We start from the raw sequence: 56,261 nt of genomic DNA on the forward strand, positions 1-56,261 counted from the left end.
TAACCGCAGGTGATGTCGGTGAACACGGTGATCACGTGTTTCTCTTTCGGCGCCTTGTAGACGATCATCTGATCTTTCAGCGCGTCCATCTTGCTGCCCAGCAGTTGGTTGGTCACGTTGACCGGCTCTTTGCCGCTGACGTCGAACAGCGGGCCCTGCAGGATATGCTTGCCGTCTTCGGAGGCGTACAGCACGCCGCTGTCGGTCAGCACGGTTTTCAGTCCATTGACCGGTGAAGGCTGCACGTCCGCCTGCTGGATGCCCAGGCTGGCGAGCGCTTTTTTGATCGCCGCGTCATCGGCATGGGCGGCGCTGGTCACCGAAGCCACCAGCAGTGAGAGCAGCATTAAACCTTTTTTCATTGTTCCAATCCTTTCGAACCCGCCGCTCAGGCGCGCGGGTGATGCTGTTGATGTAGCTGTTTCAGTCGTTCGGTCGCTACATGAGTATAAATTTGCGTGGTCGAGAGATCGCTGTGCCCTAACAACATCTGTACGACACGGAGATCGGCCCCATGGTTCAGCAAATGGGTGGCGAACGCGTGCCGCAACACGTGCGGCGACAGACGCTCGCTGTCGATGCCCGCAAGGATGGCATAGTGTTTGATGCGATGCCAGAACGTCTGTCGGGTCATTTGCTGGCAACGGGTGCTGGGGAACAGCACATCCAGCGTCTGGCCGTTGACCAGCCACGGGCGGCCGTGCTCCAGATAATTTTCAATCCAGTAGACCGCCTCTTCGCCCAGCGGCACCAGCCGCTCCTTGTTGCCCTTGCCGATCACCCGCACCACGCCCTGCCGCAGGCTGACGTCGCTGATGCTCAGCCCCACAAGTTCGGAAACCCGCAGCCCGGTGGCGTACAACACTTCGAGCATCGCCTTGTCGCGCAGCTCCAGCGGCTGATCGACGCAGGGCGCCTGCAGCAGCGCATCGACCTGCGCCTCGCTCAGATCCTTCGGCAAACGCTGCGGCAGCTTGGGAGACGCCAGCTGCGCGGTGGGATCGTCGGCGCGCAGCTTTTCGCGGTACAGGTACTGAAACAGGCGGCGCATGGCGCTCAGCAAACGCGCGGAGCTGGTGGCCTTGTAGCCGCCGTCCACCCGCTCGGCGAGAAAAGCCTGCAGATCCAACGCCTGCGCCTGCAGCAAGGCGGTGTTTTGCTGGCCAAGCCAGGTGCCCAGCGCCTGCAAATCCAGCCGGTAGGAGGCCAGCGTATTTTCCGCCAGATTGCGCTCAAGCCACAGCGCATCCAGGAATTGTTCAATCAGCGCATGGTCTTGCTGTTGCACGCGGTCCTCTCTTTGTTGCATTTCCACCCGCGCCATTATGCCTTAAGCCGACGCAAATCAGGTATACTCGCTGCAATTCTCTAAACGGCAACGTAACGGTTTACACATGAAGATTGGTCTGTTTTACGGCTCCAGCACCTGCTACACCGAGATGGCGGCAGAAAAAATCCGTGAGATTCTGGGTGAAGACCTGGTCGACCTGCACAACCTGAAAGACGTCTCTCCCAAGCTGATGGAGGACTATTCCATACTGATCCTCGGCATCCCGACCTGGGATTTCGGCGAACTGCAGGAAGACTGGGAAGCGATCTGGCCGCAGCTGCCGGCGCTGGATCTGAAAGGCAAAATCGTCGCCATGTACGGCATGGGCGATCAGCTCGGGTACGGTGAGTGGTTCCTTGACGCGCTGGGCATGCTGCACGATCACATCGCGCCGCTGGGCGTGCAGTTCATCGGCTTCTGGCCAACCGAGGGCTTCGAGTTCACCAGCCCCAAACCGCTGAGCGCCGACGGCAAACACTTCGTCGGCCTGGCGCTCGATGAGGTCAATCAATACGATCTGAGCGAAGAGCGCCTGCAGCAATGGTGCGAACAGATCCTGCTGGAAATGGAGCCGCTGCTGTAGCCGCTATCGGGCGCTCAACGCGCCCGATTTCCCCCGCTTATTTCCACAGACGGAAGCGTGGTTCGTCTTCGCCGGCCGGCGTCTCCTTTGCCAGACGCGCCGGATCGGCCACCTGATACCAGTCCAACTTGCGCGTCAACAGCATAATGCCCGCCAGAATGGCGAACAGCAGCCCCGCCCCCAGCACCAACGCATTGTCCTCCGACTGCAGCAGCAAATAGAGCACGCCGTACAACAGCAATAGGCTCGCGGCGAACAGCGCACCGCGCAGCTTGCCGCGCAGCACGGCGCTCAGGTAGAAGCCGATCAGTCCGCTGCAGGCGATGCTGGCCGCCAGGTAAGCGAGAGCGAATCCCAGGTGTTCGGAGAAGGCCAGCAGAATCAGGTAGAACAACACCAGCGCCGCGCCGACCAGCAGGTATTGAATCGGGTGCACCCGCAGCCCGGTCAGGGTTTCGAACAGGAAAAACGCCATAAACGTCAGCCCGATAAACAGCAGCGCGTATTTGACCGCGCGCTCGGTCAACTGATAGTGATCGACCGGTTCGACCAGGCTGGCGCTGAAGGCCGGCAGCTTGTCCTCGTCGATAATGCCATCGTCGTAATGGAACGCACTGTTGATGTTGTTGGCGAACCAGGTGCTGCGCCAGCGAGCGCTAAACCCTTGCTCCGTCACCTTGCGTTCGTCCGGCAGGAAGTTGCCGAGGAAATTCGGGTGCGGCCAGTTGCTTTGCAGCTGCAGCTCGCTGCTGCGCCCCAGCGGCACCAGTGACAGGCTGCTGGTGCCCGCCAGCGTCAGGGTGAAGTCGGCGCTCAGCCCCGCTTTTTGTTGCAGCGCCGCCAGCGTCAGCGGTGCGTGGATCCCCTGGCGCAACGATCCCACGCCGGTGCCCGGCTCAAACGCCACCGGCTGCGGCGTTGCCAGCGGGGAAATGCTCTTGATGCCGCGAGAATCGCTCAGCGCCACCAGCAGGAACGGCTGGCCGACGGTCACTTTGGCGCGTTGCAAATCCGCCAGCTCCGGCTGGCCGAAACGCACCTTGAAGTTCAGCGGCCCCTGGTAAACCTGCGTCTGATAAATGCCCAACTTGCGCACTTCCACATTCGGCGCCCCCTGCACCTGAAGCGACTCCGGCAGCAAATAGCGGTGATGCTGCACCCGCTGCACCACCGTTTGCCCTTTCTCGTCTTTTTTTTCTTCTTGTTCGACATAAGGAATGACAATCAACGGGCCGAGCACGCGCTGCGCCCCGCTGGTGCTTTCGCTCACCTGCCCGACCACGCTTTGCCGATAGCCGCTGCGTTCGTCGATCACGCTCATCAGTTGGGCGATGGGGATCAACATCACCACCATCAATCCCAGCAGCGTGGTTATTTTCCAGAAAAGTACCGATTTCATCATGCTCGCTCCTCGTAGGTAATGAGGCCACGATAAAACCCGCAGGTGAAATCAGAATGTGGTTATGTGAAGGGAAGGTGAAGTCACAGCGATAACCTGAACGTCGCTTCCACCCCGTGCGGCCGGCGGTTGCGCAGGTGAATGCCGCCATGATGCAGACGGGCGACCTCCTGCACGAAGTTCAGCCCCAGCCCGCTGCTTTTTGGTCGTTCGGCGCGCGGCAACGAATAAAAGCGCTCGAACACCTTATCGAACGCATAGTCAGGAATGCCGCTGCCGTCGTCGCAAACGCTGATGCAGTAATGCTGTTCCCGCCGTTCGCCTCGCACGCTGACGCAACCGCCCGGCGGGGTAAAGTCGATCGCGTTGTCCAGCAGGTTGGTCAGCGCCTGGCTGATCAGCAACGCATCGCCGTTCAGCGTCACCTCCGCCAGCGCCTCCAGCCGCAACCTGACGCCGCGCTGCGTCGCCTGCGCCTCTTTGCCCGCCACCGTCTGGTCGATCAACGCCGCGATCGCGATGGGCGCCGTCTCCATTTCTGGCCGGCTCTCCAGCCGCGCCTGCACCAGCAGTTTATCCACCAGTTGTTGGATGCGCGCGCTTTGCTGTTCAATGTTGGTGAGAAAACGCCGAGCGGTTTCCGGCGGCGGCAGCTCCTGCAACAGCTCCGCCGCGCCCCTGATCGCCGCCAGCGGGCTTTTCAGCTCATGCGTCAGGGCATGCGCATATTGTTCGATATAGGCTTTGCCTTCCAGCTTCAGGCGCATGCTCTCCAGCGCCTGCGCCAGCTGGGTCAGTTCCCGGCCGCCCACTTTGGGCAATGGCGCATTTTCGCCCTGCGCCACCCCATCGGCATAACGCACCAGCCGGCCTATCGACCGGTTGATCCACCAGACGAACACCGCCCCGATCAGCAGCGCGATCCCCAGCAGCAACGCGCCGGCCCAAAGAATGCGCCGTTCGCTGCGCTTGATCACCGGCGCCATGGTGCTGTTGGGTTTACCCACGGTGAGCACGCCGATAATGCGCCCTTGTTCTATCACCGGCGCGGCCACATACATCACCGAACTGTTTTCATCCTGCGGGTCGCTGCGGGTGCTGCGGGCGCCGTACTGGCCGCGCAGCGTCCGATAAACATCATTCCAACGCGAATAATCCTGCCCCTGCGCGCGGCCGGCGGAATCGAAGATGACCCGGCCCTGGGCATCGGTAAGATAGACGTGGTATTCACTGCGGTCCTTGCGGATGCCGGAAATGTTGGCGCCGATCGGCCGCTGATTCAGCTGCGTAAACGCCTGCGCCAGTTGGCCATGCGCCGCATCGCCGCGCTGCATGTCCTGACGGGCGATCTGCGCCAGCAGGTTGGCGGTGTCCACCAGCGTGCCTTCGGTAGCGCGCCGCACGCCGGGCTTCACTTCCTGGACGAAAATGCTCAGCACGAAGTACCCGGCCACCGCTACGATCAGAAAGTACCCCAGCAGCAGGCGCAGGCCAATTTTCATGGCTGGCGGCTCACGCTGTAGCCCAATCCGCGGTGGGTGTGGATCGGCGGTTCACCGGGTTCAACCGCACGCAGCTTGGCGCGCAGCGTTTTGATGTGGGTATCGACGGTGCGATCCAGGCTTTCTTCCGCCTGCGCCCAAACGCTTTCCATCAGTTGCTGCCGCGAGAACACCCGTCCAGGCGCCAACAGCAGCGTCTTCAGCAGCAGGTATTCGTAACGGGTCAGCGGCAGCGGCCGCTGATGGTAGGAGATGGTGGCCGCGTCTTCGTCGAGCGCGAAAGCGCCGAAATGGTAGGGCGCGCTCTGCTGCAGGCGCTGCTGCTTGTGCAGGCGACGCAAAATGGTGCGCACCCGCGCGCTGACCTCGCGAGGAGAGAACGGCTTGGCGACATAGTCGTCAGCGCCGATCTCCAGCCCGATCAGGCGATCCACTTCATCACTGCGGGCGGTGAGAAACAGAATCGGCAGGTCGGCCGCCTGAGCCAGCAGGCGGCGACACAATTCAAAGCCGTTGATATCCGGCAAACCGACATCGAGGATAGCGAGCGCGGGCGCGCCTTGCGCCAGCGCCTGCAACGCCGGTTCCGCGCGTTCGAACCAGCGCACCGCGAAGCCTTCGCTCTCCAGCGTGTAAACCAGCGTATCGGCAATGCTGGGTTCATCCTCCACCAACCAGAGTACGGGTTTCATCAGGGATCCTCGCCGTCACCCGCCGGCGGATACAGCAACAGCTGCCGCAGGTGGCGCCACTCCTCTTTGCTCATGCAGTCGGAAGCCAGCCACAGCCGGCGGCGCTTTTTGCCCTCCATCGGCAGCAGCGTCAGCAGCATGCCGTAACCCGGCATCCACGGTTTTTTCGCCAGCCGCCACTCGCGGCCGTGCCAGCTGAAGCGCCGGTCCGCCAGCAGCCGCAGCTCGCCCTGCGCCGCGGCGATGCGCTTCTGGCTGCGAATGCACTGAAACACCACCAGCGTCAGCAGCACCAGCCAGAGCGGGCCAAAACCTTCCGGCCAGGGCGAAATCAGGATCAGCAGGATCAACACGCCGTGGGTCAACAGTGAAAACAGCTGGGTGCGCCAGGAAATGCGGATATCACATCGCCACTGGGCCACGGTCTTTATTTCGCGTTTGGATCAGGGTCACCATTCTCTGCAGCTCGCCGTCCTGCGGCGCGCCATGATTCATCAGCCAGTTGAACAAATCGGGATCGTCGCACTCCAGCAGGCGGATAAACAGCGCCTTGTCCGCGTCATTCAGGCTGTCGTATTCGTACTCGAAGAACGGCATGATGGAGATGTCCAGCTCGCGCATGCCACGGCGGCAAGCCCAGTGAATTCGTGCTTTGTTGTTAATATCCATGTTGTTATGACTCACCTCTTTTCAGCGCGGCAGCGCCAGCGCAGGGTTCAAATGACACACTGTATGGCAACGCCGTCGCAATATAATTCCATCAGCCGGGGATCTGTCTGCAAGGGTGCCCTGGCCGCAAGCCTATAGAGTAACAATTTGACATACACGCCGGGAAGGCGCTTTGCTGCGGAAAGCGTAATAAAGCGCAAAATGCCAAAAAAAGCGCACCCCGGCGCCGCGGCGCGAATAACAGTTTGCAAAGCCCGCCGCCTCTTTTACCATGGGTTCAATACCCTTCAGGTAAGCTAAACGTTGAGCAGGAACTTACTATGGCGCATAACATTCCATTCCCACCCCGTCAGCCCTCCGCTTCCACCCATCTGCCCCTCACGCTGATCTCGCTGGAAGATTGGGCGCTGGTGACGCTGAACGGGCCGGACACGGTGAAATATCTCCAGGGCCAGGTGACGGCGGACATCGACGCGCTGGCGGCCGATCAACACGTGCTGTGCGCCCACTGCGACGCCAAGGGCAAAATGTGGAGCAACCTGCGTCTGTTCCACCGTAGCGAAGGCTTCGCCTATCTGGAACGCCGCAGCGTGCTGGACAGCCAGCTGGCGGAAATCAAAAAATACGCGGTGTTCTCCAAAGTCACCATCGCCGCCGATAACGACGCGGTGCTGCTGGGCGTCGCCGGTTTCCAGGCGCGCGCCGCGCTGGCGGATCTGTTCGCCACGCTGCCGAGCGCCGAGCACCCGGTAGTGCAGGACGGCGAGACCACGATCCTGCACTTCAATGCGCCGGCGGAACGTTTTCTGCTGGTGACCCGCCCCGCCGTGGCCGAACAGCTGATCGGCAAACTGCATGACCAGGCGGAACTGAATGACAGCAGCCAGTGGCTGGCGCTGGAGATCGAGGCCGGTTATCCGGTTATCGACGCCGCCAACAGCGCGCAGCTGATCCCGCAGGCCACCAACCTGCAGGCGCTGGAAGGCATCAGCTTCAGCAAAGGCTGCTATACCGGTCAGGAGATGGTGGCGCGCGCCAAATTCCGCGGCGCCAACAAGCGTGCGCTCTACTGGCTGGAAGGTAAGGCGGCCCGCGCCCCGCAGGCGGCGGAAGACCTGGAGCTGCAGCTGGGTGAAAACTGGCGCCGCACCGGCACCGTGCTGGCGTCGAGCCAACTGGCCGACGGCAGGCTGTGGGTGCAGGTGGTGATGAACAACGATTTGGACGCCGACAGCAAGCTGCGGGTGCGCGAGGATGCCGCCAGCCAGCTGGCGATCAAACCGCTGCCGTATTCGCTGGCCGAAGAGAAATAATCCGTCGGCCGCAGGCGCCCTGCCTGCGGCCGTCTTCGTTACTCGTCCAACTCCCCGTCGCGCTGCACCAGATAAATCAGCACCAGAATGATGGTGACGAAGAAGCGAAACGCATCGGGCACGCCGTTCCACTGTTTCGACATCCACATGCCAAACCACTCGCCCCCAATCGACATAAAGCCGACCTGCCAGGTGAGGAAGCCCAGCGTCAGCCCCACTACCGCCAGCTTTTTCCTGCCGTTGAAAGCTTTAGCGGGCAGTTTCAGGCCGCACAGCAAGCGCAGGCCGCCGATCCAGCACAGCAGCGCGGTCAGGCTCTCCAGCGCAATGATGAAGATATAGCCGGCGTGATGCAGCCACGGCGTTTGTATCGAACGGTAGCCGATGGTGGCGTCGGGGAAAATGGTGTCCATCATAAAGACGTGGCGCACGAAGGCGAAGTTGGAGCCGTAATCGGTGATATTGCCGAAGGCCACCAGCGAAGCGAACAAAGCGATAGCGCAGACCAGCAGCGCTTTGGATAAGCGAACGATCATTGTGATGAGTCCTGAACAAAGTTAAGAGAAAGAGTATGCGGGCTCAGAAATGAAAGAACGGGCTTGCTGGATACCCGAAAGAAGCAAGCGCCTATTTTTTAAAACAAAAGAGGCGCCCGTTCAATACGCATTCAGACGTAGCGATAACGTTTAGACGTAGAGGTAGATCGCCATGAAATGGCAGGCGCTGCCGCCGAGCACGAAGGCGTGCCAGATGGCGTGGCCAAAGCGAATGCGCTTGGAGGCGTAGAAAATCACGCCGAGGGTATAGACCACCCCGCCGATCGCCAGCAGCGTGACGCCGCCGGCCTCCAGCCGCGTAACCAGCTGATAAATCACGATCAGCGACAGCCAGCCCATCGTCAGGTAGGTTACCAGCGACAGGGCTTCAAAGCGGTGGGCGAAGGCCAGCTTGAACAGCACGCCCAGCAGCGCCAATCCCCAGATTACCGCCATCAGGCCCTTCGCCAACGGCGAATCCAGCCCCACCAGCAGAAACGGGGTGTAAGTCCCGGCAATCAGGAGATAAATGGCGCAGTGGTCAAATTTTTTCAGCCAATGCTTGGCCTTCTGATGCGGGATCGCATGGTACAGCGTGGAAGCGAGAAACAGCAGGATCATGCTGCCGCCGTACAGGCTGTAACTGGTGATGGCCGTCGCATCGGCGCCGGTATTCACCGCCTGCACCAGCAGCAACACCAGGCCGACGATACCGAACACCAGCCCGATGCCGTGGCTGATGCTGTTGGCGATCTCTTCCGCCCACGGATAAGCCGAGGCGACAATCTTATTGTTCCCGGCTTTCACTACGTCCGTTTTCCCCATAACGCGCAACCCCTCAAAATGCCCTGCTTTGTGCGAAATTAACGCAAAGCAGCTTAACTGAGAATAATTCCAGTGTACACGTGTACGCTAAAATAAAAATGTGAACGCGTGTAACCATCGAAATCGCCCGCCCGGTGGTCTACAATCGTCAGGCTTCAACCCACCCACCTTGAGGTTTACACCATGTCATCCGCTGTACCCGCGTTAGATTTCGGCTCAATGACCCAGGTCATCCAGTTCCTGATGGAAATCGATAAGTTGAAAGGCGTGCAACGCCGCACCAAAGTGCTGGGCACCCAGCGCCAGGAAAACTCCGCCGAACACAGTTGGCACTTCGCCATCGCCGCCATGAGCCTGGCGCCCTACGCCGGTGATGACGTAGACATTCAGCGCGTGATCCAGATGGCGCTGCTGCATGACATTGTGGAAATCGACGCCGGCGACGTGCTGGTCTACGATCTGGCGGCCCGCGCGGCGATCCACGATCAGGAAGTGGCAGCGGCGCGCCGCCTGTTCGGCATGTTGCCGGAGGCTCAGCGCGAGTATTTCACCGCTTTATGGCAGGAATATGAAGATGGCGAAAGCGCCGATGCACGCTTCGCCTTGCTGCTGGATCGCACCATGCCGATGCTGATGAACCTGCACAATGAAGGCCAGAGCTGGGTAGAGAACGGCATCAGCCTGGAGCAGGTGCTGGCGCGCAATGCATCGATCGCCGACGTGCACCCCGAGCTGTGGCACCACATGGAGCAACACCTGCGGGATGCGCAGCGCAAAGGCTGGTTGAAGTAATAGTATATGCTGCAGTGAATACACTGCAGCCTGTTTATTTCACCCGACGGCGGCTCCATACTTGCTTTTAGACGTCATCGCAGCGGTCAGTTCAAGCAAACCCAGCCCCGGCACGGGATATGTGTCTCATACTTGCTTAACCCCAGGTTCTCTCCTTTACTTACCTTTTTCGCATCCATTTCTTTGGGGAAAGTCATGAGCTCACTTCTCGTTCAACGCGATGTCGCCGCATTATTTTATGCCGTCATAGGAAAAAAAGCCGACATTAAAGATATCGATTATTTTTCAAAAAAATTGGCACAAGAAAACCTCTCCCTTGCTGCATTAACAAATAAATTAATCAATTCTGAATTAGGTCAATCACGCCTGTCGCAATTAAATAACAGTGAAAAAATACAGTTTATTTACCATAATCTTCATGGTGCCGACGCATCGGAGGAAATACTCGCTTACCTTCTCAGCCAATTGGAAAAAAGTGGCGATCTCGGAAGCCTTGCGGCTTACATGAACAACGAACTTTTGCACTACTCCGGGCAAGAAGTCATTTTAAAAGAACAACAAGCCGCGTTGATTGAAACCGTCAATCAAACGCTATTCCCCTCTTTTAACGGCTCAGTATCAGACGGAGCCGAATGGGTGCAGGGTTTTTATTATGCAGTGAAATCAACGATGACATCCGATGGTATAAACTATTGGGGCAACGTGATAAATAAGCACCCTGAACAGTTAAATCTGATTGCACAAAAATTTGTCGATGGTAAAAAAGCGTTGTCGAACCTTAGCGACAATGATTTCGTCATCAAAATTCATGAAAATATTTTTGGATCAGCCCCCGATAACAACCAACTACAAAAATATACTGCCGGGTTAACTATCAATACGGAAAACCGTGGCGATGTTATAGTACGAATGATTAATGACATCCGCAATGATGACACCAGCGAACATGCTGATGCCAAAGCAATTTTTTTGGCTCACACGCATGTTTATGCTGCCGGAGAGTTACCGGCACCGGAGTATCAAGAGGCCATAACTGCAATATACTTGAGCATTGCCGGTTATTATATTGATGCCAATGCATTGGATACCTACAGTAAGCAATTAGCCGCAGGGCGCTCTGAGAGTGATATCCTCGCCATGTTCGCTAAGCAGCCTGCATTCGCCAAAGCCGTCTCATATCAGATAATATTCAGTAATTTATGGGGAAGACCCATGACGACAGCCGAGTCTGTCGCAATTATGAACGAAAGTGGCAATGATGCACTGAAGGCAACACTGGCGGTATTGGCGCACTTTCGTGCTAATGAGAGTATTATTTCAGGCAATGGCGGAGCTCCGGGCAGTTATGCGGTCCAACAATTCGAAAAAAAGATCGGAGCCAATTTAAACTATGTCAAACAGGGGGTACTGACAAAAAGTGATGAAAACGGAGCATTAACGGGAACAATAAATAATCATGGCGTCGAACATGTTATTTCCAATGCTGAGTTACTCATGCTGAATGACATTACGTTGAACGTCATGAAATCAGGCACTGTCGACATTAGTCAATTGAATGGGTGGCATACCCTTACCATTGACGGTACTGAGAATATTTTGCTGAAGTTGTTCACGCAAGCGCTCAATAATATTAATATATTCCTGAAAAACCCGAATGTCACCTTGGCAAACCCTATTACTGGGAACAATCAAAACGTTATCATCACGGCAGATGCGGATATGGCGCATGCCACCGGTGAGCTTCGATTCAATTTTGCAAAAAATATCAATGTACAGTGGCAAGGCAATAGCATCAATGACGGCGCCAATAGCGTTAGCAATACTTTCAAAATTAAGGGGTATGACCAAGGTTCGGTATTAACGGCTAACCTCATCATCAAGAATGTGTATCTCACCACAAGTAGCGATGGTACGCTTTCCGGCACGATTGCCACCAATGTAGGTAACTTTACGCTTTTCCCCCAGATCGATTTGGCGGGCTATCGCGGTACGGGTTCTATCTACCTTGACGGACAATTAGTCGGCAACGAGGGCAAGCACGTATTTGATATCGGCCTCTTGGCCGATCCCTCTATCGCTAACATACACAACAAGGATTATAAGCATATCACCGACCTGAAAGCCCCCGAGCTTTGGGATCCTGCGTGGGGAATGCCAAACGGCTTTACGGGTTCATACGGTTTTGCGCTGTCTGGCTTTGCCGATAACGTTACGGTGATTAATGTGCCGGTAGACTCATTTATGGATGCCCCTTTTAGCCAACGTGCTCTGGAAATCACCGGTAATGCCGGTGAAAACAGCCATATTACCTTCGAGTACGCCCCCGATTACCGTTATAAAAATTTTTCACCCGTGATGACAATTAGTTTTGATGCGAAAAATATAGCTCACGCTGATGCCGGCACTTTATCGTTCAAAACCGATACGGTCTATATTGACTCTGGTATTCCGGAGGTCAGAGAGTTTTTGGAAATATCATCCAAGGGAGATGCGGAAAACACCCTACGCCTTGAGGGCCATGACAACCATATCAGTGAAATTAACATTACCGGTGATAAGGCGCTTAACCTCACCATCAAAAACAATTTCAGCGAAGAATTGAAATCCATCACCAGTCACATGGCTAATAGCACACCACTGCATTTGACCATGGAACAAGGGGGGACCGGCGGCGGGCAGTTCTATCAGCTGCTAAAACAATTAGACGGACTGACGGGATACGATGCCATCATGTCCCAATTGGCCGGTTACCAACTGTCGATCGCCAACGATGCCCCTACGACCAGCGGCATCCAGGCTAATCATATCTACAACGTAATGGGCAATACGAGTCTGGCAACCGGCAAAGGCGCGGATACGGTGGTATTCAACCACAGTACCATTGATAACATGGTCACCTTTAACGATTACGAAAACAGCAGTACGCAAAATGCATCATGGGTTGAAGGCGACAACATTGCCGTCGGTGATATCGACCGGCAGTGGCTCTTTTCCGCGGGTGGCAGCAAGACTATCGATCTCGTCGGCAGCTTATCCCTGAATGAGCTGACAGTGCTACTCTCCGGAATGAATGTCCAGACGAATACGACTCCGCAACAATTGTTCATTGAACTGGTATCTACAGTCACTCAAGGCCACAGTCAGAGTGCATTGAGCGAAGTCAGCGCCTTATCGTTGAATGGATTCTATTTTGTGATGGTGGATAAGAATCTGAATCACAGTTTGGACAACGATGACATTATTTTTGGTCTCAAAAACGACAATGCCTTCAACATGGCCCATTACGATTCACCCGTTCTGGAAATTAATGGCATTGGCAGTTTTACCCATGATGCCGTCGCTGCATAGCTGCTATTTATCATGCACAACTTTCACGCCGGGCTTTGACCCGGTGTGAAAGTTACTACGGTTTGTACGCCCTCCCCTTCACGGCAATCACTGCCCACAGCGTGCTCAGTAACGCCCCCAGCATGCAAGCCAGCGACGGACCGGCATAACGTACCCGGGGCAGGAACGGTTCGGTGATGAGTGCCGCCTGCGGGATGCGCAGCGCAAAGGCTGGTTGAAGTAAGTGAACCGGGCTGCCGCGGCAGCCCTTCAACGTCAAGCGAACGCCCGTTGGCGTTCCAACGCCTCCTCATAGCTCGGCATCGATCCCGCCGCCCCGGCGCGCTCCACGCAGACCGCCGCGTAGGCGGCGGCGAAGCGCACCGCATCGGCTAACGGCACCTGATTCGCCAGCTGCGCCGCCAGGGCGCCGTTAAACGCATCGCCCGCGCCGGTGGTATCTTTCGGCTGCGCCGGAAACGCCGGGATCAGCTCGCTGTTTTCCCCGTCCGAGAACAATGCGCCCTGCGTCCCCAAGGTCACGATCAGCAAGCGAATGCCTTTGGCATGCAGCACCTGCGCCGCCTGGCGCGCCGAAGCCACATCCCGCACCGGCACGCCGGTCAGCAACGCACACTCGGTGGCGTTGGGCGTCAGCATATCAACCTGCGCCAGCAGGCTGTCCGGCACCGGCTGAAACGGCGCCGGGTTGAGAATGATGAATGTCTGCGCCTCGCGGGCGATGGCGATCACCTGCTCAATCGCCGGCAGATTGTTCTCCAGCTGAGTCAACAGAATATCCGCCGCGGCGATCGCCGGCCGGCACTGGCGCACCTCATCTTCGCTGACCGTCAGGTTGGCGCCGGGATCGACGGCGATCATGTTCTCCGCCTCCTCGCCGGCAACATAGATAAGCGCATTGCCGGTCGGGCAATCGCCGGTCGAGAACAGCGTCACCGCATCGAAACCGGCGGCGGCGAGATGGCGCCGGGCAAAGGTACCGAAGTCGTCGCGCCCCACCTTGCCGATATAATGCACCCGCGCCCCGGCGCGCAGCGCGGCGGTGGCCTGATTGGCGCCCTTGCCGCCCGCGCCCATCATGCTGTTGCGGGCGATCAGCGATTCGCCGGGCTGCGGAAAGCGCGCCATGCCGGCGACGATATCCAGGTTGAACGAACCGAACACGCAGACTTTGCCTTTCATTGCGGGTACTCCCTGCTTAATTGGAAATGGCGCCGGGCGGCCAGGCAGGCGCCTTTGCTGCCGGTCTCATCGCTAAGGCGGCTGACGGAGATCGCCAGCCCCTGCGCCGGCTGCGGCCCGCGCAGATGGCGGCGGATCTCTTGCTCCAGCTGCGCCAACGGGAAACCATTCATGGCGATCACGCCGCCCCCCAGGATCAGCCGCTCTGGATCGAGCATGTTCATTTCGATGGCGATGGTCTGCGCCAATCGTTCGACGAAGCGCCGCAGATCCGGATGCTCGCCGTGGCGTTCGAACAGCCGTTCGAACGGCGTTTGCGCCGCGTTGGCGCGCGCCCAGCCGGTCAGCCAGTGACCGGAGGTCAGGCTCTCGACGCAGCCCCGTTTACCGCACGGGCACTCGCCCTGATGGCCCGGCCAGGGTATGTGCCCCAGCTCGCCGGCGGCGCCGTGCGCCCCGTGGTAAAAATTGCCGTTAAGCCACAGGCTATTGCCCATGCCGGTGCCCAAATACAGCCCTACCGCCACCTGCGGCAGCGCCGGCAGCTGCTGCAAGTCCCACCACAGCAGGTGATTGACGTCTTTATCCATCCGCACCGGCAGCGCCAGCAAATCGGCCAACAGCGCCGCCACCGGCTGAGCATCCAACGCCGGAATGAACGGCAGCGACAGCACCCGCGAGCGATCGCGGCTGAGGATACCCGGCAGCCCAAGCATCACCTGCGCCACCTGACGATCCTGGCAATGCCCGGCGATCAGGCGGCCCAACGCCGCCAGCGGATCGGCCTGCCGTGCCCAATCGGCGGTCGCTATCTTGCGGTAACCGCTGAACTCGCCGTCATCATCCATCAATAGCAGGCGGGTGTTGGTGCCGCCGACGTCTACGCCAAGAAAATGCCGCATCATGTCCCCCGCCTCAGGCCGCCTGCCGCATCTGATCCAGCATTTTTTCCCATGCCGTCTCCAGATCCGGATCGAGGTTGAACAGCCCGGAGCTGCCGACGATCAACACTTCCGCGCCGGCGCCCATCAGATCGCGGTAGGTGCGCTGATTGCAGGATCCGTCGATCTCGATCAGATAGCTCAGGTTTTGCTGGCGTTTCAGATCGCGCAACTGGCGGATCTTTTCCAGCATTTCGGGAATGAACGGCTGCCCGGCATAGCCCGGATCGACAGTCATCACGGTGATCTTATCCAGCAGATGAAGATAGTGGCGGATAAACTCCACCGGCGTAGCCGGGTTCAGCACCACCCCCACTTTTTTGCCCAGCGCGCGGATCTGGTTGATCACCCGGAACGCGTCGCGGTTGATGGTTTCGGCGTGCGGGCAGATAAAGTCCGCGCCGGCGCGGGCGATCGGGTCGATAAAATCGGTCGGGTTCTCCACCATCAGATGCACGTCCAGCAGCAACGAGGTGTGCGGGCGGATCTGTTCGATAAAGAACGGCGACAGCGTGATGTTTTTAACGTAGTGCCCGTCCATGATGTCGATATGCAGCATATCGGCGCGGCGGTTCAGCACCGCCAATTGCTGCCGGATATCCATCAGGTTCATGCACATCAGTGAAGGTGAAATCTGGTATTTCATTAGCGTTATCCTGCGCAAAAGGGAAAAAGGATCAGTGGCCCGCCGCGGCTCTGGCCTGGGCCGCGCTGCGGCGCATCGCCCGCCGCTGCCGATAGCGATGGCGTAAAAATTTCAGCGCCAGCACTGCAATCAGCACCGCGCCCCACATCGCCAGACTGAAGTGCGGGCTGACGTTCATCAGGTTCAAACCGGTGGCGATCACCTGCAGCACCACCAGCGCCAGCACCACGCCGCTGACCCGGCCAAAACCGCCGAACGGATCGGTGCCGCCCAAAATGATCGCCAGCACCGTCAGCAGCAGATAAGAGTCGCCGTAGCCCATGCGCGCCGAGTTGAAGCGCGCCATCATCACCAGCCCGGCAATGACGCACAGCAGGCTGGAGAGGGTGTAAATGGCGATCAGCACCCGATGGGTATTCACGCCGCTGAAGTGGGTGGCGTTGATGTTGCTGCCGCTCATGTAGATGCATTTGCCGAGCCGGGTTTTCTGCAAGAACAGCGCCAGCAGCACGGCAACCGCCAGGAAGATCCACAGCGGTACCGGTACGCCCAGCACGCGCTCGGCGCCGATAAACCGCACGATCTCCGGCATGCCGCTCAGGGCCGCGCCGCGCGTCAGGTAGATGCCGATGCCGTTGACCGTAGTCATGGTCGCCAGCGTCACCAGAATCGGATGCGCGCCGACGTACGCAACCAACGCGCCGGTCGCCGCGCCGATCGTCACGGCCAGCAGCATCGCCGCCGCCAGCGCCAACACCAGCCACAGCGCCTGCAGCCCCAGCCCGGCGTCCGGCGGCAGATAGCTGATGAACAGCCAGGCCATCAGCAGGCTGGTCAGGTTGGCGCTGGCGATAATGCACAGGTTCAGGCCGCCGCTGAGGATCGGGATGAACATCGCCAGGGTCAGCAGGCCCAGCTCCGGCAGCTGGAACGCCACGCTGGTGAAGGTGGCGCCGCTGAAGAAGCGCCCCGGCATCAGCAAGCTGAAGGCCAGCACCACCGCCACCAGCAGCGCCAACAGGCCGACGGCGGTGCCGTCCGGACGAAATTTCAGGTAGTTGCCCATCAGGCGCTCCTCAGGCGAAACCGACGTCGGTTTCTTTGCGTTTCTTGTAGTGAGTGACGGTGATCGCCGCGACGATCACCAGGCCGATCACCACGTTCATGAAGTAGCTGGACACGCCGATCAGGTTGAGGCCGTTTTTCAGCACGCCGATCAGGAATACGCCCATCAGCGTGCCGATTACGCTGCCCTTGCCGCCGTTCAGGCTGGCGCCGCCCAGCACCGCCGCCGCCAGTACGTCGAGCTCACCGCCCACCAGCGCGTTGGGCACCACTTCGCCCATGCGGTACACCTGCACCAGGCCGCCGATCGCCGCCATCACGCCCAGATAGCCGTAGGCGAACAGGTGCAGCAGGCCGACGCGAATGCCGATGCGCCGCGCCGATTCCGCATCGCCGCCGACGGCAAACAGCTGGCGCCCGAGGTGCGTCTTGTTCAGCAGCAGCCAGGTCAGCAGCGCCACCGCCAGCATCACCAGCGTCGGCAAACCGAGCTGATAGCTCTGTTCACCCAACTGGAACGGCAGCACGCTGCGCGGCAGCGTCCACCAGTCCGGCAGCGCGTACAGACTGCGGCCGTTGGTCAGCCACATCAGCATGCCAAACAACAACGCCTGCATACTGATGGTGACGATGATCGAGACGATGCGCAGGCAGTAGATCAACAGCGCGTTGACCATGCCCAGCGCGGCGCCGATCGCCAACGCCAGCAGAATGCTGCCCGCCGGGCTGGCCAGCCCGTAGTGGGTCGCCAGCGTGGCGATCAGGTACTGCACCACCGAGGCCACCGCCGCGAAGGAGATATCGATACCGCCGGTCACCAGCACCACGAACAGGCCGAGGGCGAAAATGCCGCTCACCGCATAGCTTTCGCTGAGATCGAGCAGGTTTTGCACCGTCAAAAACCGATCGCTGAGCAGCGAAAAAACGATGACCGTCAGCAGCAGTACCCAGGCCAGGTAGCCTTCGTTACCGCGCGGTTTCAGGCTGAATCTACGCATTGACCGCCTCCGCCAGCTGTTGCTGGCTCACCTGCCCCGGCAGGTATTCGCCGATCACGCTGCCGCCGCTGAAGTGCAGCACCCGATCGCAGTTGTAATACACCTCCGGCACTTCGTCGGAGATCAGCAAAATGGCGATCCCCTCCTGCGCCAGCAGATGGATCAGTTGGTAGATGCTGGCCTTGGCGCCGACGTCGACGCCGACGGTCGGCGAGTCGAGGATCAGGATCCGCGGCTGGGTCAGCACCCACTTGGCCAACACGATCTTTTGCTGATTGCCGCCGGACAGCGTCGAAACCGCCTGCTCCGGATCCGCCACCCGCACGCCGAGTTTGGCGATCCACTCCGCGACGATGCGATTCTTGCGGTAGTCGTCAATCAGGCGAAAACGCCCGCGCAGCTTATCAAGAATGGTCAGCACCGCGTTGTCCGCCACCGACTGTTGCTGCACCAGGCCGAGCGTCAGGCGATCCTCCGAGACGTAGCCGATGCCGGCCTTGATCGCGTCCTCATGGCCGCGAAAGCGCACCGGTTTGCTGTCGAGGTAGAGCTTGCCGCTGTCCGGCCGGGTCATGCCGAACAGGCTCAGCGCCAGCTCGGTGCGCCCGGAGCCGAGCAGCCCGCATAGACCGAGCACCTCGCCCTGATGCAGCCGGAAGCTCACGTCCTGATATTGCCCGGCGCGGCTGAGGCGATCCGCCTCCAGCAGCACCCGATCCTTATTCATGCTGGGTGACTTCAGGCGATAGTCCAGCTTCAGACCGGTCATCAGCTCGGTCAGACGATCGCCGGTGATCTCCGCCGCCGGCCAGGTCCCGATCTTGTTGCCGTCGCGGATCACCGTGACGCGATCCGAAATCTCCAGCACCTCGTCCAGCCGGTGGCTGACGAACACCACGCAGATGCCTTTCGCTTTCAGGTAATCCACCGTGCGCAGCAGCTGATTGACCTCGGTGCGGGTCAGCGAGGCGGTCGGTTCATCCATGATCACTAGCCGCGCCTCCGCCACCAGCGCGCGGCAGATCGCCACCTGCTGCCGCTGGGCGATCGGCAGCTCCGCCACCCGTTTGTCGAGATCCAGATGGAAACTCAGCTCTTGCAGCAGGCGCTCGGCGGTGCGCCGCAGCCGTGCCGGGCGGTACCATCCCAGCAGCCCATGCAGGTTGTGCTCGAAGGCGATGTTTTCCGCCACCGTCAGGTTGGGAAACAGCGACAGATCCTGGTAGATCACCTGAATGCCGAAGGCGCGCGCCTGATCCGGCGACAGCCGGCCGAAGGTTTGCCCGTCGATGGTGATGCGGCTGCCGTCGTCCGGTTGATACACGCCGGCGATCGCCTTGATCAACGTACTCTTGCCGCAGCCGTTGGTGCCGGCCAGGCAGTGCACTTCCCCCGGCATCAGCGCCAGCGAGATAGCGTTCAGCGCACGCTGCCCGCCAAAGGTCATCGACAGCTGTTGCAGCGCGATCAGCGGCGCGCCCTGGGTTGCCGTATTGCCGGAAATCGCCATGATTACAGCCCCATCTTCACCAGCTTCGGCAGGTTTTGCTTATCCAGACTTTCGGTGGCGTTGCCGAGAATGGTGTGCTGCTGTGCATCCACCTGCACCTTGCCCATGCCTTCGATGGTCATGCCGTCGGTGATCTTTTCTCCCTTGTGCATCATGTCGGCGATGCGCACGAACACTTCGCCCGCCACCAGCGGATTCCAGATATAGCCACCCTTGATGGCGCCACGGTTGACCAGCGAAGCGCCCTGGCCCGGGCTGAACGGCCCGATGACGCAGATATCGTTGCTTTTGCCGCGGTTGAGCACCGCGCGCCCGGCGCCGATCGGCCCCTGCGATCCGAACGCCAGCACGCCTTTCAGATCGGGATATTTGGCCATCAGATCGTTGGTGGTGCGCACGCTGTCATCCAGCGATTCCCCCACGCCGAACTTGTCGCCCACCAGCTGCATGTTCGGGTAGTGCTGCTTCTGGTAGTTGATGGCCGAGTCCGACCAGGTGATGTGCAGCGGCACCGTCAGGCTGCCGACGTACACCGCGTACTTGCCCTGCTCTTTCATGCAGGCGGCCAGCGCTTTCATGTGGTTGACCCCGTGCTGCGAGGCGTCCACCAGCTCAAAGTCCCAGTCGGCGTACTTCTGGCCGGGGGATTCGTGTACGATCACCTTGATGCCCGCCTCCTGCGCGCGCTTGAGCACCGGCTCCAGCACCCGGGCGTCGTTCGGCACCACGCCAATGATGTCCACCTTCTGCGCGATCAGATCTTCGATGGCGCGCACCTGCAGCGCCGGATCCGCCGCCGTCGGCCCGACCATCCAGGCGTCGATGCCGCGTTTGGCGCCTTCGCTTTTGATGCCGGCCTCCATGGCGTTGAACCACGGAATGCCGCCGATCTTCACCACCACGCCCATTTTCAGCTTGTCCGCCGCCTGCGCGGATAGCGACAGCAGCAGCGAGGCAAACAGACCGACCAGTACGGATTTTTTCATTGTTCTCTCTCCACAAGTGTTGGCTGTAAATAAGGGGGTTTCGTTGTTGTTATCGCGCCGCCCTTTTCGCGGCGGGTGAAACTTCAATCACGTCGACGTTGTTCCAGGCCAGTTCCTGACGAAATTCGTCGTCGCTGAGCCGATCGGTGATTAAGGTATCTATCTCCCGGTAGTGGCAGATGCGCGCGAACGAGCGGCGGCCGAACTTATTGCTGTCCACCAGCAGGAACTTGCGTTCCGACGCCAGCAGCATCTGCTGCTTCAGCCGCGCATGGTGCTCGTTGCTTTCGCGGATGCCGCCGTCCTGGCAGATGCCGTGGCAGGAGAAAAACAGCTTGTTGATCACGAACTCTTTCAGCATCTGCTCCGCCAGCACGCCGATAAAATCCTCATACTTGGCGGAATACTCGCCCCCCAGTCCGATAGTGCGCACGTTGGCCTTGCAGGCCAGCGTCTGGATGATGTGCAGCGAGTTGGTCAACACCACCAGCGAGATATCCGGCAGTTGGCGCGCCAAAAACCAGCTGGTGGAGCTGCTGTCCAGCAGCAGGCAATCCCCCGGCGCGATAAACTCCAGCGCGCGTTTGGCGATGCGCGTCTTCTGCTCCGGCGCCTCGTTGCTGCGCTGGCGGAAAGATTCCCCCTGGTCTATCTCGGCGGGCACATAGGTTTTCTCCACCGCCGGCGGCTCGACGAATACCGCGCCGCCGTGGCTGCGCAGCAGCAGGCCGCGCCGTTCCAGCAAGGCCAGATCACGCCGCGCCGTCTCGATAGAGATGTGGCACAGCTGCGCCACCTCCTGCACCATCACGCGGCCGCGCTGGCTCAAGACTTCGGTGATAAAACGATGACGTTCTACAGGCAGCATGTTTCTTTTCTCCTCCACGACGTTGATTACGATATCGATTTGCCGCGCCGCGTTTTGCGCGCAGACGCAAAGCGCATCGCCCCGCGATCGGTCAACGATGGCGGTGTGATAGTTGTCAAAAAAATCGGGAGGAAAATGAAATGAATAATTATGAAAGTGTGGAGTAACAGGCAGTTATGATGCGCGTGCGTCTTAGGCAGACAGGAGAGAAACGGTAAACGGTCACAATTCCACGTTCCGCAACATGACCGTTAATGACCGTTTTTGTGGTTTTGACCGAACGCCGGGCCTAAAGTAGCCCGGCATTCTATTTACAGCGGCTTATGCGCCGTTTCCCGCGCCGCCCATACCGCCCAAAGCGTGATAAGCAGAGCCAACGCGACATAGGCGGAAATCGCCAGCGTGCTGTCGTAAGATTTAAACAACGAAGTGATGATCAGCGGGGCAAAGCCGCCACCGATAATCCCCGCCAAGGTATAGGCTAACGACGATCCGGCATAACGCACCCGTGTCGGGAACTGTTCCGTGATGAAGGCCGCCTGTGGCCCATACATCGCCGCATGGATCAACAGCCCGATCACCACTGCCATGCAGATCAACACCGGTTGACTGCTGTCGAGCAGGACGAAGAACGCAAACGCCCACGCTATCGCCGCCAATGCACCGCCGATATACACCGGACGACGGCCGAAGCGATCCGACAATGCGCCAAACAGCGGTACCGCGACGGCGTTACCTATCGCCCCCAGCATGGTGGCGCCCAGCGCCAGCGGGCGCGGCAGATTCAGCACGGTGGTGACGTAGGTCAATGTGAACACGACCACCAACGCATAGAGCACGTCAGAGCCGATACGCGATCCGCCGGCGATCAGCAGTGGGCGCATGTGCTGCGTGAAGACTTCGCGGATCGGCGACTGCGTAACATCTTTCGACGCCTCCAGTTGCAAAAATGCCGGCGTCTCACCCACCCCCCGACGCAGCCACAAACCGAAGATGACCAGCACCAGGCTCAGCAGGAACGGGATCCGCCAGCCCCATTGCTGGAAATCGTCCGCCGACATCGCCAACGTCACCAGCGTAATCAGGCCGGTGCCGATCAGCGAACCGCAGGACGGCCCTACCTGAGCAAAGGACGCGTTGCGCCCGCGCTGATGCGGCTTACCGTGTTCCATCGACAACAGCACCGCCCCCGCCCATTCTCCGCCCAGCGCAATGCCCTGAATAAAGCGCAGCGTCACCAGCAGCAACGGGCTCCAAATCCCCCAGCTGGCATAGCCGGGCAACAATCCCATCAGCGCCGTGGTCACGCCCATGATCACCAGCGTGGTGACCAGTACAAAGCGCCGCCCCAACACATCGCCAAGGTGGCCGAACACGATGCCACCGATCGGCCGGGAAACATAACCCACCGCGTAAGTGGAGAACGCCAGAATCGTGCCCACCAGCGGATCGAACGATGGGAAGAATACATGGTTGAAAATCAACGCGGCCATGATGTTGTAGACGGTGAAATCGTACCATTCCAACGCCGTGCCGATCGAGCTGGCCGCCGCCAACTTGCCGGTATTGGGCGGTGCGGCGGCACTTTCTGCGGCAGGCACGGCAGCCTGTGCCGTTTCAGTGGTGTATGCGTTCATGATGTCAGCTCCTGTGCGGTCAGTTGCCAGCCAAGGGCATAGTGCCAGGCATCGGCGGCGGGCATGTTCAGCGCTTCAGCGGCCTGCTCGCTTAAACGCAGGCCGGCTTCGGCGTCGCTGCTTTCGATCAATAGCATCGGCAGCATTCGGCGGTTTTCTCGCGATTCTTTCGGCAGCGGGGAACTGAGTTCGGCATCCGGCGTCAACAGGCTGCTGCGCACAAAGCCAGGCTGTTCAGCCAGCCGTGCGCCCAGTTGCAAGATGCGGGCATGCAGCGCTTCCGATGCCGCCGACGGCAGCACGAAGATACAGAGATGACTGCCGCACCCTTGGCCGGTGACCGCCTCCACCGCACACACCCGGCGCATTGGATCGCGCATTTTCTCCAGGCTGGCCACCGACCAAGGCGTTTGGTGTTGAAACGCGGCGCGATAGGCTTCGGAGGTAAAACTGGCCAACGATTCGGTTTTATACAGCCCCAAATATTGACGCCCGCCCTGCAATGCCCGATAGCGTGTGCCGGATAAAAAGCCGGGCACCCGCACCCGCTCCTCCACGTGTTCGCGGTCATACCAGCGATTGAAATCCGCATCATCCTGCGTGGCGACATCCGTCGCGACAAACAGCATTCCGTTCGGGGAATCGTTCATGGATATTCTCCTGGTCATCTCAAAAGGCAGGCCTGCGCCCACCGGAAAATCACGCCTCGGCAAGACGGCGTTCGATCGCCAGCGCCCATCCCAGCAGCGCCTCATCACACATCGGCAAGCCCGCCAGCATCAGGCCGATCGGCGCGGCGCCTGGCCGCTGGCAGGGCAAGGACAGCGCGCAGCCGTCGAGGAAATTGACGATCGCGGGATTGCGCAGCATCAGTCCGTTGCAACGGAAGTAGGCATCATCCGCCGCCAGCTCGCCGATAGTTGGCGCAATCATCGGCACGGTCGGCATCAGCAGAGCGTCAAACCTCTGCAGCTCCGCCGTAATCCGCCGCTGCCAGTCGGCGCGTTGCCGCTGCAACAGCTGCAGATCGGCGTCGCCCAAGGATGCACCGCGGCGAATGCGCGACAGCACCCGCGGGTCATAGCCCTCGGCCCGTTCAGCGATCAACGCTTGATGCCAGCGCCAGGACTCCAGCGCGGTGAAACCACCGTTGGCATTGATCGCCGCCAGCTCGGCAAACGCCGTAGCAGGAATGAATTCAATCTGCGCTCCCGCCTGAGACAGGCATTGCAGGCTGCGCTGGAATGCCTCGGCAACCGCCGGCTGCAGTTCATCCAGCACCACCGTTTGCGGCACGGCAAAATGCGCCTGCGCCAAGCTTTTTTGCGGCACCCGCAGCGGGCTGTCGGCAATCAGTGCGTCCAGCGCAATACAGCTGGCGACGTCATGAGCAATCACGCCGATCGAATCCAGCGAAGGCGACAGCGGCAATAAGCCAGCGTCATTGATGCGCCGTGCAGTGGGTTTATAACCGGTCAATCCGCACAGCGCGGCGGGTATGCGTACCGACCCGCCGGTATCGCTGCCAATCGCGCCCAGGCACATGCCGTCGGCCACCGCCACCGCCGCACCGGAAGAGGAGCCGCCGGGAATGCGTGCCGCCTGGCGCTCCCAGGGATTGGCCGGCGTCCCGTAATGCGGGTTGATGCCCAGTCCGGAATAGGCAAATTCCGTCATCGTCGTTTTGCCCACCACCACCGCGCCGGCTTGCAACAGCCGTTCTACTACCGCAGCGTGCTTTTCTGCGGGCGGCGCGTCGGCTAACACGCGCGAGCCCGCCGTGGTCACCTCACCGGCCACGTCAAACAGACCCTTGATTGAGACAGGCACGCCATCCAGCGCCGACAGCGGCGAGCCGGCGGCGCGCCGCCGATCGGAGGCCTGCGCTTGCCGTTGCGCCCACTCGGCGTAGGTTCGCGTAAACGCGCGCGCGCCCTCCCCCCGCTCATCGGCGATCTGCGCCAAAGCGGCGGCGGTCAGCTGCGCTGCGGTGAACTCCCCGCTAGCCAGGCCGGCGCTGGCCTGCATCAACGTCAGCTTTTTCATCACGCCACCACCGGCAGTTCAATGCTGCGATAACCGTGACTGATGGTGCGCCCAAGCACATCGTCCACCAGTTCCATGCGAAACTCGCCGGCCGGTCGAATGCCGCCGATCGCCGCCACCGTGCCGCAAGTCATCGCCAACCCGTCGGGCGTTTGCGGTTGCGCCAGCCCGCACTCCGGCGGCTGCATACCGGTGAAGTAACGCTCCAGCAAATCACCGGGCGTACGCAGCGCGGCAAGGCTGCCCTGTTGATACAATCGCCATTCGCCCTCTTCCTTGATCCACGAACGCAAGATCAAACTGTCCCAATGTTCCAGCACCTCCTGCAGCGGCCAGGCGGCTCGCGCCACCGGTTTAACGCAAATCTGTTTCGACAGCGCCACGCTGTGCGCTTCGAGTTGACGATCGGTGTGATCGGACGCCAATGACACGAACAGTTCGCCGCGATGGGCAAAAATCAGCGGCTCCGCTTCGCCGGACGTCGCGTTGCCAATGACTTCAATGGTCTCTTGCTGGCTCAACTGATTGGCGGCAACGCGGTAAAACAGGGGGATTGCACTGGGCTGGGGCACGCCCAGCTCGGCCAATTCACGAATATGGTGCAAGATCGCTTCGCGATCGCGCCCGGTCCAACCGGCGATCACCAGATGATCAATCTCAACATTCAACGTCGCTGCGCCGCGGGATTCAGGTAAAGTGAAGGTCAGTCTCATGGCAGTTTCGCCCCTCTTGTTAAAACACTGTGAAATTTCACTATATCTTTAGTTACCAAATAAGCGATTTTCATGCCATGTTTTTGTGTACTATGTCTAAAAACTTTCTTCTTGCAGGAGCAAAACGTGAAGACTGTTGACGCAGAAAGCCCGCAGCGCCCGATGACGGAAGAAGCCGGCGTCTCACTGAACGAGCTGGCCTACCGGCGCTTCAAACAGGCGCTGGTCACACTCAGCTACAAGCCGGGCGAATATCTCAATACCGCGCAGGTGATGAACGATCTGGATATGGGCAGAACGCCGATCAATCAGGCAATCCACCGCTTGGCCAACGAGGGGTTACTGCAGGTCATCCCGCGCAAAGGCGTGATGGTTTCACCGTTGTCGATGGACGATGCGTTGGAATTGATCGAAGTAAGGCTGGCTAACGAGATGCTGTGCATGCAGCTGGCGAGCCAGAGGATTACCGAGAGGCAAATCGCGACGCTGACCGAACTCAATCGGCAAATCGAAGCCGCGAGCCAGGAGCGAGATAGAGTGCGAATGATGACACTCGATCATGAGTTTCACCAGGAGCTGGCGCAGATCGCCGGCAATAACATGTTGGCGGATATCCTGAGTGTGCTGCACGCCAGGGCGCAGCGTTTTTGGGCCAGCACCCTGTCGCGGGAAGGGCATATGCGCGAAGTGATCGACGAACACCGGGCAATTATCGCCGCGCTGGCCGCACAAGACAGCGCCGCCGCCGCCGAGGCCGCGCAGGCGCATATCTTGTCATTCCGCAGCGCGCTGCTGCACGACGGGTAACCCCGCGGCGCAGGATATTACCGGGAATAGTTATGATGACCCTGTTCTGCCGATGAGCAGGAGATAAACGGTAAACGGTCACATTTCACGCTCCGCGGAATGACCGTTTTTATAGTTTTGACCGAGCTCCGTCGAGAGGTGGCCGACGTGGGTAGGCGTTGCCTTAAAAAACAGCAAAAAAAATCCGGTGAGAATCTCACCGGACCGTTAGCCACCTGACACAAATTATTCCTCGTGCTCATGCTCTTTCAACATCGCCTCACGCAGCACAGCGTTCAGGCGTTTCTGATAGCCCTTGCCTGGCCGCTGAAGCCAGGCCAACACATCCGCATCGATTCGGATGGTTTTCGATACTTTCATCGGTTTATAAAAACGCCCCTGAACCGCAGCCTGCCACTTCTCCTTACCCAGGGCCGGGGCATCGGTATAATCGATATCCTCATCCGGCAGCGCGCTCAGTGAAGCAATTTGCGCTTTCTGCTCCTCCGTCAACGGAGGGAGTACGCTATGCGCCAGATTTTTGGCGGAATTTTTGCGCTTCATATCTTCCCCTCTCTTTGGCATCGGCCTTGCGTGCTGAAATGATGCGCACGATCTCTACGGCATCGCCTTCGACATCCGTTTCGGTCGTCGTATGTGCCACCAGCAGCAACAAACAGGAGCCGACCATACCGATCGTTTGCCAGCGTTCTTCTCCATCCTCAATCCTTTCCAGCACGGCCAAATGGTTGGGATCCAGAAAAACCCGTTGCGCAATCTCAAAACTGACGCGGTGTTTACGCTGGTTACTGTGATTTTTATCCTGATTCCATTCAAAATAAACATACATTTTTGTAACTACATTTTGATTATTATTTAATCAAAATACACTCCGCACGGCGGGATGTCAAAACCCCTCATGCATTCAACGCCCGCCTGCGGCCTCGATAAAAGTGCCGGTCACGTAAGACGCGGCGTCAGACAGCAGCCAGGCGATCGCCTCCGCCACTTCCTGCGGCTGCCCGCCGCGCCGCATCGGCAAACTGTCCTTCACGCGATCCACCCGGCCGGGCTCGCCGCCGCTGGCATGCATCTCGGTATAGATGAATCCGGGCCGCACGCCGTTGACGCGGATGCCCTGCGCCGCCACCTCGCGCGCTAGCCCGATGGTCAGGGTATCGACGGCGCCTTTCGAGGCGGCGTAATCCACGTACTCCCCCGCAGCGCCTAAACGAGAAGCGGCGGAAGAAACGTTGACGATGGCGCCGCCCTGGCCGCCATGGCGCAGCGCCATGCGCTTCACCGACTCGCGGCAACACAGGAAGTAGCCAGTAACGTTGGTGCCGAGCACCTGATTGATGCGCTCGGCGGTCAACTGCTCAATGTTCGCCTGCCGGAACAGAATGCCGGCATTGTTGACCAACGCACTGAGCGTGCCCAGCCCCGCGTCCAGCGCGGCGAACATCGCCATCACCTGCGCTTCGTCGGCCACATCGGCCTGCAGCGCCAGCGCCTTGCCGCCCTGCGCCTCAATCTCTGCCACCACCTGCCGCGCCGCGCTTTCGTCACGCAGGTAATTCACGCCCACCGCATAACCCTGCCGAGCCAGCAACAACGCGGCCGCACGGCCAATTCCCCGGCTCGCGCCGGTCACCAATGCCACTTTCGTCATACTGTTTTTCTCTGGTTGGCGATATCAACACAGCGGCCTGCGCACAGGCGCCCCGTTTGTCCGTCAGAGTATAGAGCTGCGCCCTAAAAAGCGCTTCAAAGCTGAGCCAGGCGGCGCAGCTGCTTTTTAATCCGCGCTTTGACGCAGCCGTAGGCGTCCGACGTCGCTGCCTGATGCCCCCGTTGCAAGCCGGCAGCATGCGGGCCATTGTCGCTATGGCTCTGCGCATCGCCGCGAAAAGACAGCGTCAACAGAACGAGCAGCGCCGCCACGCCTGTATATATCAGCCGCCGCGAGGTGCCCGCGAGCGGGGAACCGTCAGTCTGCATGTTTCGCGCCCTCTGTCATGATTTCGAATGGCTGCAAAATAACTGAAATTCCCTTTTGCTCCCTTAACGCGAGATTAAAGCCAGATTAAGGTTTGCTTAAGAACGTACAGGCAAAGCGAGTTTCCCCGTTGTCTTCCCGGCAGGGTTATAGTTAGATAATCGCGACTTGAGGATCTCAGCGGAACAAACGTGAACATACTGTTGGTGGAAGACGACCTGCAATTAGGCAAGGCGCTGTGCCGCGCATTGGAGCTCACCGGCTTTAATTTGTGCTGGGTGCGCCTGCTCGCGGACGCGGAAAATAAACTTTCACCCGGCGGGTTCGACCTGATGCTGTTGGATCTCACGCTGCCGGACGGCGACGGTTTGCAAAAGCTGATCGCCTGGCGCGCCGCCGGGCAAAATATCCCCATCATCATCCTGACCGCCCGCGACCGCATCGAAAGCCTGGTGAACAGCCTGGATTCCGGCGCGGACGACTTTCTGGCCAAACCCTTTGCGCTGCCCGAGCTCATCTCACGCGTCAAGGCGGTCAACCGACGCATGGCGGGCTTCGCTTCGCAAACCTGGAGCCTCGGCACGCTGTATCTCGACCCGGTCAACCATCAGGTGACGCTGGATAACGAACTGCTGATGCTGTCGAAAAAAGAGTATCACCTGCTGCACGAGCTGATGCGCTGTGCCGGCACAGTGGTGCGCAAAGCGGTGTTGGAACAGCGGCTGTTCGGCCACGGCGACAGCGTGGAAAGCAACTCGCTGGAAGTGCACATGCATAATTTACGGCGCAAGATCGGTAAAGAAAGAATTATTACCGTACGCGGCATTGGTTATTTGCTGAAGAAAGAGTAGCAAGATGATCGGTTTCAAATCCTTCTTTATGCGCACCATTATTTTCCAGGTCCTGGCCATTTTATTATTGTGGGGGATCCTCGTCGCCTGGGTGAAATATTGGTATTACCCCGACATGGAAAAATATTTCGATAACCAGCAACGCATCGTCGCCGTGGGTATCGCCAATATTCTCGATGAAACCGGCACCGACAATATCGATTACCGCGGCATCATCAAGACCATTGAAGGCATGTACATTGATTCCATCAATAACGGCATGCAGGATCAAATCGATTACCACCCGCTGTTCGTGGTTTACGATCGGGACAACCGGGTGCTTTACAGTTCGCAAACGCAGGGAGAACCGCTGCGCCTGCCGCCTTCGGTGCTGTCGGGCTCCGTTAAGTACGCCGGCGCCAACTGGCATCTTGCCGGCAGCTGGAGCGAAAAGCGTCAGTACCGGGTGATCGTCGGCGAGTCGTTCAACGATCGCACCACGCTGTTCGGTAACCCGGCGGAAAGCACTGCCATGCCGCTGCTGGGCATTCTGGCGGCGATCATCATCACCTTGCTGTTTACCGCCTACTTCAGCCTGCGGCCGCTGCGCCAGATCGCCCGCACCATCTCCGATCGCCAGCCGGGTAATCTGTCGCCGATCAACGTCAGCGAGCAGTATCAGGAAATCCGGCCGGTGGTGGTGGAGGTCAACAAGCTGATGGCGCGCATCGACGCCGCCAACCAGCGCGAAAAACGCTTTATGGCCGATGCGGCGCACGAACTGCGCACGCCGATCGCCGCCGTGCTGGCGCAGCTGCATCTGCTGACCCAGGTCAGCGAGCAGCAGGAGCGCCGGGAGATCATCGGCGACATGCAGCAGGGGCTAGATCGCGCGGCGTCGCTGTCGCGCCAGTTGATCAACCTGGCCAAGCTGGAGGCGGAAGATTTTCCGCTGAAAATCGAGGCGGTGGACATCTACGCAGAGATCGGAAAATGCATCGCGCAGCACGTCCCCTATGCGCTGGAAAAGGATGTGGAACTCTCGCTCGACGGCAGCGAGGACGTGGTGGTAACCACCGATCGCCATGCGCTGATCGCCATCTTCACCAACCTGCTGGACAACGCACTCAAGTACGCACCGCCCGGCAGCCGCATCGAAGCCCATATCCGTTCGCTGGCACCGCTCGGCTGCTATATTACGTTGCGCGACAACGGCCCCGGAGTGAGCGAAGAGCACCTTCCGCGCCTGTTTGAACGCTTTTACCGCGTGCCCGGCACGCAGCAGACCGGCAGCGGACTGGGATTGGCCATCGCCCGGAACCTGGCCGATAAGATCGGCGCGCAGCTGCGCGTCACCGAAGGCCTCGACGATCGCGGCATCGGTTTTATTATCGATTTGCCGGAAAGTTACCGGCCACAGACTGAGAGTGAACAACGATCATGAGCGCCCCTGTCCTGCTGCAACGGCAGCAACTCGACCGACTATGGGATATTGACCGCAGCGAAATCATCGACACCCTGTATCGCCTGCAGGACGGTAAACTGCAAGCCTACCCGGACTACTACGACGTGCGCGGTTGGGATCCGCACGACCGGGAAACCTATACGCCGATCCATGAAGCCTGCTTCGATCGCGGCGGCGCGTTCTTCGCGCGGTTCGAAGGCGAGGAGATCGTGGCGGCGGCGGCGCTGGATACCGAGCCGCGCGGCCCGCAGCGGGATCTGCGCCAGCTGCTGTTCTTTTACGTCAGCGCGCACCAACGCGGCCAGGGGTTAGGCAAGCAGCTGTTCCAGCTCTGCCAGCGTCAGGCGGCGCAAGAAGGCGCCGCCGGGCTGTACGTCTCTTCCATCCCCAACAAAAGCACCGTAGACTTCTATCTGGCGCAAGGGTGCCGGCTCATCGAGCGCCCGGATGCCGAGCTGTTCGCCCGCGAGCCGGAGGATATTCACCTGGTCTGCCCTTGCCGCTAGCGGCAGGAACTTAGCGGGCGATGCGTATCACCGAACGCACGTCGCTTTTCTTGTTCAGATCCCATACCTCGGCGATCTCCGCCAGCGCGTGCTCCTGCGTCTCGATAGTGAGTGCGCCCGTTACCGCCAGCGCCAGAATTTCGGTCGCGTAGCGCTGCATCTCCGGGATCGGCGGGAAGTTGCCGGTGCCGCTGCCGAGGATCTGCAGCTGATTGCTGCGCAGCACCGCCGCCGGCAGCCGGATGTCCGGCGCGGCCATCGAGCCGACGTTGACCAGGCGAATGCCGCGCCCGCCGGCGTAAGACGAGAGATCGTGATTATTGAGCGTCGCGAGCAGCGCTTCGGTCGCCGGGCCCCAGATATAATCGACGCTCACCTGATAACCGCCCGGCCCCGCCGCCGCCGCGAAGGCCTGCGTCAGCGCCTCGCCCTGCAGGCTCAGATCCACCGTGGCATCCACGCCCAACGCTTCCAGCACGCTCAGCCGACGGCCGGCGGCAACGATGCGCCCGGCTCCCGCCTGACGCGCCGCGGCGACCGCCAGTTTTCCCGAAGTGCCGGTAGCGCCGATGATCAGCACCGTTTCACCGGGCTGCAGATCCGCCCGCCATCGCAGCGGCAGCCAGGCGGCGAAGGCCGGATTGATCAGCGCCGCCGCCGTGGCGTCGTCCACCGCCTCCGGCACCGGCACCGTCCATGACGCGACGCTGCGCTCAGCCATCGCGCCGTAAGGGCGGCGGAAGGAGGCGAAATACACCCGTTGCCCGTCGGCCGTCCGGCCCACGCCGTCGGTGCCGGGTACGATCGGCAACTGCTTCGGGCTGGAGTAATGGGTGCCGGCGACGGTGGCGCGATCCAGCTGTTTGATGCCGGCCGCCAGAACGTCGATCGGCACTTCATTCGCCTGCGCCTGAGGCTCCTCAAAGGTGCCGAAAACCGGGGCTTGCCCCAGCGCTGTTACGATTGCCGCTTGCATGGTGACTCCTCAAATCGTGGGAACGTACGGGAAAGAATAGGCCGCAATAAAATAAAAAGGGACACCGCATGATGCGGTGTCCCCCGAACACAAACTTTGCCGAACGTGTTATTCGTAGTCGCTCATCGGCACGCAAGAGCAGAACAGGTTACGGTCGCCGTACACGTCATCCAGACGCTTAACGCTCGGCCAGTACTTGTTCTCGCGCACGCCGGCCACCGGGAACACCGCCAGCTCACGGCTGTACGGATGCTGCCAGTCGTTAACCAGCTCAGCCTGCACGTGCGGCGCATTCACCAGCGGGTTGTCTTCCAGCGGCCATTCGCCTTTGGCGACGCGGTCGATCTCGCTGCGGATCGCCAGCATCGCATCGATAAAGCGATCCAGCTCCACTTTGCTTTCCGACTCGGTCGGCTCGACCATCAGCGTGCCCGCCACCGGGAACGACATGGTCGGCGCGTGGAAGCCGAAGTCGATCAGGCGCTTGGCGATGTCCATTTCGCTGATGCCGGTCTCTTCCTTCAGCGGACGAATATCGAGGATACATTCGTGCGCCACGCGGTGATCGCGGCCGGTATACAGAATCGGATAGGCGTCTTTCAGGCGGGTAGCGATGTAGTTGGCGTTCAGGATCGCCATCTGGCTGGCCTGCTTCAGGCCTTCCGCGCCCATCATGCGGATGTACATCCAGCTGATAGGCAGGATGGAGGCGCTGCCGAACGGCGCCGCGGAGACCGCGCCCTGCTGGGTGGTTACGCCGTCGATCTGCACGACGCTGTGGCCCGGCACAAACGGCGCCAGGTGCGCTTTCACGCCGATCGGGCCCATGCCCGGGCCGCCGCCGCCGTGCGGGATGCAGAAGGTTTTATGCAGGTTGAGGTGCGAAACGTCCGCGCCGATATAGCCTGGCGTGGTGATGCCCACCTGGGCGTTCATGTTGGCGCCGTCCAGATACACCTGGCCGCCGAACTGATGCACGATCTGGCACACTTCGCGGATGGTTTCTTCATACACGCCGTGGGTCGACGGGTAGGTCACCATGATGCAAGAGAGCTCTTCGCCTGCCTGCTCCGCCTTGACGCGCAGATCGTGCAGATCGATGTTGCCGTTCTTGTCGCAGGCGACCACCACCACGCTCATGCCCGCCATCTGGGCGGAGGCCGGGTTGGTGCCGTGCGCGGAGCTCGGGATCAGGCAGACGTGACGGCCCGCTTCGTTGCGGCTTTCGTGGTAGCGGCGGATTGCCAGCAGGCCGGCGTATTCGCCCTGCGCGCCGGAGTTCGGCTGCATGCACACCGCGTCATAGCCGGTCAGTTGCACCAGCCACTGAGACAGTTGGCCGATCATCTGCTGGTAGCCGGCAGCCTGCTCCGGCGGGCAGAACGGGTGCAGCTCGGAGAATTCAGGCCAGGTGATCGGGATCATTTCCGCCGCGGCGTTCAATTTCATGGTGCAAGAGCCCAGCGGGATCATCGCCTGGTTCAGCGCCAGATCCTTGCGCTCCAGGCGATGCATATAGCGCATCATCTCGGTTTCGCTGTGATAGCGGTTGAATACCGGGTGGGTCAGGATCGGATCCTGGCGCAACATGGCGGCCGGGATCGATTGACTGCTCTTGCTCACCGCCGCGTCCAGCGCGTCGATGTCCAGGCCGTGGTTGTCGCCGGCCAGCAGTGCGAACAGCGTCTGCACGTCTTCGCGCGAGGTGGCTTCGTCCAGCGTGATGCCTACGGCGCCGTGGATATCGGTACGCAGGTTGATGCCGAAGCTCAGCGCGCGTTCCAGCACCGCCGCTTTGTCTTTCACTTCAACGGTCAGGGTGTCGAACCAGGTGTTGTGGCGCAGCGTCAGGCCGGCCTTCTGCAGCCCGGCGGCCAGAATGTCGGTCAAGCGATGGATACGCCCGGCGATGCGCTGCAGCCCTTGCGGGCCGTGATATACCGCATACAGGCTGGCGATGTTGGCCAACAGCACCTGCGAGGTACAGATATTCGAGTTGGCCTTCTCGCGGCGGATATGCTGCTCGCGGGTCTGCATCGCCATGCGCAGCGCGGTGTTGCCGGCGGCATCGCGGGAAACGCCGATGATGCGGCCCGGCATCGAGCGCTTGAACTCGTCGCGGCAGGCGAAGAAGGCGGCGTGCGGGCCGCCATAGCCCATCGGCACGCCGAAGCGCTGCGCGGAGCCGAACACCACGTCGGCGCCCTGCTTGCCCGGCGCGGTCAGCAGCACCAGGGCCATAATGTCGGCGGCCACGCTGGTGATGATTTTGCGCGATTTCAGTTCGGCCAGCAGCGCGCTGTAGTCGTGCAGCTCGCCGGTGGTGCCCACCTGTTGCAGCAGCACGCCGAACACGCCGTCCAGCTCCAGCACTTTTTCCGCTTTATCGACGATGACGTCGAAGCCGAAGGTTTCGGCGCGGGTGCGCACCACGTCCAGCGTCTGCGGATGCACGTCGTCAGCCACGAAGAAGCGGTTGACGTCTTTCAGCTTGCTGGCGCGTTTGGCCAAGGCCATCGCTTCGGCGGCGGCGGTGGCTTCATCCAGCAGCGAAGCGGAAGCCAGATCCAGGCCGGTCAGATCGAGGGTCACGGTCTGGAAGTTCAGCAGCGCTTCCAGACGGCCCTGCGACACTTCCGGCTGATAAGGGGTGTAAGCGGTGTACCAGCCCGGATTTTCCAGCATGTTGCGCAGGATCACCGGCGGCGTCAGCACGGCGCTGTAGCCCATGCCGATATAGGATTTGTAGCGCTGATTCTGCGAGGCGATCGCCTTCAGCTCAGCCAGCGCCTGGTGTTCGGTCGCCGCGTCGCCGACCGGCGGCGGCCCCGGCAGCTGAATGTCCGCCGGCACGATCTGTTGGATCAGCGCGCTGAGCGAGCGAGCGCCCACCGCTGCCAGCAACTCCTGGCGTTGTTCCGCAGAAGAGCCGATGTGGCGTTCGATGAACGCTTCGCTGTGTTCGAGTTGGCTGAGTGTCTGGGTCATTGCTACAAATTCCTGAATGCTTGCGTGATACGGGATATAGCTTGAGCGGTAACTAAAACGCCCCGGCCAAAAGGCCTGGGGCGTGGTCACTATTACTCGTCGATCGAGGCCTGATAAGCCGCGGCGTCCAGCAGGTTCGCCAGCTCGCCTTCGTCGGCGGCTTTAATCTGGAACAGGAAGCCGTCACCGTAAGGTTCGCTGTTGACCAGTTCCGGGGAGCTTTCCAGCTCGCCGTTCACCGCCACGATTTCGCCGCTGATTGGCGCGTAAATGTCCGACGCCGCCTTGACGGACTCCGCCACGGCGCAATCTTCACCGGCGGCGACGCGGCGGCCCACTTCCGGCAGATCGACAAACACCATATCGCCCAGCAGTTCCTGCGCGTGTTCGGTGATGCCTACGGTGTAAACGCCGTTACCTTCTGAACGAACCCACTCGTGGGAGGATGCGTATTTCAATTCTGTTGGCACATTGCTCATCGCCGGTTACTCCTTCGAAGAAATAAAAGAATCAATCAATAAAAAATCAATTTGTCAGCGGCTTGCCGGCGCGAACGAAACCGGGCTTGGTCACTTTGACCGGCATTTCACGGTTGCGGATCTGCACGATGGCCTGCTCGCCGATGCCCGCCGGCACGCGCGCCAGCGCGATGCTGAAGCCCAGCGTCGGAGAGAACGAACCGCTGGTGATCACGCCTTCGTGGGTTTGCCCCGCCGCGTCGGTGAAACGCACCGGCAGCTCATTACGTAATACGCCTTTTTCCGTCATGATCAAGCCGACCAGTTGCTCGGTGCCCTGCTCGCGCTGTTGTTCCAGCGCTTCGCGGCCGATGAAACGGCGATCTTCCGGCTGCCAGGCGATGGTCCAGCCCATGTTGGCGGCCAGCGGTGAAACGCCTTCGTCCATCTCTTGCCCGTAGAGGTTCATGCCCGCTTCCAGACGCAGCGTGTCGCGCGCGCCCAGACCGGCCGGCTTGACGCCCGCGGCCAGCAATTTTTGCCAGAAATCCGCCGCCTGCTCTTTCGGCAGCGCGATCTCATAGCCGGCCTCGCCGGTGTAACCGGTGGTGGCGATGAACAGCTCGCCGGCCTGCACGCCGAAGAACGGCTTCATGCCTTCGACCGCACTTTTTTGTTCCGGGGTGAACAGCGTGCCGGCACGCTCTTTGGCCTGCGGGCCCTGTACCGCGATCAGCGCCAGATCGTCGCGCACCGTCAGCGCAACGCCATACGGCGCGGCGTGTTCTTCAATCCAGGCCAGGTCTTTGTCGCGCGTGGCGGAGTTCACCACCAGGCGGAAATAGTCTTCAGTGAGGAAATAAACGATCAGGTCGTCGATCACGCCGCCGGAGGCATTCAGCATGCCGGTGTACAGCGCCTTGCCGGGTTGGGTCAGTTTGGCGACGTCGTTCGCCAGCAGGTAGCGCAGGAACTCGCGGGTGCGGGCGCCGTGCAGATCCACGATGGTCATGTGAGACACGTCGAACATGCCGGCATCCTGACGCACCGCGTGGTGCTCATCGAGCTGCGAGCCGTAGTGCAGCGGCATCATCCAGCCGTGAAAGTCTACCATGCGCGCACCGCACGCCACGTGCTGGTCGTACAGTGGGGTTTGCTTTGCCATCTTTTCCCTCTTTCCACTCGTCGCTAGAAGTTAGGGTGCTGCCACGCAATGCGGCGGAGCCTGGCTCGCGGCCCGATCGCCATGGCGCACTGACTGCTCAACACAAATGCTGCGCCGGGACGGGCGGAAACTGCGTGCAACCGCCGTGACGCAAACGATACCTTTCCCTCGAACTTATCACCGAACGACCACATTAACCATAAGTTAAAATAGGCTCATCGCCGTTCCAGGGCGGTAAAATGCCGGGCTAGTGTGCAGAGTTTTTCACTGGAAAAATGCGCTTTAAGGCACAAAATTAACAATTAAAGCGGCAAAACTCCGAAGTTATATAACAAACCGACGGCCGTGCATGAGATTCCGACTTTTGATAACCGAACATGGAATTAGAAAAAGTAATGATAAAAAGCGGCTGAAATTAGATTATTTCAAATGAAGGGTTATATAAGGAAAGACGATGGCATAAGGCGAGAAGCGCGAGCCCGCTGGGGGCTCGCAGAAGGCAGGTGTCAGGCAAGCCACTCGGGCAGATCGTTCAGGCCCATTGCCTGACGCACCAGCTTTGGCTTGACGCCCGGCAGGCTGTCCGCCAGCCGCAACCCCACGTCGCGCAGCAGCTTTTTGGCCGGGTGGTTGCCGTCGAACAGTTCGCGGAAACCCTGCATGCTGGCCAGCATCACCGCCGCGCCATGTTTGCGGCGGCGCTCATAGCGGCGCAAATAGAGGTGCTGGCCGATATCCTTGCCCTGCCGCTGCAGGCGGCGCAGTTCGGCAATCAGCTCGGCGGCGTCCATAAAGCCCAGGTTCACGCCCTGTCCGGCCAGCGGATGTACGGTATGCGCCGCATCGCCCACCAGCGCCAGGCGGTGCGCGGCGAAGCTGCGCGCATAGCGGCCGGTCAGCGGGAACGCCAACCGCTCGCTTTCCAGGCTGCAGGCGCCCAGACGCATATCGAAGGCCATCGCCAGTTCGCGGTTGAACTGTTCCGGCTCAAGCTGTTTGAGCCGCTCGGCGTCTTCCGGCGTCACCGACCAGACGATGGAACTCAAATGCGGATCGCTGAACGGCAGGAACGCCAGAATGCCGTCGCCGTGGAAAATTTGCCGCGCCGTCGCCTGATGCGGCTCTTCGGTGCGAATGGTGGCAACCAGCGCATGGTGGCGGTAATCCCAGAAGGTGAGCGGGATGTCGGCATGCTGGCGCAGCCACGACTGGGCGCCGTCGGCGCCGATCACCAGACGGGCGGTCAGCATGCGCCCGTCCTCCAGCGTAACGAAGGCATCGTTCTCGCCCCACGCCACCTGCTTGAGCGCGGCCGGGGTAATCAGCGTGATGTCCGACAGGCTTTCGGCGCGTTTCCACAGCGCCTGCTGGATCACCGAGTTTTCGATGATGTGGCCGAGATGGCTGAAGCCGCACTCGTCGCCGCGGAAGGCGATTTTGCCGAAGCTGTCGCGCTCCCACACCTCCATCGCGTTGTAAGCGCTGGCGCGCTGCTGGAGAATGTCGTCCCACACGCCGATGTGCTGCAGCAAACGCTCGCTGGCGGCATTGATGGCGGAGACGCGCAGCGCAGGCTGCTCCGACGGCGGCGCCATGTCCGGCTGGCGCTGTTCCAGCACCGCCACGCGCAGCCCGCTGCCCTGCAGGCCGCAGGCCAACGCCAGCCCCACCATACCGCCACCGGCGATAATCACGTCAAATGATTGCATGCTGCTCGATTTCCTTAAATAACGCGCGACGCCTTGCCGCGCCGCGTTTTGGGCGCGCCACAGGGCGCCCGATTCTGTGTCTAACGTTCCACCCAGCCCAGCGTGCGCTTGGCGAAGGCGTCGCGCACCGCCGGCAAACGCTCCATCGCCATCAGCCCCAGATTACGGCCGACCACCAGCGGGGCATAACGGTTGGCGAACAGGCGGATCAATCCATCGGTCACGCCGATCGTCGCCTGCCGATCGTTTTGCCGCCGCTGCTGATAGCGGCTCAGCAGCGCATAACCGCCGGCGTCTTCGCCGCTGTCTACCGCTTCCGCCAGCGTTTCCGCCAGCGACATCACGTCGCGCAGGCCGAGGTTGAACCCCTGCCCGGCGATCGGGTGCAGCGTCTGCGCCGCGTTGCCCACCAGCGCCAGACGATGGCTGACATGGCGATCGGCGGTCAGCAGGCTGAGCGGATAACTGTGCCGTTTACCGGCCTTGAGGATACGCCCCAGCCGCCAGCCGAAGGCCTGTTGCAACTCGGCGATAAAACGCTCGTCGTCCCAGGCATCCACCCGGGCGCGATCTTCGCGCGCGTGGCACCACACCAGCGAACTGCGCCCCTGCGACATCGGCAGCAGCGCCAGCGGCCCGTAGCGGGTAAAACGCTCGAAGGCGCGCCCCTGCGGATCTTCCGCCGTAGTGACGTTGGCGATGGTGGCGAACTGCGGATACTCTTCCTGCCGCCACTGCACGTTGCAGGCCTGCGCCAGCGCCGAACGCGAACCGTCGGCCGCCACCAGCAGCTGCCCGCACAGGCGCTGACCGTTGTCCAGCAGCACCTCTGCCCGCTCTGCGGTGCGAATCACGTCCACCACCCGCGCCGGGCAATGCAACGTAACCCCCGGCGCCTTCGCCAGCAGCGCGAACAGCCGCTGCCCGGCGTCGTGCAGTTCGATCACCTGGCCAAGCGCATCGACCTGATAATCCTGCGCCTGCAGATTCACGAAACCAGCATGGCCGCGATCGCTGACGTGCACCTGAGTGATCGGCGTGGCGCAGTCGCGCAGCGCCGGCCAAACGCCGATGCGCGCCAGCTGTTGGCAGGTGCCCTGCGCCAATGCGATGGCGCGGGCGTCAAAGCCCGGATGGCTGCGGTCATCCGGCCGAGTCGCCTCGACCAGATCCACGGCCATTCTTCCCTGAGTAAGCGACGAGATAGCCAGCGCCAGCGTCGCGCCCGCCATACCGCCACCAACGATAATTACGCTCATTCCGTTACCTTGCCGCCGCCATCAAAGCCTCGATGGCATCGGCGTCTTTCACCACGGTGGCGGTCAGGTTTTCGTTGCCGTCGGCGGTGATCACGATGTCATCCTCGATGCGGATGCCGATGCCGCGGTATTCCGCCGGCACGTCCGCATCCGGCGCGATGTACAGACCCGGTTCCACGGTCAGCACCATGCCCGGCTCCAGCAGCCGATCGCGGCTCGGCGTGCCGTAGTGGCCGACGTCGTGCACGTCGAGGCCCAGCCAGTGGCTCAGCCCATGCATGAAGAACTGCCGGTGCGCCTGCTCGGCGATCAGTTGGTCGACTTCACCTTTCAAGACGCCCAGTTCCACCAACCCGACCACCATGATGCGCACCACTTCGTCGTTGACTTCGCGGATGCTGGTGCCGGGTTTGAACAATGCCAAAGCGCGCAGCAGCGACGCCAGCACAATGTCGTACACCGCACGCTGCGGCTTGCTGAACTTGCCGTTGACCGGGAAGGTGCGGGTAATGTCGCCGGCATACCCCTGATACTCGCAGCCGGCGTCGATCAGCACCAAATCGCCGTCGCGCATCTGGCTCTCGTTCTCGGTGTAGTGCAAGATGCAGCCGTTTTCACCGCTGCCGACGATGGTGTTGTAAGACGGGTAGCGGGCGCCGAGGCGGGTGAATTCATGGTGAATCTCCGCTTCCAGCTGGTATTCGAACATGCCCGGACGACACTTTTCCATCGCGCGGGTATGCGCCAGCGCGCTGATCTCACCGGCGCGGCGCATCACCACCAGCTCTTCCGGCGATTTGAACAGGCGCATGTCGTGCAGCCACGGCCGCCAGTCGGTCACGGTGGCCGGCGCCTGCAGATTCTGGCGGAACCCCTTGCGCAGTTTGTCCAACGCGCCGAACAGGATCTGATCGGCGTAGGCGTATTCGCCCTGCGCGTGGTAGACCACGTCCAAGCCGTTGAGCAGCAGGTGCAGCTGGTCATTGATTTCATCGAACGGCAGCGCGCGATCCACACTCAGCTTCGCCGGCGCGGCGTCTTGCCCCAGGCGGCGGCCAAACCAGATTTCCGCCGTCAGATCGCGCACCCGGTTGAACAGCACGCTGTGGTTGTGCGTTTCGTCGCTTTTGATCAGCACCAGCACCGCTTCCGGCTCATTGAAGCCGGTCAGGTACCAAAAGTCGCTGTTCTGCCGATAGGGATAGTCTGAATCTGCACTGCGCGTCGTTTCCGGCGCAGAGAAAATAACCGCCGCACTGGCCGGCGCCATTTTCGCCAACAGCGCCTGACGGCGGTTGTTGAATTCCTGCTGAGTCATTACCTTCTCCTGAAATCATGCCATCCGCACCGCCGGCGGAGGGGCGATAGAACGTTTAGTGCAACGTCGGTTTGATGTTTTCCGGCGCCGTTGGCTTGTGACGGGTGAATTCGCCGTGGCACATGATGGCGGCAACCCGCACATACTCCGCCACTTCTTCCAGCGACTGTTCCAATTCTTCCTGATCTTCGTCTTCGTCGTAGCCCAGCTGCGCGATGTTGCGCAGATCGTCGATCGCTTCCCCGACTTCGTCTTTCACCTGGGCCAGCTTCGGCTGCATCATCCCCAGCCCGAGCAGGAAGTGGTTGACCCAACCGGCCAGCGCGTCGGCGCGATCGAACACGCTGACGATCTCCCCTTCCGGCAGCATCAGTTGGAACAGGAATTCGTCGTCTTCCAGCGTTTCGCGCGTCACTTCATACAGCTGCTGCAATGGCTGGCTGAGCGCCTGCGGGAAGGCGACGCCTTCGTTGGTCAGATCGTGCACCAGCGCCTGCCAGCCGGCATCACGGCTGCCGCCGCACAGCAGGCCGCTGATCAGGCCGTGCATTTCTGCCGCGGTCAGCGCCACCGACTGCTGGTTGAGGGCCACGGTCAAAGATTGGTAACTTGGAAATGTATTCTGTATAGACATGCGCATTCGTCATCGTTGGCAGGATAAGTTCGTGTTATGCTAACACCAAGGTCCGTCGCTATACCAGATAAGCGCGACACCTCAGTGGCTAGTTATAATCGCGATGTGGCAGGTTTCACACTGCGCCGTCGGGTGGCGAAAGTGCGGTAAATACGCATTTTGAAACCCTTTTTTGACTGGCAATGTGCGCCGCAGTAGATTACAACCAGGTACTGAAAAAGGGGTTGTATCTTGGTACCGAGGTATATATAGTGGCGCCCGCTTTGACGGCCCGGCCAGGGCGGACAAGGCTGGCGCGAAATTTAGGCAGGAAGGTGGCATGTCTGCACAACCGGTAGATATTCAAATTTTTGGCCGCTCGTTAAGAGTCAATTGCCCGCCAGAACAACAAGATGCGTTGAATATGGCGGCGGACGATCTTAACCAACGGTTGCAAGATCTTAAAGTTCGCACTAGAGTCTCCAATACTGAGCAACTGGTTTTCATCGCGGCATTGAACGTCTGTCACGAACTTGCTCAAGAACGGTTGAAAACCCGTGACTATGCGTCCAATATGGAACAACGCATACGGATGCTGCAGCAGACCATTGAACAAGCGCTGCTTGAACAAGGTCGCATCTCTGAACGTCAGGATGCACAATTCGAATAACTTAAGTTGTTGAAATCACAGTTTCGGCAACGAGTACAAAATTTCTCTGAGATGTTCGCCAGCGGGCCAGTCCCCTGAGCCGATATTTAGTACAAACAGAATGTGTTGCTCCGCGATCGGTGAGCACGCTCGGTGCGCCGAGAAGCCTTAAGATTGCGACGGCACGTTCACCTTGAACCATGGGTTCAAGGGTTACAGCCTGCGACGGCATCTCGGAGATTCCCCCTCTCAGCGGTTTATGTGTGCCGAACGCCACACTGAGCAAGCCTGATAACGATGCCTTTTCAACCCCAATTCGCGCAGCAGCGCCAAGCCATTCGTCAACTCATTCGCCAACGTCGGCGCGAGCTTACGCCGGGCCAGCAACGCTTTGCCGCAGAAAAAATAGCCGAACGCCTCGTCGCGCATGCGCACATTAAGGCGGCGCACAGCATCGCGGTCTTCCTGTCATTTGACGGTGAACTCGACACCGGGCCGCTGATCGAGCAGCTGTGGACGCTCGGAAAACGGGTTTACCTGCCGGTGCTGCACCCATTCAGCCCGGGCCACCTGCTGTTCCTGCGCTATGCGCCGGAAACGCCGCTGGTGAGCAATCGCTTCAATATTCTCGAACCGCGCCTCGATGTACGCCAGGTGTTGCCGCTGGGCGAGCTGGACGTCGTGCTGACGCCGCTGGTGGCATTCGATCATACCGGGCAGCGTCTGGGCATGGGCGGCGGCTTTTACGATCGCACCCTGCAAAACTGGCAGAGCAACGGCCCCTATCCCATCGGGCTGGCCCATGATTGCCAGCAGGTGGAGCACCTGCCGACCGAGCACTGGGATATCCCGCTGCCGGAAATCCTCACCCCGCTCTGCAGCTGGGCGTGGCACGAACCTAAATAGCAAAAGGCCGGATCGCTCCGGCCTTTTTCGTTGCGGCATGCCGCCTAATCAGAACAGCAGACGGGCGCGAATAGTGCCGTCGATGGCCTTCATGCGCTGCAGCGCGGCGTCGGCGCGCGCGGTTTCCGCTTCGATGTCGATCACCACGTAGCCGATTTCCGGGCCGGTTTGCAGATACTGCGCGGCGATGTTAACCCCCTCTTCAGCGAAGATCTGGTTAATCTGCGTCAGCACGCCCGGACGGTTTTCGTGGATGTGCAGCAGGCGGCTGGCGTTCGGGCCATGCGCCGGCAGCGACACTTCCGGGAAGTTAACGGCGGACAGGGTCGATCCGTTGTCGGAGTATTTCGCCAGCTTGCCGGCCACTTCGTCGCCGATGTTCTCCTGCGCTTCCTGAGTAGAGCCGCCGATGTGCGGCGTCAGCAACACGTTGTCGAACTCACACAGCGGCGAGTTGAACGGATCGCTGTTGGTCGCCGGCTCTTCCGGGAAGACGTCGATCGCCGCGCCCGCCAGGTGATTGCTGGCCAGCGCATCGCACAGCGCGGGAATATCCACCACGGTGCCGCGCGAGGCGTTGATCAGAATGGCGCCAGGCTTCATCAGCGCCAGCTCTTCCGCCCCCATCATGTTCTTGGTGGCCAGCGTTTCCGGCACGTGCAGCGTCACCACGTCGCTCATATTGAGCAGATCGGACAGATGGCGCACCTGCTGCGCGTTGCCCAGCGGCAGCTTGTTCTCGATATCGTAGAAGAACACCTTCATGCCCAGCCCTTCGGCCAGAATGCCCAGCTGGGTGCCGATATGGCCGTAGCCGATGATGCCCAGCTTTTTGCCGCGCGCCTCATAGGAGCCCACAGCCAGTTTGTGCCACACGCCCCGGTGCGCCTTGGCGTTGGCTGCCGGAATGCCGCGCAGCATTAACAGCAGCTCGCCCAGCACCATTTCGGCCACGGATCGGGTATTGGAGAAGGGAGCGTTGAAGACCGGAATACCGCGTTTGGTCGCCGCTTTCAGATCAACCTGGTTGGTGCCGATGCAGAAGCAGCCCACCGCCACCAGTTTTTCTGCGGCGGCGAACACCTCTTCGGTCAGATGCGTACGCGATCGGATGCCGACGAAGTGTGCATCGCGGATGGATGCCTTCAGCGATTCGGTGTCTAACGCACCCTTGTGGTATTCGATGTTGGTATAACCGGCGGCACGTAAATTATCGACCGTGCTCTGATGAACCCCTTCCACCAACAGGAATTTAATCCTGTCTTTCTCCAATGATACTTTTGCCATTTACCCGACCCTATGTTCAGACTTCAGAAGCGGCTGTGACGACACAGCTCCCATCCAACATAACAAAAATAACGCGGGCGGCAATACAAACGATTGCCTGCCCGGCAGGACAAGGCGCAGCGTTGATGGCGGTTTACGGCAGAAAATGCCATAGGGAAAGTTTTCGGCAGAAGCTTTGGGGAGTCAGTTTTCACAATGTGACATAAGTCACCAAATTTGCCGTTTTTCAGAAAAGATATTTTAACCGAAGAATTATGCGGCCCGGCACTACCGGGCCACAAACGGCGGAGGTTTATTTGACCACTTTCACGCCTTCCGGGGTGCCGACCAGCGCCACGTCCGCGCCGCGGTTGGCGAACAGCCCCACGGTCACCACGCCGGCGATGCCGTTGATCTTGTTCTCCAGCGCGATGGCATCGGTGATGCTCAGGTTATGCACATCGAGGATCACGTTGCCGTTGTCGGTCACCACGTCCTGGCGATACTCCGGCAGGCCGCCGAGTTTCACCAGCTCGCGCGCCACGTAAGAGCGGGCCATCGGGATCACCTCCACCGGCAGCGGGAACTTGCCCAGCACGTCCACCTGCTTGCTGGCGTCGACGATGCAGATGAATTTCTTGGCGATGGCGGCGATGATCTTCTCGCGCGTCAGCGCAGCGCCGCCGCCCTTGATCATCTGCATATGGCCGTTGATTTCGTCCGCGCCGTCCACGTAGATATCGAGCGAGTCCACTTCATTGCTGTCGAACACATGGATGCCGAGGCTTTTCAGCTTGGCGGTGGAGGCGTCGGAGCTCGATACCGCGCCTTCGATCTGGTGCTTGATGGAGCCCAGCGCGTCAATAAAGTGGGCGGCGGTAGAACCGGTGCCGACCCCGACGATGGTGCCCGGCGTCACGTATTCCAGCGCTGCCCAGCCCACCGCTTTTTTCAGTTCATCCTGCGTCATAATATGTCCCTTGCCTCTGTACGAAAACGTGTGCGTATTATAGGGTAAAACGCTGTTTTTCACGCCGGCAGGATCACACTTATTTACCGCAGCCCGCATTTTTGCCCGCTTGGCGGCGAGACGGGGGCGTGATTTTTCCACCTGCGCCGTGCGCAAAATGTGGCATAGTGCCGGTATCATTCTAATTTAAGGGATATCTTTCCGATGAAACGCCCAGACTATCGTACGCTGCAAGCGCTGGACGCGGTGATCCGTGAGCGCGGCTTCGAGCGCGCCGCTCAAAAACTCTGTATCACGCAATCGGCGGTATCCCAACGCATCAAACAGCTGGAAAATCTGTTCGGCCAACCGCTGCTGGTCCGTACCGTGCCGCCGCGCCCCACCGAACAAGGGCAAAAGCTGCTCGCGCTGCTGCATCAGGTGGAATTGCTGGAAGAAGAGTGGCTGGGCAACGATACCGGCGTCGATACGCCGCTGCTGCTGTCGCTGGCGGTCAACGCCGACAGTCTGGCAACCTGGCTGCTGCCGGCGCTGAAGCCGGTGCTGGCGGACTCCCCCATTCGCCTGAATCTGCAGGTGGAAGATGAAACCCGCACCCAGGAGCGGCTGCGCCGCGGTGAGGTGGTGGGCGCGGTGAGTATTCAGCCGCAACCGCTGCCGAGCTGCCTGGTGGATCGGCTGGGGGCGCTGGACTACCTGTTCGTCGCCTCCCGCGGCTTCGCCGAGCGCTACTTCCCGAGCGGCGTCACCCGCTCCGCGCTGCTGAAAGCGCCGGCGGTGGCCTTCGACCATCTCGACGACATGCATCAGGCGTTCCTGCAGCAGAACTTCGATCTGTCGCCGGGCAGCGTGCCCTGCCACATCGTGAACTCGTCAGAAGCCTTCGTGCAGCTGGCACGCCAGGGCACCACCTGCTGTATGATCCCTCACCTGCAGATCGAAAAGGAGCTGGCATCCGGTGAACTGATCGATCTGACGCCGGGGCTGTACCAGCGCCGCATGCTGTACTGGCACCGCTTCGCGCCGGAAAGCCGCATGATGCGCAAAGTGACCGACGCGCTGCTGGAACACGGCCATCAGGTGCTGCGCCAGGATTAAAACGAAAAAAGGTTCGCCGCAGCGAACCTTTTCTTCAATACGAACACCTTACTGCGCGGCGTTGCGCTGCAGCTCGAACACCACATCCACCTGATCGTCGAAGTGAATGCTTTGCTGCTCATAGGTTTGCGCCGCGTCGCTTTCCGCCGCCGCACCGGCCGCCTTATACATCCGCGCCACCGGCATCGGCTGGTAGTTGGCAACCCGGTAGCGAATGCTGTACACCGGCCCCAGCTTGGCGTGGAAGCCTTTGGCCAGGGATTCGGCCTGCTGAGTCGCGTTCTCGATCGCTTTTTGCCGCGCCTGCTCGCGATACACGTCCGGCTTGGCGACGCCCAGCTCCACCGCGCGGATCTCGTTCAGGCCGGATTTCAGCGCGCCGTCCAGCAGCTCGTTCAGCTTGTCCAACTGACGCAGGGTCACCTGCACCTGACGCACCGCCCGGTAGCCCTTCAGCACCGACTCGCCGGTTTTCAGGTAGTCGTACTCCGGCTGGGTGCGCAGGTTGGCGGCGCTGATGTCTTTCTTCTCGATGTTATTTTTCTGCAGGAAATCAAAGTACTGCGCTACGCGCTCGTCCACCTGCTTCTTCGCTTGGGCGGCGTCTTTGGAGGAAACGCTCACTTCGATCGCCAGGGTGGCGATATCCGGCGTGGCGTCCACGCTGGCGGTGCCGGAGGTGACGACGTGCGGCCCTTCAGGCACTTCAGCCGCCTGCAGCGCCATCGGTAACGTCCCTAATCCGACCATTGCGGCCATAGCCAATGCTTTTAGCTTCACAGTGTCTCCTTAATGACAGGCTGTCTCTGATCGCCGGCTTTTCCCTGTGAGAACCGCCGGATTCCTGGCATCAAACGTAGCATATCGCGCGGCGTTTTGAATTCGGATTAGTGGCAAATTCTTATAAATTTGCCCCCTGCCAGGCCAGCTGCAGCGCGATGCCCCACATCACCAGCCCGACCAGCGCGTTGATGATGCGCTGCGCCCGCTGGGTGTTCAGCCACGGCGCCAGCCAGGAGGCCAGCAGCGCCAGCCCGAAGAACCACACCGCCGACGCGCTGGCCGCGCCGAGCGCGAACCAGGAGCGCACGTCCGCCGTCAGTTGCCCGCCCAGGCTGCCGAGCACCACAAAGGTATCCAGATAAACGTGCGGGTTCAGCCAGGTGACCGCCAGCATGGTGACCACGAGGCGCCAGCGGCTCTGCGCCAGCTCCTGCGCCGCGGCCTGCGCCGGTTGCGGGCTGAAGGCGGAACGAAACGCGCCCCAGCCGTACCACAGCAGAAACGCCACCCCGCCCCAGGTGACCAGCGCCAGCAGCAGCGGCGAGCGGGTCAGCAACGCGCTGCCGCCGAAAATCCCGGCGCAGATCAGCACGATATCGCTCAACGCGCACAGCGAGGCGATCATCAAATGATACTGGCGGCGAATGCCCTGATTCATCACAAATACGTTCTGCGGGCCCAGCGGCAAGATCATGGCGGCGCTCAGGGCAAAACCCTGCAGGAAGACGGCTAACATGGGGATTCCTCGAATGATAAAAGGCGCCGGATGAGGGCGCGTGTCGGTCAACACGCGCATCATACGAGGAAGCGATCATTAGGTGAAATTGATGTTTCTAATCCAGTATCAGAGATGCTAATACTTAAATCGGTGTGACGAACCCCAGCTCCTGCGAGATGCGTTGCGCAGTGGCCAGCACCGGTTTAATCAGGCTTTTGACGCCGATTTGCTGCAGCTTGGCGGTCGGCAGAGAAACAGACACCGCATAGGGCACGCGCTGTTGAATATCGAATACCGGCGCCGCCACGCAGGAGACCCCCAGCTCGTTTTCTTCGCGATCCATCGCCATACCGCGCTGGCGAATATCGGCCAGTTCCTCATACATTTTCGGCAGCTCGGTGATGGTATTGCGCGTCAGCGTCTGAATCTCCTGCTGATGGCTCTGCCAGTAGTGGGCCGGGTAATCGTCGTTGCCGTAGGCCATGAAGATTTTACCCATCGCCGAACAGTACAGCGGCATATGCTGGCCGATATAGGCGCGGGTGCGCATCATGCCGGTAGTCGGCTCCAGCTTGTAGATCAGAATGACGTGGTCGTCTTCGCGGCTGGAGAAGTTGACCGTCTCACCCACTTCCAGGTTCAGCTGTTCCAAATGCGGCGCGGCCACGTGAATGATATTGAGTGACGACAGCGCCTTCTGGCCGATGGAAATGAACTTGGTGGTCAGGCGGTAGCTGCCCGGCGACGGCGCCTGGGTCACATAGCCGCTGGTGTGTAACCCCTGCAGCAAGCGGTGCACCGTGCTCTTGTTCATGCCGGCCAGCTCGGACAGATGCGCCAGTGGGCATCCATTGGGGAAATTGCTCAGGATCTCAATCAACTGCAAACCGCGGAACAGGCTTTGGCTGCCCAGCGGTTTGTCTTTCTTGTCATCTTTCTCGTCGACGGCTTTCAGGCTCATAGCGAAAATCTCTCCAGTGTCGAACCGCCAACCGGCGCTGCGGCGAAGTCAGCAGGCTCTTTGCCGGGCATGTTACCCCAAGGCCTGCATCACGTGAAGACGGAACGCCGTTTCATTGTCCGCAGCGGGCCAAAAATCCGCAATATTTCCCCCGCATTGAAGTGAGCCATCGGTCACACTTCCGCAAAGTAAAAAATAACCCATTGTTTAATAAAAACAATTAAAACTTCATCACCTTTGATTTAGCGCAACGAACGTCATATTATTTTTGAAATTGAATTTCGCATATTGAAATTTAAAGACCAGATACTCACCAGCGGTTTGGCTAATTTGCCCGGCATCTTCGCTCGGGCGCAACACCAGGGGCGCATCACATGACTATGGATAATGCGGCACAACTCATCCTTACCCTTAGCCACATCGTCAAACGATTTGGCGGCAACGTGGCGGTCAACGACGTCAGCCTGCAGGTAATGCCGGGCGAGGTTCTGGCGCTACTGGGCGAAAACGGCGCCGGCAAATCGACGCTGATCAAAGTGCTGGCGGGCGTCTACCCGCGCGACGGCGGCGATATTCGTTTTCAGGGCGCAAGCATCGCCTCCGCCGCCGCCATAAAAAGCGCCAGCCGCCAGCCGATCGCCTTTATTCATCAGGATCTCGGCCTGATTGAATGGATGACGGTGGCGGAGAACATGGCGCTGGTGATGGGGTTTCCCCGCCGCTTTGGGTTGATCGACTGGCGCGCCATTCGCCGCCAGGCGGCGCAGGCGCTCCAAGACGTCGGTATCGCGCTCGATCCCGATGCGCGCGTCTTCGAACTGTCGCGCACCGAAAAATCGCTGCTGGCGATCGCCCGCGCGGTGGCGGTCAACGCCGAGCTGCTGGTGCTGGATGAACCGACCGCCTCCCTGCCCGCCAACGACGTGCGCCATCTGTTCGCCGTGATCAACCGGCTGCGCGCCAAAAAGGTCGGCATGATTTACGTCACCCACCGCCTGGACGAAGTGATCGAAATCGCCGATCGGGTCTGCGTAATGCGCGACGGGCGCTATGTCGCCGGCGGCCGCACCGCCGACTACTCGCTGCGCGATCTAGTGCAAACCATCGTCGGCGAAGCGATGGCGGACGATCAGCGCGAACCGCTGCCGGAACATCGTCCGCCGGTGCTGCAGCTCGATAGCGTCACGGTAGGCGACATCGGCCCGGTGAGCTTCGATTTGCAGCCGGGCGAGATGCTGGCGCTGGCCGGCCTGCGCGGGGCCGGGCAAGAAGAGATTGGCCGGCTGCTGTTCGGGTTGCGTCAGGCCGACGGCGGCGCGATTCGGTTTCGCGATCGGCCCTATCAGGCGAGCTCCCCGCAGCAGGCGATGGCGTGCGGCGTTTCGCTGGTGGCGGGCGATCGCACCGGCGAAAGCCTGGTGATGTCGATGAGTGTGCGTGAAAACCTGTTTATCAACCCCTGCGCCAGCGGCCACCGGCTGCTCTCCCGCTACGGGCGGCGAGCGGAGATCGGCGCCAGCTGGTGGAAAGTGCAGCTGTTCGACGTGCGCCCCAAGGACGTCAATATCGATATCAGCGCACTGTCCGGCGGCAACCAGCAAAAGGTGGTGATGGCGCGTTGGATGCACCTGGGGGCGCCGCTGCTGATCCTGGAAGATCCCACCGCCGGCGTGGACGTCGGCGCGCGAGCGGAAATCTACCACCTGCTGAATAAATCCCTGGCGGAAGGCGTGGCGGTGCTGGTGATCTCCAACGATTTCGAGGAGATCGCCCATATTTGCAACCGCGCGCTGGTGTTCAACCGCGGGAAAGTGGTCGGCGAGCTGAAAAATCAGCAGGTGTCATTCGCCAATTTATTGGAGCTGGCCTCTGCCAGCACCGGGGAAAGCGTCGCAATCACGTCAGAATCCGAGGTAGGCCATGTCTAAAACATCCGTTAAATCAACCGCGCTGGAGCAGCGCGTCAGTCTGGCGCAGGACGGCGCCGGCCCGTGGCTGATGCAGGTTCTTACCCGCTATGGCCTGCTGCTGCTGTGCATCGCGCTGGTCGTGCTGTTCTCACTGCTCACCCCCTCCTTCGCATCGATGTTGACGCTGCAGGCGATCCTGTCGAGCAAGGCCAAAATCGCCCTGTTGGCGCTGGCGGCGACCATCCCGATGATCGTGGGCAAGATCGATCTTAACGTCGGTTTCGGCATTGTGCTGTGGCACATTCTGGCGATCACGCTGCAGGTGGAATACGGCTTCTCCTGGCAGATGGCGGTGCTGACGGTGCTGGCGATCTCGGCGCTGTATGGGTTGCTGAACGGCATTCTGGTGGCGCTGGCCGATATCGACAGCTTCGTCGCCACTCTCGGCTCCGGCACCGTGCTGTACGCCATTGCCCTGTGGCACTCCGGCGGGCGGCAGATCGTCGGCGACTTGCCGGATGCCTTTATCGCGCTGCACCACACCGAGATCGCCGGCATTCCGATCGTGGCGTTTTACGTGCTGATCGTCGCGGTGGTGCTGTGGCTCATCACCGAACACACCCCGCTCGGCCGCTGCATGTATGCGGTGGGCGGCAACCCGGCGGCGGCACGCCTGAACGGCATCTCGGTCAACCGCTTCACCATCGGCGCTTTCATCGCCTCCAGCGTGCTCACCGGTTTCAGCGGCGTGTTGATCGCCGCCGAACAGGGCGTCGGCCAGGCCAGCGTCGGCATGGACTATCTGCTGCCGGCGCTGGTCGGCGCCTTCCTCGGCAGCACCACCATTCGCCCTGGGCGCGTCAACGTCTGGGGCACCGTGGTCGGCATCGCCATTCTGGCTATCGGCATCGCCGGCATTCAGCAGTTCGGCGGTGAATTCTGGGTCGAGCCGCTGTTCAACGGCGCGACGCTGTTGCTGTCGATCACCCTGGCCGGCTATGCCCAACGCCGCCGGCTGCTCAATCAGAAAGCGGTACAACGCAGCCAGGCGACGCCGGCTGACAACAACAATCAGACAGCGACCCACCCTTAAACCAGGAGCACACCATGAAACGCATTTGGCTGTTACCGGGGTTCACCACATTATTGCTCGCCGCATCGCCGGCCTGGGCCGACGCCTATCTCGATCAGGCCACCGCCGCCGTCGCGAAGGCCACCGCCAGCGCCACCCAGTGGGACGGCCCCACCAGCGGCCCGCAGCTGCAGGCCAACAAGAAGATCATTTTTATCGCCTCCGACATGAAGAACGGCGGCGTGCAAGGGGTGCAACAGGGGTTGAGCGAAGCGGCGAAAGCCGCCGGCTGGAAGCTGGAAACGCTCGACGGCGGCGGCTCGGTGAAAGATCAGCTGGCATCGCTCAATCAGGCCATCGCCCAGAAACCGGACGGCATCGTGATCGGCGGCTGGAACCCTAACGTCGCCAAGATCCCGCTGAAAAAGGCCGTGCAGCAGGGTATCGTGCTGACCGCCTGGCACGCGGTGCCGGAACCGGGCCCCATAGCCAAATACAACGTGTTCTATAACGTCACGTCGGACTCCAACGAAGTGGCGCGCATCGCCGCGCAATACGCGGTGGTGCAGTCCGGCGGCAAGGCGAGCGTGCTGATCTTCACCGACTCGCTGTACCAAATCGCCTTGGACAAGGCCAACGTCATGAAAGAAGAGATCGCCAAATGCAGCGGCTGCACGCTGCTGGAATTCATCGACACGCCGCTGGCCGATACCGCCAACCGCATGCCGGCGATGACCTTCAGCCTGCTGCAGAAGTACGGCGACAAATTCCAATATGCGCTGGCGATCAACGATCTGTACTTCGACTTTATGGCGCCGGCGCTGAAGACCGCCGGCAAAGGCGGCAAGAACGCACCTTACAACGTATCGGCCGGCGACGGTTCAATCTCCGCTTACCAGCGTATCCGCTCGGGCGACAGCCAGTCGGCGACGGTGCCGGAACCCTTGAAGCTGCACGGTTGGCAACTGCTGGACGAATTCAACCGCGCCTTCGCCAAGCAGCCGCCTTCCGGCTACGTCACCCCGGCGCATCTGGTCACCCGCGACAATATCGCCGCCGACGGCGGCGCCAATAACCTGTATGACCCGCAAAACGATTATCAGGGCCATTACAAAGCAATCTGGGGCGTGAAGTGAACGGCGATTCATTGCGCACGCACGCCCGGCTCGAGCGCCTGTGTTCGCCGGCGATCTGGGCCGAGGGGCCGGTGTGGCTGCCGCAGGAGGATGCGGTGGTGTTCAGCGACGTGAAAGGCAATCGCATGTTCCGCTGGTCGCGCCGGGGTGAGCTAAGCCTATACCGCTCGCCGTCTCACTACGCCAACGGCAATGCGCGCGACGGCGAGGGACGCGTGATCAGCTGCGAACACGGGCGGCGCGGCATTAGCCGCACCGAAAGCGATGGCGAGGTACGCCTGTTGATCGACCGCGTCGACGGCAAGCGCTTTAATTCGCCGAACGACGTGGCGGTGCGCTCCGACGGCACCCTATGGTTCACCGATCCGCCCTACGGCATCATCGGCGACGAAGAGGGTTACAAATCGGAAAGCCAGGTGGTCGGCTGTTATCTCTACAGCTTCGATCCGCGCGACGGTTCGCTGACCATCGCCGCCTGCGACCTGCAGCGCCCGAACGGCCTGGCGTTTTCACCGGATGAAAAATGGCTGTACGTTGCGGACATGTCGATCGTGGATTTTCCGACGCAGGGCCGCCGCGAGCTGCGCGTCTATGCGGTCAACGGCCGCGAGCTGGAAGCCGGCCGCCGTTTCGCGACGGTGGAGCCCGGTTTCCCGGACGGCTTCTGCGTCGATCGGGCCGGCAATCTGTTTTGCAGCTGCGCCGACGGCGTGCTGGTCTTTGATCCACAGGGGCGACAGATCGACAAAATCAGCGTGCCGGAACGCGTCTCCAATTGTACCTTCGGCGGCCCGAACGGCGATGAGCTCTATATCACCGCCACCACCTCGCTCTACCGCATGGTGCTGAACACCCGCGGTTAGCCGGGGCCTCGCAAGACGCAGGGTGGGTTTCGATCCGCCCTGCTTTGTCGCGTCTGAAGCACGTCATTCCCACCAAAACGTGGCGGCGATCACAAAACCACTACTCAATTTTAACGTCATGTTTTTCATTAATAATTTTACTCCCTCTTGCTTTGACTTCCCTGAACCGCCGGGATAGCATTTATTTGAAATGCAATTTCGTATATTGAAATTTAGCGAACCAAAAACAGACGATTCGCACAGGCGGAGAACCGGCATGAGAGTGAGTTACAGCGAGTTAAAACAGCAATTCAAACGCGTGCTGCTGGCGCGCGGCGTGGAGGAAAACACCGCCGACGACTGCGCCGGCATGTTCGCCGACACCACCGCCAGCGGCGTTTACTCCCACGGCGTTAACCGCTTTCCGCGCTTTATTCAGCAGTTGGACGCCGGCGATATCGTGCCGGACGCCGAACCCAGCAAACTGTTGTCTCTGGGGGCGATCGAGCAATGGGATGCGCACCAGGGCATCGGCAACCTTACCGCCCGCCGCATGATGGATCGCGCCATGCAATTAGCCGACGATCATGGCATCGGCCTGGTGGCGCTGCGCAACGCCAACCACTGGATGCGCGGCGGCGGTTACGGCTGGCAGGCGGCGGAGAAAGGCTATATCGGCATTTGCTGGACCAACTCGATCGCCGTGATGCCGCCGTGGGGCGCCAAAACGTGCCGTATCGGCACCAACCCGCTGATCGTCGCCGTGCCCGGCAACCCGATCACCATGGTGGATATGTCGATGTCGATGTTTTCCTACGGCGCGCTGGAGCTGAACCGGCTGGCGGGTAAAACCCTGCCGGTGGACGGCGGCTTCGACAACGACGGCCACCTGACCCGCGATCCGGCCACCATCGAAGAGAACCGGCGCATTTTGCCGATGGGGTATTGGAAAGGATCGGCGCTGTCGATCGTGCTGGACATGATCGCTACCCTGCTGTCCGGCGGCGCCTCGGTGGCGGAAGTGACGGAAGATCACCGCGACGAATACGGCGTCTCCCAGGTGTTCATCGCGATTGAGATAGACCGGTTGATCGACGGCGACAGCCGCGATCAAAAACTGCAGCGCATCATGGATTACGTCACCAGCGCCGAACGGGACAACCCCGACGTCGCCATTCGCCTGCCGGGCCACAAGTTCCCGCGCATTCTGGAAGAAAACCTGCGCGACGGCATTCCGATTGACGAACGAGTCTGGGCGCGCATTCAGGCGCTGTAACGGGAGGATCATCATGATATTCGGCCACATCGCCAACACCGCGCCCGAGCAGTATCCGAGGCCGGTCGCCAACGCCGTCGCCTATCTGCAACGCACCGATTTCAGCGTCTTGCCCGCAGGGCGCTATGAAGATCCCGCCACCGGCTACGTGGTACAAGTGCTGGATCTGCATACCCAACCACCGGATGCGCTGCGCCCGGAAGTGCATAGGCAAAACGTCGACGTGCAGTTTCTGGTCAGCGGCACCGAGCTTATCGGCGTAGCGGCGGACAGCGGCGACAACGTCGTTCATCAGGAGCTGCTGGCGCAGCGCGACATCCTGTTTTATCAGGACGTGGCCGACGAATCCTGGCTCACGATGCAACCCGGCAACTTCGCGGTATTTTTTCCGCAGGACGTGCATCGCCCGGCCTGCATTAACCAGCGCCCCAGCGCGATACGCAAGGTGGTGGTGAAGATACCGCTGGCGTCGTTTAGCGCCTGATCGGCCGCAACACCCGTAACGATAACAACACCGGTCCATGGGGCCTGTGCGGGCGCCCTTGCGCCCAAACCAAGCAAAACAATAACGCCCGACCCTACAAAAAAGCGAACATCGAAAGAGGTCCTTATGAATACAGCCTCCGTTTCCGTCAGCCAAAGCCAGGCGATACCCAAGCTCCGCTGGCTGAGGATCGTGCCGCCGATCCTCATCACCTGCATCATTTCTTACATGGACCGGGTCAATATCGCCTTCGCCATGCCCGGCGGCATGGATGACGAACTCGGCATCACCGCCTCGATGGCCGGGCTGGCCGGCGGCATTTTCTTCATCGGTTACCTGTTTCTGCAGGTGCCCGGCGGCAAGCTGGCGGTATACGGCAACGGCAAGAAATTCATCGGCTGGTCACTGTTGGCCTGGGCGGTGATCTCGGTGCTGACCGGCCTGGTCACCAACCAATACCAGCTGCTGTTCCTGCGCTTCGCCCTCGGCGTTTCCGAAGGCGGCATGCTGCCGGTGGTGCTGACCATGATCAGCAAC

Annotated in this window: 56 protein-coding genes and 1 other RNA gene (2 of these 57 only partly in view); 19 read left to right on the top strand and 38 right to left on the bottom strand. The window is 60.4% G+C overall.

All coding sequences use genetic code 11. From position 1 onward, the window contains the following. A protein-coding gene (dsbC, locus tag SSARUM_RS19390) for a bifunctional protein-disulfide isomerase/oxidoreductase DsbC (protein ID WP_041036552.1) crosses the window boundary here: on the bottom strand, positions 1-362 show its 5' portion. Its footprint begins 355 nt before the window's first position; the window shows 362 of its 717 coding nt (coding positions 1-362); it begins with the start codon at positions 360-362; its stop codon lies beyond the left edge, outside the window. 26 nt (positions 363-388) lie between these two features. Further along, positions 389-1,288: a site-specific tyrosine recombinase XerD gene (gene xerD / locus SSARUM_RS19395; RefSeq protein WP_033638574.1), complete on the bottom strand. Its 900-nt coding sequence runs from the start codon at positions 1,286-1,288 to the stop codon at positions 389-391. Positions 1,289-1,394: 106 nt separating this feature from the next. Here xerD and fldB point away from each other — a divergent pair, with 106 nt between their 5' ends. Next, positions 1,395-1,913 carry a flavodoxin FldB gene (gene fldB, locus SSARUM_RS19400; protein WP_033635825.1) on the top strand — a complete coding sequence of 173 codons (519 nt, stop codon included), beginning with the start codon at positions 1,395-1,397 and terminating at the stop codon, positions 1,911-1,913. A 37-nt stretch (positions 1,914-1,950) separates the two neighbouring features. On the opposite strand, the gene creD is transcribed toward fldB, so the two are convergent. From creD to sdhE, 5 genes are all read right to left on the bottom strand, one after another. Next, positions 1,951-3,315, bottom strand: coding sequence for a cell envelope integrity protein CreD (gene creD, locus SSARUM_RS19405; RefSeq protein WP_060431066.1), 1,365 nt, complete (start codon positions 3,313-3,315; stop codon positions 1,951-1,953). A gap of 80 nt (positions 3,316-3,395) precedes the next feature. Further along, positions 3,396-4,814 (bottom strand): two-component system sensor histidine kinase CreC, encoded by a 1,419-nt coding sequence (gene creC / locus SSARUM_RS19410; RefSeq protein WP_033649455.1) that lies wholly within the window; start codon positions 4,812-4,814, stop codon positions 3,396-3,398. Beyond that, the gene (creB, locus tag SSARUM_RS19415; protein WP_033649454.1) at positions 4,811-5,506 is read right to left on the bottom strand and encodes a two-component system response regulator CreB; all 696 of its coding nucleotides are present in this window, start codon (positions 5,504-5,506) and stop codon (positions 4,811-4,813) included. The genes creC and creB overlap by 4 nt, the downstream gene beginning before the upstream one ends. After that, complete coding sequence (locus SSARUM_RS19420; RefSeq protein WP_033649453.1) at positions 5,506-5,928, bottom strand: protein YgfX; 423 nt, start codon at positions 5,926-5,928, stop codon at positions 5,506-5,508. Before SSARUM_RS19420 ends, creB begins: the two co-directional genes overlap by 1 nt. Then, entirely contained in the window at positions 5,909-6,175 is a 267-nt protein-coding gene (gene sdhE / locus SSARUM_RS19425) for an FAD assembly factor SdhE (RefSeq protein ID WP_004931679.1), read from the bottom strand. Before sdhE ends, SSARUM_RS19420 begins: the two co-directional genes overlap by 20 nt. Before the next feature lie 320 nt (positions 6,176-6,495). Here sdhE and ygfZ point away from each other — a divergent pair, with 320 nt between their 5' ends. After that, positions 6,496-7,488, top strand: a complete 993-nt coding sequence (gene ygfZ, locus SSARUM_RS19430; RefSeq protein WP_033649452.1) for a tRNA-modifying protein YgfZ — start codon at positions 6,496-6,498, stop codon at positions 7,486-7,488. Positions 7,489-7,526: 38 nt separating this feature from the next. Here the strand turns inward: ygfZ and SSARUM_RS19435 are convergent, their stop codons facing one another. Next, positions 7,527-8,024: a DUF2165 family protein gene (locus tag SSARUM_RS19435; protein WP_033649451.1), complete on the bottom strand. Its 498-nt coding sequence runs from the start codon at positions 8,022-8,024 to the stop codon at positions 7,527-7,529. 150 nt (positions 8,025-8,174) lie between these two features. Then, positions 8,175-8,849, bottom strand: coding sequence for a PAQR family membrane homeostasis protein TrhA (gene trhA, locus SSARUM_RS19440; protein WP_033649450.1), 675 nt, complete (start codon positions 8,847-8,849; stop codon positions 8,175-8,177). Positions 8,850-9,032: 183 nt separating this feature from the next. Between trhA and SSARUM_RS19445 the strand changes: the two genes are divergently transcribed. After that, the gene (locus SSARUM_RS19445) at positions 9,033-9,641 is read left to right on the top strand and encodes an HD domain-containing protein (RefSeq protein ID WP_025304127.1); all 609 of its coding nucleotides are present in this window, start codon (positions 9,033-9,035) and stop codon (positions 9,639-9,641) included. Between the two features lie 195 nt (positions 9,642-9,836). Then, positions 9,837-12,989: a hypothetical protein gene (locus SSARUM_RS19450; protein WP_060431067.1), complete on the top strand. Its 3,153-nt coding sequence runs from the start codon at positions 9,837-9,839 to the stop codon at positions 12,987-12,989. A gap of 255 nt (positions 12,990-13,244) precedes the next feature. On the opposite strand, the gene rbsK is transcribed toward SSARUM_RS19450, so the two are convergent. The 12 genes from rbsK to SSARUM_RS19510 all read right to left on the bottom strand — a co-directional run bounded on the left by rbsK (position 13,245) and on the right by SSARUM_RS19510 (position 25,581). Then, entirely contained in the window at positions 13,245-14,171 is a 927-nt protein-coding gene (gene rbsK, locus SSARUM_RS19455; protein WP_060431071.1) for a ribokinase, read from the bottom strand. Beyond that, positions 14,168-15,076: an allose kinase gene (alsK, locus tag SSARUM_RS19460; RefSeq protein WP_039567291.1), complete on the bottom strand. Its 909-nt coding sequence runs from the start codon at positions 15,074-15,076 to the stop codon at positions 14,168-14,170. The genes rbsK and alsK overlap by 4 nt, the downstream gene beginning before the upstream one ends. 10 nt (positions 15,077-15,086) lie before the next feature. Further along, positions 15,087-15,758, bottom strand: a complete 672-nt coding sequence (gene alsE / locus SSARUM_RS19465; RefSeq protein ID WP_033635837.1) for a D-allulose 6-phosphate 3-epimerase — start codon at positions 15,756-15,758, stop codon at positions 15,087-15,089. A gap of 31 nt (positions 15,759-15,789) precedes the next feature. Then, positions 15,790-16,824 carry an ABC transporter permease gene (locus SSARUM_RS19470; RefSeq protein ID WP_039567288.1) on the bottom strand — a complete coding sequence of 345 codons (1,035 nt, stop codon included), beginning with the start codon at positions 16,822-16,824 and terminating at the stop codon, positions 15,790-15,792. A gap of 10 nt (positions 16,825-16,834) precedes the next feature. Then, positions 16,835-17,821: an ABC transporter permease gene (locus SSARUM_RS19475; RefSeq protein ID WP_060422852.1), complete on the bottom strand. Its 987-nt coding sequence runs from the start codon at positions 17,819-17,821 to the stop codon at positions 16,835-16,837. Next, positions 17,814-19,331 carry a sugar ABC transporter ATP-binding protein gene (locus tag SSARUM_RS19480; protein WP_033649443.1) on the bottom strand — a complete coding sequence of 506 codons (1,518 nt, stop codon included), beginning with the start codon at positions 19,329-19,331 and terminating at the stop codon, positions 17,814-17,816. Before SSARUM_RS19480 ends, SSARUM_RS19475 begins: the two co-directional genes overlap by 8 nt. Before the next feature lie 2 nt (positions 19,332-19,333). Next, complete coding sequence (locus SSARUM_RS19485; RefSeq protein ID WP_033649442.1) at positions 19,334-20,317, bottom strand: substrate-binding domain-containing protein; 984 nt, start codon at positions 20,315-20,317, stop codon at positions 19,334-19,336. A 49-nt stretch (positions 20,318-20,366) separates the two neighbouring features. Next, positions 20,367-21,185 carry a DeoR/GlpR family DNA-binding transcription regulator gene (locus SSARUM_RS19490; RefSeq protein ID WP_004931653.1) on the bottom strand — a complete coding sequence of 273 codons (819 nt, stop codon included), beginning with the start codon at positions 21,183-21,185 and terminating at the stop codon, positions 20,367-20,369. Between the two features lie 311 nt (positions 21,186-21,496). Further along, complete coding sequence (locus SSARUM_RS19495; RefSeq protein WP_039567284.1) at positions 21,497-22,822, bottom strand: MFS transporter; 1,326 nt, start codon at positions 22,820-22,822, stop codon at positions 21,497-21,499. Next, positions 22,819-23,472, bottom strand: a complete 654-nt coding sequence (locus SSARUM_RS19500; protein WP_033654061.1) for a DUF4286 family protein — start codon at positions 23,470-23,472, stop codon at positions 22,819-22,821. The genes SSARUM_RS19495 and SSARUM_RS19500 overlap by 4 nt, the downstream gene beginning before the upstream one ends. Before the next feature lie 49 nt (positions 23,473-23,521). After that, on the bottom strand, positions 23,522-24,868 hold the full coding sequence (locus SSARUM_RS19505) for an amidase (protein WP_060431073.1): 1,347 nt from the start codon (positions 24,866-24,868) through the stop codon (positions 23,522-23,524). After that, entirely contained in the window at positions 24,868-25,581 is a 714-nt protein-coding gene (locus SSARUM_RS19510) for a DUF2848 domain-containing protein (RefSeq protein ID WP_033635845.1), read from the bottom strand. The genes SSARUM_RS19505 and SSARUM_RS19510 overlap by 1 nt, the downstream gene beginning before the upstream one ends. A gap of 162 nt (positions 25,582-25,743) precedes the next feature. Here SSARUM_RS19510 and SSARUM_RS19515 point away from each other — a divergent pair, with 162 nt between their 5' ends. Continuing rightward, positions 25,744-26,388 carry a GntR family transcriptional regulator gene (locus tag SSARUM_RS19515; protein WP_170929847.1) on the top strand — a complete coding sequence of 215 codons (645 nt, stop codon included), beginning with the start codon at positions 25,744-25,746 and terminating at the stop codon, positions 26,386-26,388. Positions 26,389-26,613: 225 nt separating this feature from the next. Here SSARUM_RS19515 and SSARUM_RS19520 read toward each other — a convergent pair whose 3' ends face one another. From SSARUM_RS19520 to SSARUM_RS19535, 4 genes are all read right to left on the bottom strand, one after another. Then, entirely contained in the window at positions 26,614-26,931 is a 318-nt protein-coding gene (locus SSARUM_RS19520) for a BrnA antitoxin family protein (RefSeq protein ID WP_033649438.1), read from the bottom strand. Continuing rightward, the gene (locus SSARUM_RS19525; protein ID WP_060388370.1) at positions 26,894-27,217 is read right to left on the bottom strand and encodes a BrnT family toxin; all 324 of its coding nucleotides are present in this window, start codon (positions 27,215-27,217) and stop codon (positions 26,894-26,896) included. The genes SSARUM_RS19520 and SSARUM_RS19525 overlap by 38 nt, the downstream gene beginning before the upstream one ends. Before the next feature lie 75 nt (positions 27,218-27,292). Further along, on the bottom strand, positions 27,293-28,039 hold the full coding sequence (locus SSARUM_RS19530) for an SDR family oxidoreductase (protein ID WP_060431075.1): 747 nt from the start codon (positions 28,037-28,039) through the stop codon (positions 27,293-27,295). A 95-nt stretch (positions 28,040-28,134) separates the two neighbouring features. Beyond that, on the bottom strand, positions 28,135-28,368 hold the full coding sequence (locus tag SSARUM_RS19535; RefSeq protein WP_060388368.1) for a hypothetical protein: 234 nt from the start codon (positions 28,366-28,368) through the stop codon (positions 28,135-28,137). 189 nt (positions 28,369-28,557) lie between these two features. Between SSARUM_RS19535 and SSARUM_RS19540 the strand changes: the two genes are divergently transcribed. From SSARUM_RS19540 to SSARUM_RS19550, 3 genes are read left to right on the top strand one after another with little or no spacing between them, the layout of a single operon-like run. After that, positions 28,558-29,217, top strand: coding sequence for a response regulator (locus SSARUM_RS19540; protein ID WP_019455640.1), 660 nt, complete (start codon positions 28,558-28,560; stop codon positions 29,215-29,217). Positions 29,218-29,221: 4 nt separating this feature from the next. Next, on the top strand, positions 29,222-30,640 hold the full coding sequence (locus tag SSARUM_RS19545) for an ATP-binding protein (RefSeq protein WP_060388367.1): 1,419 nt from the start codon (positions 29,222-29,224) through the stop codon (positions 30,638-30,640). Then, positions 30,637-31,167, top strand: coding sequence for a GNAT family N-acetyltransferase (locus SSARUM_RS19550; RefSeq protein WP_060431077.1), 531 nt, complete (start codon positions 30,637-30,639; stop codon positions 31,165-31,167). Before SSARUM_RS19545 ends, SSARUM_RS19550 begins: the two co-directional genes overlap by 4 nt. A gap of 10 nt (positions 31,168-31,177) precedes the next feature. On the opposite strand, the gene SSARUM_RS19555 is transcribed toward SSARUM_RS19550, so the two are convergent. The 8 genes from SSARUM_RS19555 to SSARUM_RS19590 all read right to left on the bottom strand — a co-directional run bounded on the left by SSARUM_RS19555 (position 31,178) and on the right by SSARUM_RS19590 (position 41,674). Then, positions 31,178-32,143 carry a quinone oxidoreductase family protein gene (locus SSARUM_RS19555; protein WP_060431079.1) on the bottom strand — a complete coding sequence of 322 codons (966 nt, stop codon included), beginning with the start codon at positions 32,141-32,143 and terminating at the stop codon, positions 31,178-31,180. A gap of 108 nt (positions 32,144-32,251) precedes the next feature. Then, positions 32,252-35,131 carry an aminomethyl-transferring glycine dehydrogenase gene (gcvP, locus tag SSARUM_RS19560; RefSeq protein WP_060419328.1) on the bottom strand — a complete coding sequence of 960 codons (2,880 nt, stop codon included), beginning with the start codon at positions 35,129-35,131 and terminating at the stop codon, positions 32,252-32,254. A gap of 92 nt (positions 35,132-35,223) precedes the next feature. Then, positions 35,224-35,610, bottom strand: a complete 387-nt coding sequence (gcvH, locus tag SSARUM_RS19565) for a glycine cleavage system protein GcvH (protein ID WP_033649434.1) — start codon at positions 35,608-35,610, stop codon at positions 35,224-35,226. Between the two features lie 46 nt (positions 35,611-35,656). Next, complete coding sequence (gene gcvT, locus SSARUM_RS19570; protein ID WP_004931631.1) at positions 35,657-36,754, bottom strand: glycine cleavage system aminomethyltransferase GcvT; 1,098 nt, start codon at positions 36,752-36,754, stop codon at positions 35,657-35,659. Positions 36,755-37,260: 506 nt separating this feature from the next. Next, positions 37,261-38,463, bottom strand: a complete 1,203-nt coding sequence (gene ubiI, locus SSARUM_RS19575; RefSeq protein ID WP_049273437.1) for an FAD-dependent 2-octaprenylphenol hydroxylase — start codon at positions 38,461-38,463, stop codon at positions 37,261-37,263. Positions 38,464-38,543: 80 nt separating this feature from the next. Next, the gene (gene ubiH / locus SSARUM_RS19580; protein ID WP_060431081.1) at positions 38,544-39,722 is read right to left on the bottom strand and encodes a 2-octaprenyl-6-methoxyphenyl hydroxylase; all 1,179 of its coding nucleotides are present in this window, start codon (positions 39,720-39,722) and stop codon (positions 38,544-38,546) included. A 4-nt stretch (positions 39,723-39,726) separates the two neighbouring features. After that, complete coding sequence (gene pepP / locus SSARUM_RS19585; protein WP_060431083.1) at positions 39,727-41,040, bottom strand: Xaa-Pro aminopeptidase; 1,314 nt, start codon at positions 41,038-41,040, stop codon at positions 39,727-39,729. A gap of 55 nt (positions 41,041-41,095) precedes the next feature. Continuing rightward, positions 41,096-41,674, bottom strand: a complete 579-nt coding sequence (locus SSARUM_RS19590) for a YecA/YgfB family protein (RefSeq protein WP_038871164.1) — start codon at positions 41,672-41,674, stop codon at positions 41,096-41,098. A 319-nt stretch (positions 41,675-41,993) separates the two neighbouring features. Here SSARUM_RS19590 and zapA point away from each other — a divergent pair, with 319 nt between their 5' ends. The 3 genes from zapA (at position 41,994) to SSARUM_RS19605 (ending at position 43,208) form a co-directional block, all read left to right on the top strand. Then, the gene (gene zapA / locus SSARUM_RS19595) at positions 41,994-42,323 is read left to right on the top strand and encodes a cell division protein ZapA (RefSeq protein ID WP_004931621.1); all 330 of its coding nucleotides are present in this window, start codon (positions 41,994-41,996) and stop codon (positions 42,321-42,323) included. A gap of 40 nt (positions 42,324-42,363) precedes the next feature. Next, positions 42,364-42,546: non-coding RNA, 6S RNA (ssrS, locus tag SSARUM_RS19600), on the top strand. Between the two features lie 53 nt (positions 42,547-42,599). Further along, positions 42,600-43,208, top strand: a complete 609-nt coding sequence (locus SSARUM_RS19605) for a 5-formyltetrahydrofolate cyclo-ligase (protein ID WP_060431084.1) — start codon at positions 42,600-42,602, stop codon at positions 43,206-43,208. Positions 43,209-43,256: 48 nt separating this feature from the next. Here the strand turns inward: SSARUM_RS19605 and serA are convergent, their stop codons facing one another. After that, positions 43,257-44,495 carry a phosphoglycerate dehydrogenase gene (serA, locus tag SSARUM_RS19610; RefSeq protein ID WP_025304156.1) on the bottom strand — a complete coding sequence of 413 codons (1,239 nt, stop codon included), beginning with the start codon at positions 44,493-44,495 and terminating at the stop codon, positions 43,257-43,259. Between the two features lie 292 nt (positions 44,496-44,787). Next, positions 44,788-45,444, bottom strand: coding sequence for a ribose-5-phosphate isomerase RpiA (gene rpiA / locus SSARUM_RS19615; protein ID WP_039567261.1), 657 nt, complete (start codon positions 45,442-45,444; stop codon positions 44,788-44,790). Positions 45,445-45,648: 204 nt separating this feature from the next. On the opposite strand from rpiA, the gene SSARUM_RS19620 reads away from it, so the two are divergent. After that, on the top strand, positions 45,649-46,542 hold the full coding sequence (locus tag SSARUM_RS19620; protein ID WP_033649429.1) for a LysR family transcriptional regulator ArgP: 894 nt from the start codon (positions 45,649-45,651) through the stop codon (positions 46,540-46,542). A 48-nt stretch (positions 46,543-46,590) separates the two neighbouring features. Here SSARUM_RS19620 and SSARUM_RS19625 read toward each other — a convergent pair whose 3' ends face one another. The 3 genes from SSARUM_RS19625 to SSARUM_RS19635 form a co-directional block, all read right to left on the bottom strand. After that, on the bottom strand, positions 46,591-47,322 hold the full coding sequence (locus SSARUM_RS19625; RefSeq protein WP_025160209.1) for an oxidative stress defense protein: 732 nt from the start codon (positions 47,320-47,322) through the stop codon (positions 46,591-46,593). A 121-nt stretch (positions 47,323-47,443) separates the two neighbouring features. Beyond that, the gene (gene argO, locus SSARUM_RS19630; RefSeq protein WP_033649428.1) at positions 47,444-48,061 is read right to left on the bottom strand and encodes an arginine exporter ArgO; all 618 of its coding nucleotides are present in this window, start codon (positions 48,059-48,061) and stop codon (positions 47,444-47,446) included. Between the two features lie 124 nt (positions 48,062-48,185). Continuing rightward, the gene (locus tag SSARUM_RS19635) at positions 48,186-49,004 is read right to left on the bottom strand and encodes an IclR family transcriptional regulator (RefSeq protein WP_033649427.1); all 819 of its coding nucleotides are present in this window, start codon (positions 49,002-49,004) and stop codon (positions 48,186-48,188) included. A 374-nt stretch (positions 49,005-49,378) separates the two neighbouring features. Here SSARUM_RS19635 and SSARUM_RS19640 point away from each other — a divergent pair, with 374 nt between their 5' ends. The 7 genes from SSARUM_RS19640 to SSARUM_RS19670 all read left to right on the top strand — a co-directional run. Next, complete coding sequence (locus SSARUM_RS19640; protein ID WP_060431087.1) at positions 49,379-50,932, top strand: sugar ABC transporter ATP-binding protein; 1,554 nt, start codon at positions 49,379-49,381, stop codon at positions 50,930-50,932. Continuing rightward, positions 50,925-52,007, top strand: coding sequence for an ABC transporter permease (locus SSARUM_RS19645; protein WP_016930014.1), 1,083 nt, complete (start codon positions 50,925-50,927; stop codon positions 52,005-52,007). Before SSARUM_RS19640 ends, SSARUM_RS19645 begins: the two co-directional genes overlap by 8 nt. 14 nt (positions 52,008-52,021) lie before the next feature. Then, complete coding sequence (locus SSARUM_RS19650; RefSeq protein WP_060422097.1) at positions 52,022-53,122, top strand: ABC transporter substrate-binding protein; 1,101 nt, start codon at positions 52,022-52,024, stop codon at positions 53,120-53,122. Next, entirely contained in the window at positions 53,119-53,985 is an 867-nt protein-coding gene (locus tag SSARUM_RS19655) for an SMP-30/gluconolactonase/LRE family protein (protein ID WP_060431089.1), read from the top strand. Before SSARUM_RS19650 ends, SSARUM_RS19655 begins: the two co-directional genes overlap by 4 nt. A gap of 256 nt (positions 53,986-54,241) precedes the next feature. Further along, entirely contained in the window at positions 54,242-55,240 is a 999-nt protein-coding gene (gene yiaK, locus SSARUM_RS19660) for a 3-dehydro-L-gulonate 2-dehydrogenase (protein ID WP_060431091.1), read from the top strand. A 13-nt stretch (positions 55,241-55,253) separates the two neighbouring features. Beyond that, positions 55,254-55,724, top strand: coding sequence for a NanQ anomerase/TabA/YiaL family protein (locus SSARUM_RS19665; RefSeq protein ID WP_060431093.1), 471 nt, complete (start codon positions 55,254-55,256; stop codon positions 55,722-55,724). Positions 55,725-55,850: 126 nt separating this feature from the next. Then, positions 55,851-56,261, top strand: the start of a protein-coding gene (locus tag SSARUM_RS19670; RefSeq protein WP_033654042.1) for an MFS transporter. 885 nt of this gene lie beyond the right edge of the window; 411 of the gene's 1,296 nt are visible here — the first part of the coding sequence; it begins with the start codon at positions 55,851-55,853; its stop codon lies beyond the right edge, outside the window.

The organism is Serratia sarumanii, from assembly GCF_029962605.1.
In the GTDB taxonomy this organism is placed as follows: domain Bacteria; phylum Pseudomonadota; class Gammaproteobacteria; order Enterobacterales; family Enterobacteriaceae; genus Serratia; species Serratia sarumanii.

Excerpts from the sequence above, each read along its gene's own strand:
- fldB (WP_033635825.1), top strand. The coding sequence starts at position 1,395 with ATGAAGATTGGTCTGTTTTACGGCTCCAGCACCTGCTACACCGAGATG.
- creD (WP_060431066.1), bottom strand. The coding sequence starts at position 3,315 with ATGATGAAATCGGTACTTTTCTGGAAAATAACCACGCTGCTGGGATTG.
- creC (WP_033649455.1), bottom strand. The coding sequence starts at position 4,814 with ATGAAAATTGGCCTGCGCCTGCTGCTGGGGTACTTTCTGATCGTAGCG.
- creB (WP_033649454.1), bottom strand. The coding sequence starts at position 5,506 with ATGAAACCCGTACTCTGGTTGGTGGAGGATGAACCCAGCATTGCCGAT.
- sdhE (WP_004931679.1), bottom strand. The coding sequence starts at position 6,175 with ATGGATATTAACAACAAAGCACGAATTCACTGGGCTTGCCGCCGTGGC.
- ygfZ (WP_033649452.1), top strand. The coding sequence starts at position 6,496 with ATGGCGCATAACATTCCATTCCCACCCCGTCAGCCCTCCGCTTCCACC.
- SSARUM_RS19435 (WP_033649451.1), bottom strand. The coding sequence starts at position 8,024 with ATGATCGTTCGCTTATCCAAAGCGCTGCTGGTCTGCGCTATCGCTTTG.
- trhA (WP_033649450.1), bottom strand. The coding sequence starts at position 8,849 with ATGGGGAAAACGGACGTAGTGAAAGCCGGGAACAATAAGATTGTCGCC.
- SSARUM_RS19445 (WP_025304127.1), top strand. The coding sequence starts at position 9,033 with ATGTCATCCGCTGTACCCGCGTTAGATTTCGGCTCAATGACCCAGGTC.
- SSARUM_RS19450 (WP_060431067.1), top strand. The coding sequence starts at position 9,837 with ATGAGCTCACTTCTCGTTCAACGCGATGTCGCCGCATTATTTTATGCC.
- rbsK (WP_060431071.1), bottom strand. The coding sequence starts at position 14,171 with ATGAAAGGCAAAGTCTGCGTGTTCGGTTCGTTCAACCTGGATATCGTC.
- alsK (WP_039567291.1), bottom strand. The coding sequence starts at position 15,076 with ATGATGCGGCATTTTCTTGGCGTAGACGTCGGCGGCACCAACACCCGC.
- alsE (WP_033635837.1), bottom strand. The coding sequence starts at position 15,758 with ATGAAATACCAGATTTCACCTTCACTGATGTGCATGAACCTGATGGAT.
- SSARUM_RS19470 (WP_039567288.1), bottom strand. The coding sequence starts at position 16,824 with ATGGGCAACTACCTGAAATTTCGTCCGGACGGCACCGCCGTCGGCCTG.
- SSARUM_RS19475 (WP_060422852.1), bottom strand. The coding sequence starts at position 17,821 with ATGCGTAGATTCAGCCTGAAACCGCGCGGTAACGAAGGCTACCTGGCC.
- SSARUM_RS19480 (WP_033649443.1), bottom strand. The coding sequence starts at position 19,331 with ATGGCGATTTCCGGCAATACGGCAACCCAGGGCGCGCCGCTGATCGCG.
- SSARUM_RS19485 (WP_033649442.1), bottom strand. The coding sequence starts at position 20,317 with ATGAAAAAATCCGTACTGGTCGGTCTGTTTGCCTCGCTGCTGCTGTCG.
- SSARUM_RS19490 (WP_004931653.1), bottom strand. The coding sequence starts at position 21,185 with ATGCTGCCTGTAGAACGTCATCGTTTTATCACCGAAGTCTTGAGCCAG.
- SSARUM_RS19495 (WP_039567284.1), bottom strand. The coding sequence starts at position 22,822 with ATGAACGCATACACCACTGAAACGGCACAGGCTGCCGTGCCTGCCGCA.
- SSARUM_RS19500 (WP_033654061.1), bottom strand. The coding sequence starts at position 23,472 with ATGAACGATTCCCCGAACGGAATGCTGTTTGTCGCGACGGATGTCGCC.
- SSARUM_RS19505 (WP_060431073.1), bottom strand. The coding sequence starts at position 24,868 with ATGAAAAAGCTGACGTTGATGCAGGCCAGCGCCGGCCTGGCTAGCGGG.
- SSARUM_RS19510 (WP_033635845.1), bottom strand. The coding sequence starts at position 25,581 with ATGAGACTGACCTTCACTTTACCTGAATCCCGCGGCGCAGCGACGTTG.
- SSARUM_RS19515 (WP_170929847.1), top strand. The coding sequence starts at position 25,744 with ATGACGGAAGAAGCCGGCGTCTCACTGAACGAGCTGGCCTACCGGCGC.
- SSARUM_RS19520 (WP_033649438.1), bottom strand. The coding sequence starts at position 26,931 with ATGAAGCGCAAAAATTCCGCCAAAAATCTGGCGCATAGCGTACTCCCT.
- SSARUM_RS19525 (WP_060388370.1), bottom strand. The coding sequence starts at position 27,217 with ATGTATGTTTATTTTGAATGGAATCAGGATAAAAATCACAGTAACCAG.
- SSARUM_RS19530 (WP_060431075.1), bottom strand. The coding sequence starts at position 28,039 with ATGACGAAAGTGGCATTGGTGACCGGCGCGAGCCGGGGAATTGGCCGT.
- SSARUM_RS19535 (WP_060388368.1), bottom strand. The coding sequence starts at position 28,368 with ATGCAGACTGACGGTTCCCCGCTCGCGGGCACCTCGCGGCGGCTGATA.
- SSARUM_RS19545 (WP_060388367.1), top strand. The coding sequence starts at position 29,222 with ATGATCGGTTTCAAATCCTTCTTTATGCGCACCATTATTTTCCAGGTC.
- SSARUM_RS19550 (WP_060431077.1), top strand. The coding sequence starts at position 30,637 with ATGAGCGCCCCTGTCCTGCTGCAACGGCAGCAACTCGACCGACTATGG.
- SSARUM_RS19555 (WP_060431079.1), bottom strand. The coding sequence starts at position 32,143 with ATGCAAGCGGCAATCGTAACAGCGCTGGGGCAAGCCCCGGTTTTCGGC.
- gcvP (WP_060419328.1), bottom strand. The coding sequence starts at position 35,131 with ATGACCCAGACACTCAGCCAACTCGAACACAGCGAAGCGTTCATCGAA.
- gcvH (WP_033649434.1), bottom strand. The coding sequence starts at position 35,610 with ATGAGCAATGTGCCAACAGAATTGAAATACGCATCCTCCCACGAGTGG.
- gcvT (WP_004931631.1), bottom strand. The coding sequence starts at position 36,754 with ATGGCAAAGCAAACCCCACTGTACGACCAGCACGTGGCGTGCGGTGCG.
- ubiI (WP_049273437.1), bottom strand. The coding sequence starts at position 38,463 with ATGCAATCATTTGACGTGATTATCGCCGGTGGCGGTATGGTGGGGCTG.
- ubiH (WP_060431081.1), bottom strand. The coding sequence starts at position 39,722 with ATGAGCGTAATTATCGTTGGTGGCGGTATGGCGGGCGCGACGCTGGCG.
- pepP (WP_060431083.1), bottom strand. The coding sequence starts at position 41,040 with ATGACTCAGCAGGAATTCAACAACCGCCGTCAGGCGCTGTTGGCGAAA.
- SSARUM_RS19590 (WP_038871164.1), bottom strand. The coding sequence starts at position 41,674 with ATGTCTATACAGAATACATTTCCAAGTTACCAATCTTTGACCGTGGCC.
- zapA (WP_004931621.1), top strand. The coding sequence starts at position 41,994 with ATGTCTGCACAACCGGTAGATATTCAAATTTTTGGCCGCTCGTTAAGA.
- SSARUM_RS19605 (WP_060431084.1), top strand. The coding sequence starts at position 42,600 with ATGCCTTTTCAACCCCAATTCGCGCAGCAGCGCCAAGCCATTCGTCAA.
- serA (WP_025304156.1), bottom strand. The coding sequence starts at position 44,495 with ATGGCAAAAGTATCATTGGAGAAAGACAGGATTAAATTCCTGTTGGTG.
- rpiA (WP_039567261.1), bottom strand. The coding sequence starts at position 45,444 with ATGACGCAGGATGAACTGAAAAAAGCGGTGGGCTGGGCAGCGCTGGAA.
- SSARUM_RS19620 (WP_033649429.1), top strand. The coding sequence starts at position 45,649 with ATGAAACGCCCAGACTATCGTACGCTGCAAGCGCTGGACGCGGTGATC.
- argO (WP_033649428.1), bottom strand. The coding sequence starts at position 48,061 with ATGTTAGCCGTCTTCCTGCAGGGTTTTGCCCTGAGCGCCGCCATGATC.
- SSARUM_RS19635 (WP_033649427.1), bottom strand. The coding sequence starts at position 49,004 with ATGAGCCTGAAAGCCGTCGACGAGAAAGATGACAAGAAAGACAAACCG.
- SSARUM_RS19640 (WP_060431087.1), top strand. The coding sequence starts at position 49,379 with ATGACTATGGATAATGCGGCACAACTCATCCTTACCCTTAGCCACATC.
- SSARUM_RS19645 (WP_016930014.1), top strand. The coding sequence starts at position 50,925 with ATGTCTAAAACATCCGTTAAATCAACCGCGCTGGAGCAGCGCGTCAGT.
- SSARUM_RS19650 (WP_060422097.1), top strand. The coding sequence starts at position 52,022 with ATGAAACGCATTTGGCTGTTACCGGGGTTCACCACATTATTGCTCGCC.
- yiaK (WP_060431091.1), top strand. The coding sequence starts at position 54,242 with ATGAGAGTGAGTTACAGCGAGTTAAAACAGCAATTCAAACGCGTGCTG.
- SSARUM_RS19665 (WP_060431093.1), top strand. The coding sequence starts at position 55,254 with ATGATATTCGGCCACATCGCCAACACCGCGCCCGAGCAGTATCCGAGG.